At 65.3% G+C, this 47,282-nt stretch carries 51 protein-coding genes and 2 tRNA genes; 16 read left to right on the forward strand and 37 right to left on the reverse strand.

Annotated features, from left to right (window positions below):
• The 6 genes from B5D62_RS09270 to infA form a co-directional block, all read right to left on the reverse strand.
• A partial coding sequence (locus B5D62_RS09270; protein WP_139373814.1) for a tyrosine-type recombinase/integrase occupies positions 1–448 on the reverse strand: 448 nt, incomplete at its 3' end.
• A 200-nt stretch (positions 449–648) separates the two neighbouring features.
• Positions 649–724: transfer RNA gene (locus tag B5D62_RS09275), tRNA-Phe, on the reverse strand.
• A 37-nt stretch (positions 725–761) separates the two neighbouring features.
• Positions 762–992: a DNA gyrase inhibitor YacG gene (locus tag B5D62_RS09280; RefSeq protein ID WP_085933604.1), complete on the reverse strand. Its 231-nt coding sequence runs from the start codon at positions 990–992 to the stop codon at positions 762–764.
• A complete protein-coding gene (locus B5D62_RS09285; protein ID WP_085933605.1) occupies positions 992–2,275 on the reverse strand; it encodes a ribonuclease E/G in 1,284 nt (427 codons plus the stop codon). The genes B5D62_RS09280 and B5D62_RS09285 overlap by 1 nt, the downstream gene beginning before the upstream one ends.
• A complete protein-coding gene (locus B5D62_RS09290; RefSeq protein ID WP_085933606.1) occupies positions 2,272–2,841 on the reverse strand; it encodes a Maf family protein in 570 nt (189 codons plus the stop codon). The genes B5D62_RS09285 and B5D62_RS09290 overlap by 4 nt, the downstream gene beginning before the upstream one ends.
• A gap of 6 nt (positions 2,842–2,847) precedes the next feature.
• Positions 2,848–3,066: a translation initiation factor IF-1 gene (gene infA, locus B5D62_RS09295; RefSeq protein WP_085933607.1), complete on the reverse strand. Its 219-nt coding sequence runs from the start codon at positions 3,064–3,066 to the stop codon at positions 2,848–2,850.
• Between the two features lie 128 nt (positions 3,067–3,194).
• On the opposite strand from infA, the gene B5D62_RS09300 reads away from it, so the two are divergent.
• From B5D62_RS09300 to B5D62_RS09310, 3 genes are all read left to right on the forward strand, one after another.
• On the forward strand, positions 3,195–3,896 hold the full coding sequence (locus B5D62_RS09300; protein WP_085933608.1) for a hypothetical protein: 702 nt from the start codon (positions 3,195–3,197) through the stop codon (positions 3,894–3,896).
• Between the two features lie 88 nt (positions 3,897–3,984).
• The gene (locus B5D62_RS09305) at positions 3,985–4,341 is read left to right on the forward strand and encodes a DUF805 domain-containing protein (protein ID WP_085933609.1); all 357 of its coding nucleotides are present in this window, start codon (positions 3,985–3,987) and stop codon (positions 4,339–4,341) included.
• A gap of 276 nt (positions 4,342–4,617) precedes the next feature.
• Positions 4,618–5,199, forward strand: coding sequence for a hypothetical protein (locus tag B5D62_RS09310; RefSeq protein WP_085933610.1), 582 nt, complete (start codon positions 4,618–4,620; stop codon positions 5,197–5,199).
• A 98-nt stretch (positions 5,200–5,297) separates the two neighbouring features.
• On the opposite strand, the gene B5D62_RS09315 is transcribed toward B5D62_RS09310, so the two are convergent.
• The 6 genes from B5D62_RS09315 to B5D62_RS09340 form a co-directional block, all read right to left on the reverse strand.
• Entirely contained in the window at positions 5,298–5,747 is a 450-nt protein-coding gene (locus B5D62_RS09315) for an arsenate reductase ArsC (protein ID WP_085933611.1), read from the reverse strand.
• A 1-nt stretch (position 5,748) separates the two neighbouring features.
• On the reverse strand, positions 5,749–6,234 hold the full coding sequence (locus B5D62_RS09320; protein WP_085934697.1) for a UPF0262 family protein: 486 nt from the start codon (positions 6,232–6,234) through the stop codon (positions 5,749–5,751).
• Positions 6,235–6,238: 4 nt separating this feature from the next.
• Complete coding sequence (gene hisD, locus B5D62_RS09325) at positions 6,239–7,543, reverse strand: histidinol dehydrogenase (RefSeq protein ID WP_085933612.1); 1,305 nt, start codon at positions 7,541–7,543, stop codon at positions 6,239–6,241.
• Positions 7,533–8,201 (reverse strand): ATP phosphoribosyltransferase, encoded by a 669-nt coding sequence (hisG, locus tag B5D62_RS09330; RefSeq protein ID WP_231714780.1) that lies wholly within the window; start codon positions 8,199–8,201, stop codon positions 7,533–7,535. The genes hisD and hisG overlap by 11 nt, the downstream gene beginning before the upstream one ends.
• Before the next feature lie 50 nt (positions 8,202–8,251).
• The gene (locus tag B5D62_RS09335) at positions 8,252–8,674 is read right to left on the reverse strand and encodes a DUF2948 family protein (RefSeq protein WP_085933614.1); all 423 of its coding nucleotides are present in this window, start codon (positions 8,672–8,674) and stop codon (positions 8,252–8,254) included.
• Between the two features lie 87 nt (positions 8,675–8,761).
• Complete coding sequence (locus B5D62_RS09340; RefSeq protein ID WP_085933615.1) at positions 8,762–9,631, reverse strand: MBL fold metallo-hydrolase; 870 nt, start codon at positions 9,629–9,631, stop codon at positions 8,762–8,764.
• A 106-nt stretch (positions 9,632–9,737) separates the two neighbouring features.
• Between B5D62_RS09340 and B5D62_RS09345 the strand changes: the two genes are divergently transcribed.
• Positions 9,738–10,046 (forward strand): rhodanese-like domain-containing protein, encoded by a 309-nt coding sequence (locus tag B5D62_RS09345; RefSeq protein WP_218191016.1) that lies wholly within the window; start codon positions 9,738–9,740, stop codon positions 10,044–10,046.
• A 20-nt stretch (positions 10,047–10,066) separates the two neighbouring features.
• Positions 10,067–10,864, forward strand: a complete 798-nt coding sequence (locus B5D62_RS09350) for a sulfite exporter TauE/SafE family protein (RefSeq protein WP_085933617.1) — start codon at positions 10,067–10,069, stop codon at positions 10,862–10,864.
• Here the strand turns inward: B5D62_RS09350 and B5D62_RS09355 are convergent.
• From B5D62_RS09355 to B5D62_RS09400, 9 genes are all read right to left on the reverse strand, one after another.
• Positions 10,809–11,429 (reverse strand): TetR/AcrR family transcriptional regulator, encoded by a 621-nt coding sequence (locus tag B5D62_RS09355; RefSeq protein ID WP_085933618.1) that lies wholly within the window; start codon positions 11,427–11,429, stop codon positions 10,809–10,811. The two genes, B5D62_RS09350 and B5D62_RS09355, sit on opposite strands and share 56 nt — an antisense overlap.
• A 5-nt stretch (positions 11,430–11,434) precedes the next feature.
• A complete protein-coding gene (locus B5D62_RS09360) occupies positions 11,435–11,902 on the reverse strand; it encodes a nuclear transport factor 2 family protein (protein WP_085933619.1) in 468 nt (155 codons plus the stop codon).
• A 74-nt stretch (positions 11,903–11,976) separates the two neighbouring features.
• On the reverse strand, positions 11,977–12,819 hold the full coding sequence (locus B5D62_RS09365) for a dienelactone hydrolase family protein (RefSeq protein WP_085933620.1): 843 nt from the start codon (positions 12,817–12,819) through the stop codon (positions 11,977–11,979).
• 39 nt (positions 12,820–12,858) lie between these two features.
• The gene (gene murA / locus B5D62_RS09370) at positions 12,859–14,142 is read right to left on the reverse strand and encodes a UDP-N-acetylglucosamine 1-carboxyvinyltransferase (protein WP_085933621.1); all 1,284 of its coding nucleotides are present in this window, start codon (positions 14,140–14,142) and stop codon (positions 12,859–12,861) included.
• Between the two features lie 14 nt (positions 14,143–14,156).
• Positions 14,157–14,711: a dCTP deaminase gene (gene dcd, locus B5D62_RS09375; protein ID WP_085933622.1), complete on the reverse strand. Its 555-nt coding sequence runs from the start codon at positions 14,709–14,711 to the stop codon at positions 14,157–14,159.
• Between the two features lie 375 nt (positions 14,712–15,086).
• Complete coding sequence (locus B5D62_RS09385) at positions 15,087–15,545, reverse strand: diheme cytochrome c (RefSeq protein WP_085933624.1); 459 nt, start codon at positions 15,543–15,545, stop codon at positions 15,087–15,089.
• On the reverse strand, positions 15,546–15,965 hold the full coding sequence (locus tag B5D62_RS09390) for a DUF1924 domain-containing protein (RefSeq protein WP_085933625.1): 420 nt from the start codon (positions 15,963–15,965) through the stop codon (positions 15,546–15,548).
• Positions 15,962–16,462, reverse strand: a complete 501-nt coding sequence (locus B5D62_RS09395) for a cytochrome b/b6 domain-containing protein (protein ID WP_139373815.1) — start codon at positions 16,460–16,462, stop codon at positions 15,962–15,964. The genes B5D62_RS09390 and B5D62_RS09395 overlap by 4 nt, the downstream gene beginning before the upstream one ends.
• 13 nt (positions 16,463–16,475) lie before the next feature.
• Positions 16,476–16,721 carry a hypothetical protein gene (locus B5D62_RS09400; protein ID WP_085933627.1) on the reverse strand — a complete coding sequence of 82 codons (246 nt, stop codon included), beginning with the start codon at positions 16,719–16,721 and terminating at the stop codon, positions 16,476–16,478.
• A 120-nt stretch (positions 16,722–16,841) separates the two neighbouring features.
• Here B5D62_RS09400 and B5D62_RS09405 point away from each other — a divergent pair, with 120 nt between their 5' ends.
• From B5D62_RS09405 to B5D62_RS09415, 3 genes are read left to right on the forward strand one after another with little or no spacing between them, the layout of a single operon-like run.
• Positions 16,842–17,141, forward strand: coding sequence for a PepSY domain-containing protein (locus tag B5D62_RS09405; protein WP_218191017.1), 300 nt, complete (start codon positions 16,842–16,844; stop codon positions 17,139–17,141).
• Positions 17,138–17,806 carry a response regulator transcription factor gene (locus B5D62_RS09410; protein ID WP_085933629.1) on the forward strand — a complete coding sequence of 223 codons (669 nt, stop codon included), beginning with the start codon at positions 17,138–17,140 and terminating at the stop codon, positions 17,804–17,806. The genes B5D62_RS09405 and B5D62_RS09410 overlap by 4 nt, the downstream gene beginning before the upstream one ends.
• A complete protein-coding gene (locus tag B5D62_RS09415; protein ID WP_085933630.1) occupies positions 17,803–19,152 on the forward strand; it encodes an ATP-binding protein in 1,350 nt (449 codons plus the stop codon). Before B5D62_RS09410 ends, B5D62_RS09415 begins: the two co-directional genes overlap by 4 nt.
• An 8-nt stretch (positions 19,153–19,160) precedes the next feature.
• Here the strand turns inward: B5D62_RS09415 and B5D62_RS09420 are convergent, their stop codons facing one another.
• Positions 19,161–20,021, reverse strand: a complete 861-nt coding sequence (locus B5D62_RS09420) for a universal stress protein (protein WP_085933631.1) — start codon at positions 20,019–20,021, stop codon at positions 19,161–19,163.
• A 192-nt stretch (positions 20,022–20,213) separates the two neighbouring features.
• Between B5D62_RS09420 and B5D62_RS09425 the strand changes: the two genes are divergently transcribed.
• Entirely contained in the window at positions 20,214–22,721 is a 2,508-nt protein-coding gene (locus tag B5D62_RS09425; protein ID WP_139373816.1) for a cation-translocating P-type ATPase, read from the forward strand.
• Positions 22,722–22,733: 12 nt separating this feature from the next.
• On the opposite strand, the gene B5D62_RS09430 is transcribed toward B5D62_RS09425, so the two are convergent.
• From B5D62_RS09430 to B5D62_RS09450, 5 genes are all read right to left on the reverse strand, one after another.
• Positions 22,734–25,826, reverse strand: coding sequence for an efflux RND transporter permease subunit (locus tag B5D62_RS09430; RefSeq protein WP_085933633.1), 3,093 nt, complete (start codon positions 25,824–25,826; stop codon positions 22,734–22,736).
• A gap of 12 nt (positions 25,827–25,838) precedes the next feature.
• The gene (locus B5D62_RS09435) at positions 25,839–26,966 is read right to left on the reverse strand and encodes an efflux RND transporter periplasmic adaptor subunit (RefSeq protein WP_085933634.1); all 1,128 of its coding nucleotides are present in this window, start codon (positions 26,964–26,966) and stop codon (positions 25,839–25,841) included.
• Between the two features lie 12 nt (positions 26,967–26,978).
• Positions 26,979–28,553 carry an efflux transporter outer membrane subunit gene (locus tag B5D62_RS09440; protein ID WP_085933635.1) on the reverse strand — a complete coding sequence of 525 codons (1,575 nt, stop codon included), beginning with the start codon at positions 28,551–28,553 and terminating at the stop codon, positions 26,979–26,981.
• 3 nt (positions 28,554–28,556) lie between these two features.
• A complete protein-coding gene (locus B5D62_RS09445) occupies positions 28,557–29,276 on the reverse strand; it encodes a CerR family C-terminal domain-containing protein (RefSeq protein WP_085933636.1) in 720 nt (239 codons plus the stop codon).
• A 221-nt stretch (positions 29,277–29,497) separates the two neighbouring features.
• On the reverse strand, positions 29,498–30,295 hold the full coding sequence (locus tag B5D62_RS09450) for an enoyl-CoA hydratase (RefSeq protein WP_085933637.1): 798 nt from the start codon (positions 30,293–30,295) through the stop codon (positions 29,498–29,500).
• 83 nt (positions 30,296–30,378) lie between these two features.
• Here B5D62_RS09450 and B5D62_RS09455 point away from each other — a divergent pair, with 83 nt between their 5' ends.
• Entirely contained in the window at positions 30,379–31,287 is a 909-nt protein-coding gene (locus tag B5D62_RS09455; protein ID WP_085933638.1) for a PaaI family thioesterase, read from the forward strand.
• A 6-nt stretch (positions 31,288–31,293) separates the two neighbouring features.
• Here the strand turns inward: B5D62_RS09455 and B5D62_RS09460 are convergent, their stop codons facing one another.
• The 7 genes from B5D62_RS09460 to B5D62_RS09490 are packed head-to-tail and all read right to left on the reverse strand — an operon-like array spanning position 31,294 to position 37,675.
• The gene (locus B5D62_RS09460; RefSeq protein ID WP_085933639.1) at positions 31,294–31,626 is read right to left on the reverse strand and encodes an indolepyruvate ferredoxin oxidoreductase subunit alpha; all 333 of its coding nucleotides are present in this window, start codon (positions 31,624–31,626) and stop codon (positions 31,294–31,296) included.
• Positions 31,626–32,402: an enoyl-CoA hydratase-related protein gene (locus B5D62_RS09465; protein ID WP_085933640.1), complete on the reverse strand. Its 777-nt coding sequence runs from the start codon at positions 32,400–32,402 to the stop codon at positions 31,626–31,628. Before B5D62_RS09465 ends, B5D62_RS09460 begins: the two co-directional genes overlap by 1 nt.
• Positions 32,399–33,601 (reverse strand): CaiB/BaiF CoA transferase family protein, encoded by a 1,203-nt coding sequence (locus B5D62_RS09470; RefSeq protein ID WP_085933641.1) that lies wholly within the window; start codon positions 33,599–33,601, stop codon positions 32,399–32,401. Before B5D62_RS09470 ends, B5D62_RS09465 begins: the two co-directional genes overlap by 4 nt.
• Positions 33,598–34,953 carry an FAD-dependent oxidoreductase gene (locus B5D62_RS09475; protein WP_085934698.1) on the reverse strand — a complete coding sequence of 452 codons (1,356 nt, stop codon included), beginning with the start codon at positions 34,951–34,953 and terminating at the stop codon, positions 33,598–33,600. Before B5D62_RS09475 ends, B5D62_RS09470 begins: the two co-directional genes overlap by 4 nt.
• Before the next feature lie 26 nt (positions 34,954–34,979).
• Positions 34,980–35,825: an ABC transporter permease gene (locus B5D62_RS09480; RefSeq protein WP_085933642.1), complete on the reverse strand. Its 846-nt coding sequence runs from the start codon at positions 35,823–35,825 to the stop codon at positions 34,980–34,982.
• Positions 35,825–36,631 (reverse strand): ABC transporter ATP-binding protein, encoded by an 807-nt coding sequence (locus tag B5D62_RS09485; RefSeq protein ID WP_085933643.1) that lies wholly within the window; start codon positions 36,629–36,631, stop codon positions 35,825–35,827. The genes B5D62_RS09480 and B5D62_RS09485 overlap by 1 nt, the downstream gene beginning before the upstream one ends.
• A gap of 9 nt (positions 36,632–36,640) precedes the next feature.
• Positions 36,641–37,675, reverse strand: a complete 1,035-nt coding sequence (locus B5D62_RS09490; protein WP_085933644.1) for an ABC transporter substrate-binding protein — start codon at positions 37,673–37,675, stop codon at positions 36,641–36,643.
• Positions 37,676–37,812: 137 nt separating this feature from the next.
• Between B5D62_RS09490 and B5D62_RS09495 the strand changes: the two genes are divergently transcribed.
• Together B5D62_RS09495 and B5D62_RS09500 are read left to right on the forward strand one after the other, a co-directional pair.
• The gene (locus B5D62_RS09495; protein ID WP_085933645.1) at positions 37,813–38,769 is read left to right on the forward strand and encodes a LysR family transcriptional regulator; all 957 of its coding nucleotides are present in this window, start codon (positions 37,813–37,815) and stop codon (positions 38,767–38,769) included.
• A 1-nt stretch (position 38,770) separates the two neighbouring features.
• Positions 38,771–40,042, forward strand: a complete 1,272-nt coding sequence (locus B5D62_RS09500) for an amidohydrolase family protein (RefSeq protein WP_170920855.1) — start codon at positions 38,771–38,773, stop codon at positions 40,040–40,042.
• 11 nt (positions 40,043–40,053) lie between these two features.
• On the opposite strand, the gene B5D62_RS09505 is transcribed toward B5D62_RS09500, so the two are convergent.
• Together B5D62_RS09505 and B5D62_RS09510 are read right to left on the reverse strand one after the other, a co-directional pair.
• Positions 40,054–40,383, reverse strand: coding sequence for an Hpt domain-containing protein (locus B5D62_RS09505; RefSeq protein ID WP_085933647.1), 330 nt, complete (start codon positions 40,381–40,383; stop codon positions 40,054–40,056).
• Positions 40,380–42,539, reverse strand: coding sequence for a hybrid sensor histidine kinase/response regulator (locus tag B5D62_RS09510; protein ID WP_085933648.1), 2,160 nt, complete (start codon positions 42,537–42,539; stop codon positions 40,380–40,382). The genes B5D62_RS09505 and B5D62_RS09510 overlap by 4 nt, the downstream gene beginning before the upstream one ends.
• Before the next feature lie 178 nt (positions 42,540–42,717).
• Between B5D62_RS09510 and B5D62_RS09515 the strand changes: the two genes are divergently transcribed.
• The 4 genes from B5D62_RS09515 to B5D62_RS09535 all read left to right on the forward strand — a co-directional run bounded on the left by B5D62_RS09515 (position 42,718) and on the right by B5D62_RS09535 (position 46,546).
• Positions 42,718–43,404 (forward strand): response regulator, encoded by a 687-nt coding sequence (locus B5D62_RS09515; RefSeq protein WP_218191018.1) that lies wholly within the window; start codon positions 42,718–42,720, stop codon positions 43,402–43,404.
• Positions 43,405–43,437: 33 nt separating this feature from the next.
• A tRNA-Ile gene (locus B5D62_RS09520) sits at positions 43,438–43,513 on the forward strand.
• Positions 43,514–43,713: 200 nt separating this feature from the next.
• Positions 43,714–44,961, forward strand: coding sequence for a cation:proton antiporter domain-containing protein (locus B5D62_RS09530; RefSeq protein WP_085933651.1), 1,248 nt, complete (start codon positions 43,714–43,716; stop codon positions 44,959–44,961).
• Positions 44,962–44,980: 19 nt separating this feature from the next.
• A complete protein-coding gene (locus B5D62_RS09535) occupies positions 44,981–46,546 on the forward strand; it encodes a glycosyltransferase family 39 protein (protein WP_085933652.1) in 1,566 nt (521 codons plus the stop codon).
• An 8-nt stretch (positions 46,547–46,554) separates the two neighbouring features.
• Here B5D62_RS09535 and B5D62_RS09540 read toward each other — a convergent pair whose 3' ends face one another.
• The gene (locus B5D62_RS09540; protein WP_085933653.1) at positions 46,555–47,085 is read right to left on the reverse strand and encodes a flavin reductase family protein; all 531 of its coding nucleotides are present in this window, start codon (positions 47,083–47,085) and stop codon (positions 46,555–46,557) included.
• Positions 47,086–47,282 lie beyond the last annotated feature (197 nt).

Here is a 47,282-nt window from a genome sequence, read left to right on the forward strand (position 1 = left end):
GAATTTCCGCCGGGGTGATATCCGCGATTGGTCGGGTACCAAGATCGGGACCGGCAAGATCGACAAGCATCCATCGGTTCTTCTTAACGGTGGACTCGGCAGCCCCCTCGTCCTCGATGCGCTGTAGATACTCCTCGGCAATGCGCCCGAAGGTGTTGTTGACTGAGATGACGGCGGTCAGTTTCGCAGCCTTCTTGTTGGCCCCAGGGTCAACTCCTGAGGCCAACAGCTTCCTGGCCTCGTCGCGCAGCAGACGCGCCCTGGCAAGGGATACCGACGGATAGGCGCCGTGGGACAGCTTCTTCTGCTTCCCGCCGAACCGGTACGCCTGGTTCCAGAGTCGCGAGCCGCTTGGCTTCACCAGGAGATAAAGCCCGCCACCGTCGGAGAGCTTGTAGTCAGCTTGCCTGCTTTTGGCGGTGCGACACGCCGTGTCTGTCAAGGCCATTTTGATCTCCCCCTGTTGGCCTCGGGCCAGCAGATACCAGAGCGAGGCCAACATCAAGGCCAACAAATCGTGGAGGATGGGGCGATATTGGACGGCACGGATTGAGACAGCCGGAAGCTCCAAAATCCGATATTATGCATTAATATCAATGCGATATGGGATCGCGTGAAATGTCCTGGGATGTGGGGAGATTAGGGTAATGGTGCCCAGGGGCGGAATCGAACCACCGACACTGCGATTTTCAGTCGCATGCTCTACCAACTGAGCTACCTGGGCATACCGTTCTGTAAACGGCCCGGCTGTATAAGCTGGCTCAGCCGTCGTGTCTAGATCGTCCCTCGGAGCCCTGTTCCACACCCTCGTCCGGGGTCTCCTCGGTCGGTACCCGGTAGCCTTCCTTGAGCCACCGGCCCAGATCGATATCGGCACACCGCTTGGAACAGAAGGGACGATATCGCGTCTCGGCCGGCTTTCCGCAAACCGGGCATTTGGCCTGGATCCGCACGGCCCGCAGGGGCGGCGGGGAACGATCGGGCGACGTCATCACTCTTCCTCGGTCTGTTCGCCTGTTGTCCGTTCACCTGTCGTGTGTTCGCCGGTGGTCTGTTCGCCGGGCGTCTGCTCGCCCGTCTCCTGATGCAGCGCCTCGAGCTGGGCGCGAAGCGTCGCGCCGCGACGGGCGCGCGTCAACTCGAACAGGCCCAACCGGGTGAAGCCGTAGAGCTGTGTCGGGACGGCATCGTCCGCCAGGGCCTCGGCGAGCACGGCCTGCACTTTGTCGCGATCGTAGGCGCTGCGCATGGTGACAAAATCGACGACCACGGCCCCCGCAAGGTTGCGCAGCCGGAGCTGCTGGGCAATCGCTGGAGCCGCCTCCAGATTGATGTCGACCGGCCGCCGCGGCGCCCGCCCCTGGCGACCGCCGGCCCGGCTGCTGTCGACGTCGATCGCGGTCAGCGTCTCGCCCGGTTCGAACAGGACCTCGACTCCGCTTTCGAGCGCAATACGCGCCGCCAGCGCCGTGTCGATCTGGCCCGCCACGTCGTCGATGTCGAACACCGGCATGGGACCGTTGTGCCAGCGAACTCGTATCGTCTCCTGGCGCTTGTCCATCTCGTCCTGCAGCTTGCGCGCCAGGCCGCGATCGTCGATGACGATTTCCTCCAGCGTCACGCCGTGATCGCGCAGCACCTTGGTGATCGGGTCGCGCTCCCTCGGCAGGCGGGCCGTGAGATCGGCCGGAGGCTGCAGGTCCAGCGCATGACGGCGGATCACCTCCCAGCGTTCCAGCACATCGTGCGCATCGGCCCGCAGAACAGCGCTCGACGCGCCCGCCGCCGCCGTTCGCAACACCAGCCCGCCTTCCAGCAGGTCGCGGACATGGCCCGCCAGCCGTTCCCGCTCGGCCTCGCCTTCGATGCGACGGGAGAAGGCAACGCCCGATCCGAGCGGATGATAGACGAGATAGCGGCCGGATACGGCGATGTTCATCGACAGCCGGGGACCCTTGCCGGCTGACAGCTTGTCGCCGATCCCGTCGCCTTCGTTGCGGACCTGAACCAGAACAGGGGCTCCCGCCGGCGGCCATCCGTCGATCCCGGCACGATCCTCAGCCCTCAGGAAGCCCGAGCGGCCGATGCCGATATCGACGAACGCGGCGCCGAGCTCGGGCATCACCCGTTCCAGCCGACCGAGAAAGATGCCATCGGTCAGGGAAGGCTTGTCGCGGCGCGCGATGCGCAGTTCCACCAGCCGCCCCTCCGCCACCAGCGCCAGAATGAAGGCGTGCGGCAGCACCTGGCAGATCAAGCGATCGATGCGGGTCATGGCTGGTCCAGGGAGCGCAGAAGAGCGGAGGTCTCGAACAGGGCGAGGCCGACGACATTACTATAGGAGCCGGAGAGGAAGGACACGAACGTCGCAGCGCGGCCCTGGATCGCATAGCCGCCAGCCTTGCCCTGCCATTCGCCGCTCAGGACATAAGCGTCGATTTCGCGTTGCTCGAGTTTCTTGAAGCGTACCGCCGTCTCCACCAGCCGAGTGCGAACCCTGCCTCGAGCCGAAACGGCGATGCCTCCCAGTACTTTGTGTCGGCGCCCGGACAACAAGGCGAGACAGGACCGGGCATCGCTTTCCGACTCTGCCTTGGGAAGGATGCGGCGCCCGACCGCGACGACGCTGTCCGCAGCCAGCACCAGTGATCCTGGATGACGGGCGGCAACGATTTCGAGCTTCGCGCGGGCCATGCGCAACGCATAGGCGCGCGGCGGCTCCGCCGGAAGCGGCGTCTCATCTGTATCGGCAGGATCGATTTTCTCGGGCTCCAGTCCGATCTGCCGCAGGAGCTCCAGCCGACGCGGCGAAGCAGAAGCCAGGACCAGCGGCAGCGCCAGAGGAACCTACTTGAAGCGGAAGGTGATGCGGCCCTTGGTCAGGTCATAGGGCGTCATCTCGACGGTGACGCGGTCGCCTGCCAGCACGCGGATGCGATTCTTGCGCATTTTGCCCGAGGTATGGGCGAGAATCGTGTGGTCGTTGTCGAGCTTCACGCGGAACATAGCGTTGGGCAGCAACTCCTCCACCACGCCATTGAACTCGATTAGGTCTTCCTTGGCCATCCGGCCTCCGGTTAGGGTGGTACGAATTAGAGCGGGCCGGAAAATGGGCTCCGGCAGGGACTTAGTCAATCTCTACCCTTCCACCGCGGCCCGTCAGCGGCTATGCGTTTCCGAGAGAGGAAAATCCGATGTTGGCCCACAAAGCTCTGGCCCGCTTGGCCGCCGTCACCGCCGTCCCGCTGTTGCTCGGCGGAATCGCCTTTGCCCAGTCCCCCTCGGCCTCCGGACAGGGTACGGCGGCCCCGGCCGCCACGCAGCCTGCACAAAAGCACGTCCGATCGCTGGTCGTTCTGAACGCCCGTAAAGCGGACCTGGCGAACGGCAAGCTGTCGCTCGACGGCGTATCGGCCTCGGCCATCGTTTTCGCCGATCGCCCCATTCGCCGCGCCGGCTACATGCACACGAGCGATCTGGTGAAGCTGTGGGATGGCAAGGCGACCTTTGCGAAGGATCCCCCCAATGCCACCGTCTCGGCCTTCGCCAAGGACGGGGCCAGCCTTGCAGACGCCGTGATCACGCTCGAGGCCCCCAAGCTGGAGGGCGATCGCCTGACCTTCAACGTCAAGGTGCTCGAGGGGGATCTGAAGGGGGTGGACGGCCCGGCCTCGATCTTCATCGATACGATCTGGTTCGGCATCGGTGGCGGCGACGGCATTCAGTATCTCGGCGACAGCCAGACCACCGGCGGGACGACGCCCGCCTTCGGCAGCCGGAACGACACTAGCAATCCCTCGGGCTGGCCCAATCCCTCGCCGAACGGATCGGACGACACGACTCCGCCACCGCCGCCGAACAAACCACCCCTGAGCGCGCCCCCCGGCTATCGGTAAACGGGCGCCGACGCTCTCGACCCTCCTGTCCCGTTAGGGCAGGCTCCAACGGACAGGAAGCGGGGCAGAGACCACCGCACGGAGGCATGTGACGATCAGAGAGTTGCTGTTCGGCTTCGAAGGCCGGATCGGGCGTGGCCTGTTCTGGACGGGTCAGGCCGTCGTCGCAGCGCTTGTCTGGCTTTACGTCACCTACGCCGACCGACTTCTGGTGGCCTGGCTTCCCGGCAGCATCTTCATGGGGTCGGCGGTTGCCCTGATCCTCGCGTTGCCGATCATCTGGTTGCAAGCGGCGATCACGATCAAGCGTTGCCATGACCGCGGCAAGACCGGCTTCTGGTCGTTGCTGTTGCTTGTGCCGGTCGTCGGCCCGATCTGGTTGCTGGTCGATTGCGGATTGCTGCCGGGCCGGAGTGTCGTCAGCGACGCGCGCCGGTCGGTCTGAGGGACCAGGAGAAAAACACCAGACCGCCGGCTAACGCCGCGGCACCTGAGTGAGCACCGCAGAACTCTGATCGCAAAACAGCAGCGTCCATCGGCCAGTTGCTGTACGGAAACGCACGACTGTTTCGGTGCCAGCAACTTCGCTCGGATGCGGAGTGTTGACAGCATACGCGCGGCACTGCCGACGCGTGAGCCGAGCGGTCAACGACTTGCGGATGAGGGACCAGATCCGCGGATTGTGCCGCTCCCCTGCAAACACCGATACAGGAGAGCAGACATGAGCATGCGCGATGAACGCGGCCGTTTCACCGACGAAGACGACGACCGCGATTACCGTCGACGGGGCGGCTACCGGTCCAGCAGCCGGTACGACGAGGATGAGGATCGTCGCGGCCGTCGTCGCGGTGGCTGGTTCGGCGATTCGGAAGGCCACTCCGAAGCTTCGCGACGGGGTTGGGACAATCCACGCCACGGCGAGAGCGGCTGGTACGGCGGCTCCGAGGGTCACTCCGAGGCTTCGCGGCGCGGCTGGGACAATCCGCGCCACGGCCCGAGCGGCTGGTACGGCGATTCCGAGGGTCATTCGGAAGCCTCGCGGCGCGGCTGGGACAGTCCCCGCCACGGCCCGAGCGGCTGGTACGGTGATTCCGAAGGTCACTCCGAGGCCTCGCGCCGCGGTTGGGAGCATGGCCATCGCGGCTTCAGCCGGTACGACGACGAAGACGATGACCGCGCCTACCGGGCCCGCCGTCGCTACGAAGACGACGACTACGATCGTCGTGGACGCCATCGCGGCGGTTGGTTCGGCGATTCGCGCGGTCATTCCGAGGCCTCGCGTCGTGGCTGGGACCGTCGCTAATCCGTCGTCTGGATAGAAGATCGGGAGCGTAGAAGCGTGAGGCGACCCGCACTGGCAACCCGCAGTGGCATGCCGGTGCGGGTCGTTCACGTCTGCGATCAGAGCGATGGGCCTCTGGGCGTGCCGAAGCGGGTCTTCAGGTGATCTAGAAGGACGTCGCGCACGCGCCGGTAGGCGTCGAGCCTGGTCTCGCGTGAGCCTTCGACGGCGCTGGGATCGGGGACGGGCCAGTACTCCACATCGGTCGCCGAACTGCGGGTGAACTCCAGGGCGCTATGATGAGCCTCAGGCGACAGGCTGACGATCACCTCGAACGAACTCGGTTCGACATCGTCGAACGTCTTGGCATGGTGGTGACGATAATCGATGCCCACCTCGTCGAGCACTGCGGCGGCAAAGGAGTCGAGCTCCGTCGCATGGACGCCCACCGAGTCGATATAGGCCGCGTTGCCGTAGAGGCGGCGGGCCAGGGCTTCGGCCATGGGGGAGCGGATCGAGTTGTGGGTGCACGCGAACAGCAGGCTGCCGGGGAGTCCGCTTCGGACCATATCAGTCCTTGATGTGCAGCGCGCAGATGAGCGTGAACAACCGCCGTGCCGTATCGAGATCGAGTTCGATCTTGCCGGCGAGGCGCTCGCGGAGCAGCTCCGAGCCCTCGTTGTGCAGGCCGCGCCGGCCCATGTCGAGCGCCTCGATCTGCGCCGTGCCCAGCTTCTTGATGGCCGCGTAGTAGCTGCCGCAGATCAGGAAGTAGTCCTTCACGATCTTTCGGAACGGCGTGAGCGACAGGATGATATCGCGCAGCTTGCGGTCGTCGGCCCCGTGCACACTGAAGACGAGGCGCTGCTCGAAGATACCGATACTCAACTTGTACGGGCCGGGCTCGCCGCCAACGAGGGCGAAGTTATTTTCCTCGAGGAGATCGAACAACGCAACCGCGCGCTCGTGTTCCACCTCGGGTGAGCGTCGCGCCACGGATTGTTCGTCGAGGGTAACGTCGACGATGCGTCGTGCGTCTTTACCGGGCTCCGACATCACATCAGCTTCGTCGGTTGAGCCTGATGGCGATGGACCGTCCGTGCGCGCCAAGGCCTTCCGCCTCGGCCAGCGCCAGCGCCGCCGGACCGAGTTCCGCAAGCGCATCCGGCGTGCAAGACACGATCGAGGTACGCTTCAGAAAGTCGGCGACCCCAAGCCCGCCCGAAAAGCGCGCCGCGCGCGATGTCGGGAGAACGTGGTTCGTGCCGGCAACATAGTCGCCGATCGCCTCCGGCGTATGCCGTCCGAGGAAGATCGCGCCGGCGTGGCGGATCTCCCGGCAAAGCGCATCCGCGGCGGCCGGCTCCATCGCAAGCTCGACATGCTCAGCGGCAATTCGATCCACGATCGGTGCCGAGGCGCCGAGATCCGGCACGAGGATGATCGCGCCGTTGTCTCGCCAGCTCGCACCGGCGATCCCGGCGCGCGGCAGGACCTTCAGCTCCGACTCGACCGCCCGGCCGACCGCACGGGCAAACTCCTTGTCGTCTGCAATCAGCACGGATTGCGATGAAGCGTCGTGCTCCGCCTGGGACAGCAGATCGGCAGCGATCCAGGCCGGATCGTTGTGCCTGTCCGCAACCACCAGGATCTCCGACGGGCCGGCAATCAGGTCGATGCCGACCTGGCCGAACACCCGGCGCTTGGCAGCGGCGACGAAGGCGTTGCCGGGGCCCGTGATCTTGTCGACCGGCCCGATCGTTTCCGTGCCATAGGCCAGTGCGGCAACCGCTTGCGCGCCGCCGATGCGCCAGATCTCGTCGGCGCCAGCGATCTCGGCCGCCAGCATCACCAGCGGGTTCAGGACACCGTCCGGCGTCGGCACGACCATCGCAATACGCTTCACCCCGGCCACCTTGGCCGGAACGACGTTCATCAGCACCGAGGACGGATAGGCCGCCGTTCCGCCCGGGACATAGACGCCGACGGAATCGAGCGGGCGATAGCGCGCCCCCAGGCGCGTGCCCGTGGTGTCGGTGAATTCGACGTCCTTGGGCAGCAACGAGCGGTGGAAGGCCTCGATGCGACGAGCGGCCAGCTCCAGCGCCCGACGCTGCTCGGCCGGAACCCGGGCAGCCAGGGCGCGACGTTCGGCATCGGGGACCCGCAATCCCTTGGCGTCGGTGTCGAGCCTGTCGAACTTCTTCGTGTATTCGACCAGCGCCGCGTCGCCGCGCTTACGCACGTCGGCGACGATGTCGGCAACGATGCGATCGACATTCTCGTCGGTGTCCCGATTGCGTCCGAGGAAAGCCGAAAACTCCTTTTCGAATCCCGGCGCCGAGGCGTCGAGTTCAAGCGGCACGGCTGACCTCGCGGAAGCGATCGACCCAATGACCGACCCGCTCCGGCTGCGTCTTGAGCGCGGCGCGATTGACGATGAAGCGCGAGCTGATGTCGGCAATGTGCTCGATCTCGACGAGCCCGTTCTCGCGCAGCGTACGGCCGCTATCGACCAGGTCGACGATGCGGTGGCTGAGGCCGAGCGAAGGCGCAAGTTCCATCGCACCGGAAAGCTTCACGCACTCGGCCTGGACACCGCGCGCGGCGAAGTGGCGGCGCGTTACCTCCGGATACTTGGTGGCGATGCGGACATGGCTCCAGCGCCGCGGATCGTCGCTGCCCGCCATCTCCACCGGTTCGGCTACCGCGAGCCGGCACTTGCCGATGCCGAGGTTGATGGGTGCGTAAATCTCGGGATAGTCGAACTCCATCAGGACGTCATAGCCGGCGATGCCGAGATGGGCGGCGCCAAAGGCCACGAACGTCGCCACGTCGAAGGAACGGACGCGGATGATGTCGAGGTCGGGATGGTTGGTGCTGAAACGGAGCTGGCGCGATTCCGGATCGGCGAACGCCTTTTCCGGCTCGATGTTGGCGGCCACCAGAAGCGGCGCGGCCTCGTTGAGGATGCGCCCCTTCGGCACCGCCAGGATCAACTTTTCATTTGCTTCGCTCGACACGACCGATGCTCCAGTCACAAACGCCCGCCCCCGCACCCGGGGCCAGAGGGCTATCCGAGCGGATGGGCGGGCTTCCACGGGGTGGGCCAAGGCTCCCCGACATCCCCCAAATGGCATGCGAGACGTCCGATTTCCAGCCGTATGCCGCGATCGGCGGCAAAGCGCAGCGTCACGGAACCGTCCTTTTCCTGTCCCACCGCGAGCAGCTCGAGGATGCGGTCCGGCTCCTGGAGCGGGATCCTGTGGTGATGGACCGCCTTTACGTCGTTGAAAACAAGGGCGGAATGGGTTCGCCAATAGGCCGAATCGATGCCCGGGTCCGCTTCCCAGCAGAAGCGGTTCAACAGGAGAACAAAACGCTTCTCCCCGGCGAAGAAGGCGCAGTCGCGCACCGCGACCAGGGAATCCTGCACCGCTGCCGAAATCACGCCAAGATCGTCGGCATCCAGCGCCGAAAGCTTGAGCTTTTCCATTCGCCCGATGGATACAGGGAGAAAGTCGTCCGGATCAAGCGTCGCCCGGCATCCCTTGGCCCGCCCACCAGCGTCGGAAGCGGCCGCTCAGCTCTTCGCCTTCACGGGAATACGCAGATAGACCGTGCCGTTCGGGTCAGGCGGAGGCAGGCCGCCGGCCCGGATATTGACCTGGATAGAGGGCAGCAACAGGACCGGCGCCGCGAGCCCCACATCCCGCGCGCGGCGAAGAGTGACGAAGGCTTCTTCCGTGACGCCGTCGTGGACATGCACGTTCTTCGCCCGCTCGTCTGCGACTGTCGTTTCCCAGGCGTAGGTGTCCCGTCCCGGCGCCTTGTAGTCGTGGCACATGAAGAGCCGTGTTTCCGGCGGCAGCGCCAGCAGGCGATGAATCGATCGGTAGAGCGAGGCCGCATCGCCGCCCGGAAAGTCGGCGCGGGCGGTTCCATAATCGGGCATGAAGATCGTATCGCCCACGAACACGGCATCGCCGATGCGGTAGGCAACATCGGCTGGCGTATGGCCCGGCAGATGCATGACCTCGATCTCGAGGCCGCCGAGGGTCAGTCGCTCACCATCCTTGAGCAGGCGGTCGAACTCGCTTCCCATTCCGCTCACGTCTTTGGCATCGAATACTGGCTTGAAGATCTTCTGCACATCGACGATGTGCTCCCCGATCGCCACCTTTGCACCGGTCCTGCTCTTGATATGCGGCGCTGCCGTCAGATGGTCGGCATGGGCGTGCGTCTCCAGGACCCAATCGACCTGCACCCCCCGTTCGGCGGCCTTGGCCAGGACACGATCGGCGGACAGGGTCGAAATCGTGCCGGAACGGTGGTCGCAGTCGAGGACAGGGTCGATGATGACCGCCCGTCGCCGGGCGCGATCGCTCACCAGATAGGTGATGGTGAAAGTGGCATCGTCAAAGAAGGCATCGATCGCTGGGTCGGCGCCCATGACATTCTCCGCAGTTGCGCTTGACGATTATATTAGCAGTCATTAATTAAGCAATATCTAATATACATACTGTCAACGGCGCCCCAGTCGGCCCGAAAGGATGATCGTGAACCTGCAATCCATCGACCCCATCACCGCCAAGCACCTGATCGACGAGGGCGCCCTGCTGGTGGACATTCGCGAAGCAAACGAGCATGCGAGCGAGCGCGTGCCCGGCGCTCTGAACCTACCTCTCTCACGATTGAGCCAGGTTCCTTCAGGCGATGCCAAGGCCGTCATCTTCCATTGCCGCTCCGGCGCCCGGACTTCCATGAACGCCGCGCGTCTCGGTAAGGCTGCGGGCTGTCAGGCCTATCTGCTGGCCGGCGGCATCGATGCCTGGAAGCGGGCCGGCCTTCCCGTCTCCGCCGGTTGATTGCCGCCGGGAGAATTTAGATGCTGCCTGCCCTTCCCGTCGCCTTGGCGCTTGGCTCCGGCGGATTGATCGGACTGGTCCTGGGGGTGATCGGCGGCGGCGGGTCGATCCTGGCCGTGCCACTGCTGGTCTATGTCGTCGGCATGGCGTCGCCGCACGTCGCGATCGGCACGGCGGCCTTCGCCGTCGCCGTCAACGCCGCAACCGGGCTCGCCTTGCACGCCCGACGCTCGAAGATCCGCTGGCCCTGCGCCATGGCCTTCAGCGTGGCGGGCGTTGCCGGTGCCTTCGGCGGTGCGGCCCTCGGCAAGGCGATGGACGGGCAAAAACTCCTGGCCCTCTTCGGCCTGCTCATGATCGTGGTGGGCGCGTTGATGCTGCGACCTAAATCGACGGAGGAACGCTCCTCACCCTGGCTGTCGCGCCAGAGCGCGTCGCGCCTGCTGCCTCGGCTGTCTCTGGTGGGCGGTGGAGTCGGATTGCTGTCCGGCTTCTTTGGCATCGGCGGCGGCTTCCTGATCGTGCCGGGCCTGATGATGGCGGCCGACATGGAGCTCCGGGAAGCGGCCAGCGCGTCGCTGATCGCGGTCCTCGCCTTCGGCCTCGCCTCCGCCACGAGCTACGCCTGGTCCGGTCTTGTCGATTGGTCCGTGGCGTTGCTGCTGATCGCCGGTGGCGCCGCCGGCGCGATGGCCGGCATCCGGCTCAACGCGTTGCTGGCCCAGCGCCGGGGCATGTTGGCCAAGGTCTTCGCCTGGTTCGTTATCGCAGCAGGCCTTTACGTCGGCGGCCGGGGCCTGGCGCCGCTCCTAGGTTGATCGGCGACGGCGTTCGCACCAGGACGCGCAACCTGTCGATGGTCCGGCTGAAAGCGGCTGGATCGTCGAGAGCGCGGGCGAGCACGATCGCGCCCTGGATGCCGGCCACCACTTCCTCGGCCAGCGCCTTCGCCTCGGCGCGGCTCCGCCCGTACCGGATGAGCGCATCGGCCAGAGCCTCTATCCAGCGCGCGAAATAGCCTCTGATGGCATCGCCGAATCGTTCCCGGGCATCGCCCAGAGCCAGGACGCCGACCAGACACACGCGCCGTCCCGATTTGAAGTACGACACGACGGCATCGAACATCGCCTCGATGGCTTGCATCGATGCGCTGCCGTCTCGCAAAGGGGCATAGACGTTAGCCTCGAACCACGCATCGACTTCGGCCAGCACGGCAGCGGCCATTTCCTCTTTCCCGCCGGGAAAGAAGTGATACAGGCTTCCCTTGCCCAGCCCGGTCGCCTTGCCGATCAGAGACAGGCTGGCGCCTTCGTAACCGTATTCGCGGAACACCTCGGCAATGGCCGGCAGAGTGTCGGCGCGCTCGGCGACGGTCCTCGACATGCCTCTTACAGTCCGAGGGCGCTGAGGCCCGGATGGTCGTCCGGACGGCGACCGAGCGGCCAACGATACTTGCGATCGGCCTCCCGGATCGGCAGGTCGTTGATGCAGGCGAAGCGCAAACGCATCAATCCAGCCGCGTCGAATTCCCAGTTCTCGTTTCCGTAGGAGCGGAACCATTGAGCCGAGTCGTCGTGCCATTCGTAGGCAAAGCGCACGGCAATCCGGTTTCCAGCGTGAGCCCAGACCTCCTTGATCAGCCTGTAGTCGAGTTCGCGCACCCACTTGCGCTGCAGGAAGGCGACGATCTCCTTGCGGCCGGTGATGAACTCGGCGCGATTGCGCCAGCGACTGTCCTCCGTATAGGCCAATGCCACCCGGTCGGGATCGCGGCTGTTCCAGGCATCCTCGGCCATCCGCGCCTTCTGCGCGGCAGTCTCGGCGGTGAAGGGCGGCAGGGGCGGACGACCCGACATGAGAACTCCTCTGTACCTTTCAGAACACTATGTACTGATCGGTACAGACTAATGCACGCCGTGGCAAGCCTGCCTTATCGAGCGAGGCTGGTCTGGAGGAACGCCTGCGTCATGGCTTTTGCGTAAGGTAAGGTGATGAGGGTATGCGGCGCACCCGGGATCAGGACGATCACCGCCCGCTTCGACCCGGCCAGCGCCGCCGCGCAATTGCCCTTCGCCGCCGGATTGCCCAGCCAGGCGTTGGCGGGCGAGAAGAACGGATCGACCGAACTGATCATGTTCAGCACCGGCTGGTCGGCAACCAGTTGCGTGCCATGCGCCTCGACGAAGTAGTTGTCCTCACAGCTCCAGGAGAAGATCATCCGCGCCGCGAACTCGGCACCACCATAACGGGCCACGGCCGTGGCGCCCTCGCTCGTTCCGGCCAGGACAAGACGTTTCTCGTCGGCCCATTGAGCGGCCCGGACCGCCTTCAGCGCCAGCGTAATCTCCGAGGCTCGCAGCGCATGGATGCGCTCGTATACGTCCTTGCCGATCGGCGAGCTGTAGGTGAGCCGGTCGGGCAGCGCGAAGGAATCGGGCGCGACGCTGGCGATGCCCTCGGCCGCCAGCCATTTCTGCCACTCCGCGATGGCGGCGAGGCCCAGCCCGGAGGAGCCGTGCAGGAAGACGACCACCGGAACCTTGCCCGCGCTGGCCGCCGGCTGTGGCATGTCCTTCCATTTCCCGAAGTATGCGGCGCCGCCGGTCGCTTGCGCCGGCAGCGCGACTGAGGCCTGGGCGATGACATTGGCCGCGGACTCGGGCGTGTGCGACGTCGCGGTGCCCTTGATCTCTCCTCGGGGCGGTGTGGCCTGCGACCAGGCCGGCGTCGCGAGCGCCATCGTCACGGCGATTGCCGCCACCAGTCCTCTCATCCGGCTCTCCCTCGCGACCGGCAGCCGATGACGCCGCCTCTATCCTTTCAACCGCTCGATCTCCGCCCCGCAGGCGGCAAGCTTCTCTTCGAGCCGCTCATAGCCGCGATCGAGATGGTAGACGCGATGCAGCGTGGTCTCGCCTTCCGCCGCCAGGCCCGCGATCGCCAGCGAGACAGAAGCCCGTAGATCGGTGGCCATCACTTCGGCACCGCGCAGCTTCGGCACGCCGCGCACCAGGGCCGACTCGTGATGGATCGTGACGTTCGCGCCCATGCGCGCCAGCTCCGGCACGTGCATGAAGCGGCTTTCGAAAATCGTCTCCGTGATCATCGAGGCGCCTTCGGCCCGCGTCATCAACGCCATCATCTGGGCCTGCAGATCGGTCGGGAACCCGGGATACGGCTCGGTCATCACATCGACGCCCTGCAGCGCCCCATTGGTGCGATGGACGCGAAAGCCCTTCTCGGTCGGTTCGAGGGCGACACCCGCCGAGCGCAGCGTCTGGACCGCCGCTTCGAGAAGATCGAGGCGACCTCCCACCAGCTCGACATCGCCCGCCGTCATGGCGACCGCCATGGCATAGGTGCCGATCTCGATGCGATCCGGGATGACGGCGTGGGTCGCTTCCTTCAGCGTCTCCACTCCTTCGATGGTGAGCGTCTCGGTGCCGACGCCCTCGATCGAGACACCCATCGCCTGGAGACAATGGGCGAGATCGGTGATCTCCGGCTCTCTCGCGGCATTGGCGAGAACTGTCGTCCCCTTGGCCAGCGCCGCCGCCATCATCAGGTTCTCAGTCGCGCCGACGGACACTTTCGGAAAGGTATAGCGACCGCCCTTCAGGCCTTTCGGTGCCTTGGCGACGAGATAGCCGCCATCGATGTCGATCTCGGCTCCCAACGCCTTCAGACCCGCGACATGGAGATCGACCGGACGGGCGCCGATGGCGCAGCCGCCGGGCAGCGACACCCGCGCCTCGCGCTCCCGTGCCAGCAACGGGCCCAGGACCAGAACCGACGCCCGCATCTTGCGCACGATGTCGTAGGGCGCCGTCGTCGAGGCGATCTTGCCCGCCTTGAGCGTGAGCGTGGTGCCGCGGCTGTGGCCATTCTCTCCCGGCGCCGCGTCGATCTCGACACCATGCTGCTGCAGCAGCTGGATCATCGTCGTGATGTCGGCCAGTCGCGGGACGTTGTGCAGCGTCAGCTTCCGGTCGGTGAGCAACGCCGTCACCATCAGCGGCAGCGAGGCGTTCTTGGAGCCCGAGATGGGGATGGAGCCCTTGAGCTGTCGTCCACCCCTGATGCGGATACGATCCATGCGCGTCCCCTGCCTCAGATCTTGGGCAGCGTGACGCCGCGCTGGCCCTGGTACTTGCCGGCCTTGTCACGATAGGAAACCTCGCAGGGCTCGTTGCCCTGCAGGAACAGGAACTGGCAGGCGCCCTCGTTGGCGTAGATCTTGGCCGGCAACGGCGTGGTGTTCGAGAACTCCAGCGTGACGTGTCCTTCCCACTCGGGCTCGAGCGGCGTCACGTTGACGATGATGCCGCAGCGAGCATAGGTCGACTTGCCGACGCAGATCACCAGCACGTCGCGCGGGATGCGGAAATATTCCACCGTGCGCGCCAGGGCGAAGGAATTCGGCGGGATGATGCACACATCCGTGGAACGATCGACGAAGCTGTTCTCGGCGAAGTTCTTGGGGTCCACGACAGCCGAGTCGACGTTGGTGAAGATCTTGAACTCGGTCCCCACACGGGCGTCGTAGCCGTAGGAAGAGAGCCCATAGGAGATGATGCCGTCGCGCTTCTGCGCATCGACGAAGGGCTCGATCATGCCCTTCTCCTCAGCCATGCGGCGGATCCAGCGGTCGGAAAGGATGGCCATTCTTGTTGGTTCCCGAGGGGGTGCTTCTGCCCCGAGATGGCGCCATCCCGAGCACAGCCAAAGACCTTTCCAGCGGCCTGAAAGATCCCTCGCTGTGCTCGGGATGACACCGCGCTCGAGACGGCATCGTTGTAGACGAGCCCGTCGGCCGGCTCAATCTTTGCCGGATTTCTGTCCCACGTTTCCCTGCTTGGCGCGCGCCTGAGCCTTGCGGCGCTTGAGATTCTCACGCAAGGCGGCGGCCAGCCGTTCGGCCCGCTCGTCCTTCGACTCGGGCCGGGATTCGAGCCGGGATTCGGGCCGGGATCCGGGCGGTTTGGGGCAACTGGTCATCGGCGCACAGGATACACCAGCCCTCATCCGCCCGCCCAGCAGCTACTCGTACAGGCCCTGGTCGGCGCGTCCGTGACAGGCCGGACAGTTGGATCTGGTCACCACCTTCGGGTCCTTCCACACCGCGTCGGGAAAGCGATGCTTCCGCAGGAAGGCGGGATTCTCGGTAATGCGAAGGGGCATACCTTGCGGCGCGACCCAACGCATGAACTTGCGCGCCTCGCCCTGCCCGCCCTTGTCGCCGGCATTGGCCGTCAGATAGGCGCGGATGATCTCGGTCTTGTCGGCGGGCAGGCTGGCTTCCTCTCCGAAATGATCCGACAGCCCCGCCATGAGGCGGTCCCAGGAGCGGGCGGGCAGGAACGCCGGTTGGAAGGCCATGTGGCAGGCGCCGCATTCCTTGCGCACCACGGGATCAGTCACCGGCCTGACGCGCTCGTCGTCGGCCAGGGCCGGCGACGCCAGCAGCAGCAGCGCGGCGCACAGAAGACCGGGACGCATCTACTGGCCCGCCATGAAGGAGATGTAGTCGCCTTTTTCGGCCGGCGTGCAGTCGCGGCCGAGAACGCTCTTGCAGTCCCGACCGAATTGCTTCTCGACCTCGGCCTTATCGGTGAACCGCCGCGGATTGACCGAGACGGCGACGGGATCGATCGGCCGACCGGTCTTGGCGTTCTGCCCGGGCTGGCGCGGATCGGCGGTGTGGCACGCGGTGCAGGAAGGCGTGCGCGGATCGCCCCCGTTCCACTTGGTGCGAAAGAGCGTCTCGCCGCGTTGCGCCGACAGGCCGGTGAAGGCGGGATCGAGCCGGCGCGCCTGGGCGGCATAATCCGACAGGATGGCATCGCGCCCGGGATCGCCGGCCAGCGCGAGAACAGGCAGCAGCGCGATGGCGCCCGCGAGTAGGATCGAACGCCTCATCGTGTGGTTTCCTTTGGCGCCGCCGAAAGGCGCGTGCCGATCCGCGCCAGCCATTGCCGGCCGGCATACATGTAGGTGACGAAGGCGATGTGTGCCGCGATCAGCCACAGCGATGCCTCGGCGATCACTTCGTGCGGGTCTTCGAGCCATGTCGCGCCATCGGCAAGCGCCCCCGACAGGGAGACCAGCCCAACCACGGCCAGCAACGACGCGGCGAACCATGCGAACAGCGGATGACGCCCCTTCCGCGTCGCCAGCCAGTTCCGCGCCGCGCGCCAGCTCGGTCGGGGCAGGCGAAGCGGGCTCGCCGCGGGAGCGACCAGGCCGAACAGCAGGCGCAACGCGATGGCGGTCAGCACGGTGTACCCCGCGAACTGGTGCATCGCGTAGGTGTCCTCGTCTGCCGTCACATAGGCGATCAGGAAGGCTCCGGCCAGCAGGGCGTGCCAGGCCTTTACCAAGGCGAGATGCCCCTTCGTTGACTTTACAGCGGCCACAGCGCCCTCCACCTCAATCGTCGTCGCGATCGTGCTTCTGAGCCTTCGCATGGGCCTCGCCGCGGTCGGCATGCTTGCGGCCGTCGCGATCCTCGCCCGCGTGCTTGCCGCCGTCCGGCATCGCCTTGTCGGATGCCTTGGTCTGCGTCTGTGTCGGCGTGGAGAGATAGCCGTTGTCCTGAACCTGGGCGTAGACGGCAGCTGCCGCCCCGACCAGAACCGCCGCCGCCACACCCTGGATCAACATCTTCTTCAACATTTCGTCCTCCTTGGACATCGACGGCCGCTAAGCTAGCGAAGACACCCTGAACCAAGGCTGACCCAGCCGTTCATCCTGGGTTCAGGTTCGACCGAATAGGGTGTGGGCATGAGAGTCTGGATGGCGTGTCTGATGGCGGGGCTTGTCGCCTGCGGCTCGGCGCTCGCCAGCGACGAGAGCGATCACGACCGCGCTCGCCGGGCGGTGGAGGAAGGCCGTATGCTGCCGCTGCGCGATATCGTGGCGCGCGCCCAGGCCGCCTATCCCGGCCAGGTAGTCGAGGCCGAACTCGAGGATGAGGGCCAGGTGCCCATATACGAGATCAAGATCGTGACCGATGCCGGACGCGTGCTGAAGCTTCGCTACGACGCGCGCACCGGCGCCTTGCTCACGACGAGCGGACGGAACGGCCACCGATGAGAGTGCTGGTCGTCGAGGATGAGCCCGTTCTGGCGCTGCGCCTGCAGAAGGCGCTGGAAGCGGCCAGCTTCGCCGTCGATGTCGCCTATGACGGCGAGGATGGCTGGCATCTCGGGGACACGGAGCCCTACGACGCCATCGTTCTGGATCTCGGCCTGCCCAAGATCGACGGTGTGACGATCCTGCGGCGATGGCGCGAGGCCGGACGGACGATGCCGGTGCTGATCCTGACGGCACGCGGCCGATGGTCTGAGAAGATGGCCGGCTTCGACGCCGGTGCCGACGACTACATGATCAAGCCGTTCGAGCTCGACGAAGTCGTGTATCGCGTGCGTGCGCTGATCCGTCGGACGTCCGGTCACGCCCAGCCCGAGTTGACCTGTGGTCCGGTGCGGCTCGACACCAACACTGGCCGCGTCAGCGTACAGGGTAACCCGGTACAGCTGACCGCTCAGGAATACCGCATCCTCTCCTACCTTATGCACCACGCCGAGCGCGTCGTAAGCCGCACCGAGCTCATGGAGCATGTCTACGATCGCCATTTCGATGGCGACTCCAACGTGCTCGAAGTCCTGCTCGGACGCATCCGGAAGAAGATCGGCGCCGACCTTATCCGCACCGTGCGAGGACAGGGATATATGCTGACCGGCCACGGCGCCACGTGACCAAGCCTGCCACGACCCGTGCGCCGGCGTCGCTTTCGCGCCGCCTGATCCTGGCCGCGCTGGTCTGGCTGGTGCTGCTGCTGGCGGCCGGCGGCGGCGTTCTTGCTTACGCCTTCCGGGCCTCGGTCGAGCGCGAATTCAGCTATCGTCTGGACGCGATCCTCAAGACCATGATCGCCTCGGCGGAGGTGGCGCCCGACGGAACGGTTACGATGGTCCGGCCGATGGGCGACGCGCGTTTCGATCGGATCTTTTCCGGCTGGTACTGGCAGATCACCGGTCCGGACGGCCGCCAGTTGCGTTCCCGCTCGCTGTGGGACAGTGCGATCGCCACCACTGCCGGCGGAAGCGACATGGAAAGTCGGCGCGTCGACGGCCCCAATGGCGAGCCCCTGCTCGTGGTGGAGCGCGACCTGCGCTATCCGGGAATAGCGAATCCCGTCCATTTCCTCGTCGCCGCCGACCTGCGCGAGGTGAGCAGCGGCGTCCAGCGCTTCGACCTCCTGCTCGTCGCGGCGCTCGGACTGCTCGGTCTCGGCATGGCAGTCGCCATCGTCATCCAGGTGCGATACGGCCTGCGGCCGCTACGGGCGATGGCAGCCGATCTCGACTCTGTCCGAAGTGGCGATGCAACGCGGCTCGCCGGCAGATATCCGCCCGAAGTGGCCCCTCTCGTCGAGGCCATGAACGGCGTGCTCGACAAGGATGCCGAACTCATCGAACGGGCGCGCGCCCATGTCGGCAATCTCGCCCATGCGCTCAAGACGTCGCTTGCCGTGCTCAGTGCCGAGCTGCAAGGAGCGGCCAAGAAAGACGCCATGTCCGAGCAGGTGCAGATCATGCGCCGCCTGATCGAGCATCACCTCGGCCGCGCCTCGGCCATGGCCGGCAGCGGCCGGACCCTCGGCGTGAAGAGCCTCGTCCAGCCCATCGCCGCGAGCGCGGCTGCGGCGCTGCGCAAGATCTATATCGAACGCGGCCTCGTCATCGAGGTCGACGTTGCGCCGGAACTCTCCTTCCGCGGCCCGCGCGAGGATCTCGAGGAGATCATCGGCAACCTGATGGAAAATGCCTGCAAGTGGGCCAAGAGCCAGGTCAGGATATCCGGGCACCAGGATGATCGAAAAGGGCTGCACATCGCGGTGGAAGACGACGGCCCCGGCATGCCCGCCGATCGCTCGGCGGAGGCAATGCGACGCGGGCAACGACTCGACGAGATGGCTCCCGGCTGGGGGCTGGGTCTCGCCATCGTGTCGGATCTGGTCGACGTCAATGGCGGCCAGATCGTCTTCGGTCGATCGACTCTCGGCGGATTGGCCGTCACCCTTACGCTGCCGGCCCGATGATCCGGCGCTCAGTGCGACAGGAATACGGCCGTCGGCGGTTTCGACAGGATGCTGTTGGTGGCGCCGCCCAGCACGAACTCGCGTAGCCGCGAGTGGCCATAGGCCCCCATCACGAGCAGGTCGGCGGCATAGCCTTTGACCTGATCGTCGAGCACCTTGCCGATGCTCCGGCCGTCGGCCTCCACTTCCTCCGCGACCGCCTTGACGCCATGCAACGCCAGATGATCGACCAGCTCCGCCGGGGACTGGGACGAGGGCAGCCGTTTCTCGCCCACCACCGTCAGCAGGCGCACGCGGGTGGCCGTTTTCAGGATCGGCAGGGCGTCGGCGATGGCGCGCGAGGCCGCGCGGCTCTTGTCCCAGGCGACGAGGACCGCATCGAGTGCCTTCGGCATGGTGCCCTGCCCGTCGCGCGGCAGCACGATGACAGGATGCCCTGACTCGAAGATGATCGACTCCGCGTACCAGCGCGCATCGAACTGCGCGACATGGGCGATCTCGGGGGTTGGCAGGATCGACAGGTCGTAGAGCCTGGCCCGCTCGACCAGGAGATCCGGTACCACTGCCGGCGTGCAGGCCTCGAACATCTGCCGGCCCAGGACGTTTCTCAGGCGGGCCGCCTGTTCGAATGCCGCAAGCAGCTTGTGCGCGTCGTCGGCGCTCTTGCGACTCTCCTCGCCGACCATGGCCGAGACGTCGAGCAGCGCATTACCGAGGATGCTGCGCGGCACCTTCGGCTTGATCGCGCAGGCGACGGCCGATAGCCGCGACGCAAACGTCGCCGCAAGCGCTACGGCTTGCTCGACTGCCGCCGCCGGGGTCACCGCCGGATAGGGCCGAAGGACGACAAGGACATCTCGGAACGACATGGGGCCTCCGATCGGCAATGGGCGCAAGCGGGCGCGGCCGGGCAACCAAGCCTTGCCATTGGCTTGGCGACGTTGATGCAGATCAATCCCCGATGAACTTATAGCGGAGATTGTATCATGCCGTGACGCAGCACGATAAACAGGAAGCCATTGGCGGCGCCGACCGCTGTCTCTTTTCTTGCGGGGTGCCCCTTGCATCAAGGCCTCGATCCGGAAGAAGCCCGACAGCGTCTCAGGCGCGAAGGCCCGAACGAACTGCCGTCCGCCGGACGGCGCACGCCCTTGCACATTGCGGCCGAGGTCCTGCGCGAGCCGATGTTCGCCCTGCTGCTGGGCGCGGCGGTCATCTACCTGATTCTGGGTGATGTCCTCGAAGGCATCATCCTGCTCCTCTTCGCCTCGCTCTCGGTGACGATCTCCGTCGTGCAGGAGACTCGCAGCGAGCGCGTCCTCGAAACGTTGCGCGCGATGACGAGCCCGCGCGCGCTCGTGATCCGCGGCGGACAACGAGTCCGCATTCCGGGGCGGGACGTGGTCCGTGGCGATCTCGTGATCGTGGCCGAGGGCGATCGAGTGCCAGCCGATGCTCTCCTGCTCACCGCCAATGATCTCCTCGTCGACGAGTCCCTCCTGACCGGCGAGTCGGTCCCGGTCCGCAAACGGGCATTGCAATCCGGCGAACAGGCGCCGGCCATCCCGGGCGGAGACGATCAACCCACCGTCTTTTCCGGTTCGCTGGTGGTGCGCGGAGTCGCCACGGCCGAGGTCTTTGCGACCGGCGCCCATACTGAAATCGGCCGCATCGGAAAAGCGCTGGCAACCATCGATCCGGCGACGCCCGGCCTCAAGGCCCAGACCACGCAGCTCGTCCAGGCCTTTGCGCTGCTGGGCTTCACGGCAACGTTCGTGACCGTGATCGTCTACGGCCTGTTGCGCGGGTCCTGGCTGGAAGCCTGCCTGGCCGGCATTGCCCTCGGCATGTCCATGCTGCCCGAGGAATTTCCTCTGGTCCTGACGGTGTTCATGACCATGGGCGCCTGGCGCATCTCCCGGGCCCGCGTCCTGACGCGGCGATCCGCGGCGATCGAGACATTGGGTTCGGCGACGGTGCTGTGCACCGACAAGACAGGGACACTGACCGAGAACCGCATGTCGGTGGTGGCGCTAGCCACTCCTGATCTGGTCATGGACTGGAAAGGGACAGGCCTGCCGCCGACCGCGGAATTGCAACGCCTTCTGCGGTATGGCGCACTGGCCAGCTCGCCGGAAGGCTTCGATCCCATGGATCGCGCGATTCGCTCGGCAGACGCGACGTCACCCGACAATGCGGAGCTGGTCCGCAGTTACGGCCTCACGACGGGCCTGCTGGCCGTGACGCAGGTCTGGCGTCATTCCGGGCGGGAGTTTGTAACCGTGGCCGCCAAGGGCGCACCGGAAGCCATCGCCGGCCTGTGCCGGCTCGACCAATCGGCGGCCGCCGAAATACGGAGCACGGTCGAGTCCCTTGCCGCCAAGGGCATCCGCGTCCTCGCCGTCGCCGGGGCGGAGTGGGACAATGCGGCAGCGTTACCGGAGCGTCCGCAGGATTTCCCCTTCTCATGGATCGGGCTGATCGGCCTCGCCGACCCGCTTCGCGAATCGGTGCCCGAAGCGATGGCGCAATGCCGGACCGCCGGCATTCGCGTGATCATGATCACCGGCGACTATCCGGTCACCGCCCAGGCGATCGGCAGGATGGCCGGCCTCAACGACGCTGTGGTTGCCACGGGATCGGAGATCGCAGGCCTGACCGACGAGGAGCTGGCACAGCGGGTGAAGCACGTCGATATCTTCGCCCGCATCCTGCCGGAGCAGAAGCTGCGCATCGTCAAGGCCCTGCAATCCCGCGGCGAGGTGGTGGCAATGACCGGCGACGGCGTCAACGACGCTCCCAGCCTCAAGGCGGCGGATATCGGCATCGCCATGGGCGGGCGCGGCACCGACGTGGCGCGCGAAGCCTCCTCGATCGTGCTGCTGGATGACGATTTCGGCTCGATCGTGCGCACCATCCGGCTGGGCCGCCGCATCTACGACAATCTGCGCAAGGCGATGGCGTACATCGTGGCCGTGCATCTGCCGATCGCAGGCTTGGCCATGCTGCCGCTGTTCACCGGCCTGCCACTGGTCCTGCATCCGTTGCACATCGCCTTCATCGAGATGATCATCGATCCGGCCTGCTCGATCGTCTTCGAGGCGGAAGCCGCCGAACCCGATCTGATGCGACGGCCGCCCCGGTCTCCCACGGCCCGCCTGTTTTCGACCGCAATGATCAGTTGGAGCGTGATCCAGGGGTTGCTGGCGTTCGCAACGGTGGCCGGCGTCTACCTGCTGGCGGCGCGACGCGGATTGCCGGCCGAGGACATTCGCGCCCTGTCCTTCTTCGCGCTGATCCTTGCCAATATCGGGCTGATCCTGATCAACCGCTCGCGCCGCGGCCTGTCGGTCGATTTCTTGACCGGCCGCAGTCCCGTCCTGGCCGGCATCGTGACCTTCACCTTGGCCTTGCTGGCCCTGTCGGTGAGTTGGCAACCGGCCCGCGCGTTGTTCGGCTTCGGGCCCCTGCACGGCGACGATATCGGAATGATCGTCGCCGCGATCCTGGCCTTTCTACTGGTTCTCTTGCCTCTCAAGCTCCTGGCCCGTCGGCTGGGAGCTGTCTGAGGCGAGCCCAGCCTAGTGAGCCGCTGCCCCCGGCAACGGCTCTGCGTCCTCCACGTGCTTGGAGTGATCCGCTGCGAACAACACGTACACTGCCGGCACCACGAACAGGGTGAACAGCGTGCCGAGCGACAGGCCGGTCGCGATCACGAGGCCCATGCTGAAGCGCGATAGAGCGCCGGCGCCGCTGGCGGCGATGAGCGGGGCGACGCCCAGCACCATCGCGGCTGTCGTCATCAGGATCGGGCGCAACCGGATGCCCGCCGCGGCGATGATCGCCTCGCGCTTGGTCTTGCCCGAAGCCTGCTGCTCGTTGGCGACTTCCACGATCAGGATGCCGTGCTTGCTGATCAAGCCCATCAGCGTCACCAGGCCGACCTGGGTGTAGATGTTGATGCTGGCCCCCAGGATGCCGAAGGTGCTCAGCGTCGACAGGAACAGCAGCGCACCGGCGATCGACATCGGCACCGAGAACAGGATGATCAGCGGATCACGGAAGCTCTCGAACAATGCCGCCAGCGACAGGAAGATGATGATCAGCGCGAAGCCGAAGGTGGTTACGAACCCGCCGGACTCCTGGATGTACTGCCGCGACACGCCGCCGTAGTCGACATTGTAGCCTGGCGGCAGGGTGCGCTTGGCCAGATCCTGCAGGTAAGCCAACGCATCGGCCTGCGACACGCCGGGGAAGGCAACGCCCTGGATGGTGGCGCTGTTGAGCTGCTGGAAGTGGTTCAGCGACTCAGGGATCGTCTTGGTCACGATCTTCGCCACGGTCGATACCGGAACCGGCGTGCCGTTGGACGCGGTGATGTAGTAGTTCAGCACCTGGTCCGCGTTGAGGCGGTCGCGCTGCTGGACCTGCGGCATGACCTTGTAGGACCTGCCGTCGAGGCTGAAATAGTTGACGTAGCCGCCGCCCAGCATCCAGGAGAGTGCGGCGCCGACATCGCTCAGCTTCAGCCCGAGCTGGGCCGTCTTGTCGCGATCGATCTCGACCGTCAACAGCGGCTGGTCGATCTTGAGGTCGGTATTCAGGAAGATGAACATGCCGCTCGACAGCGCTTCCTGCAGGAACTTCTGGGCGACCTCGTTCAGCGGCCCGAAATCGCCGGTGGTGCTGATCACGAACTGCACCGGCAGACCCGTGCTGCCCGGCAAGGGCGATTGCTGGAAGGCGACGATCTGCGCCCCGGCAACCTTGCTCAGCTCGCCCTGGACGACGGGCTGGAGCTGGTTCGAGGTGAGGGTGCGCTCATCCCACGGTTTCAGCACCATGCCGGCGATCGACTGGCCGGGCACGTCGAGCTGGAACACGTGGTCCGTCTCGGGATGCTTCTTGAAGATCTCGTAGACCTGGCGCGCGTACACCAGGCGCTGATCGATCGTCGCCGTCGGCGAAGCGGTCGAGAGCGCCAGAATGATGCCCTGATCCTCCTGCGGCGCAAGCTCGCTCTTGGTCGTCGAGTAGAGAAAGTAGATGCTGCCCAGCACGATCAGCGAGAACACCATGGTCACGGGCAGATAGTTGAGGCTGCCACTGAGCCAGCGGGAATATCCCCTGTGCAACCGCTCGAAATTCCGGTCGATGAAGGAAATGAACCAGGCCTCCCAACGCGCCGTTCCCTCGCCGTGCGGCTTGAGGAGCCGCGAGCACATCATGGGCGACAGGGTCAGCGCGACGATCGCCGAGATCGTCACCGCGCCGACCAGCGTGAAGGCGAACTCGGTGAACAGCGCGCCCGTCAGTCCCTTCTGGAAGCCGATCGGCACATAGACCGCGATCAGCACCACCGTCATGGCGATGATCGGCCCGCCAAGTTCGCGCGCGGCAAGAATCGCCGCCTGCATCGGCTTTGTGCCTTCCTCGAGATGGCGATTGACGTTCTCGACGACGATGATCGCGTCGTCGACGACCAGTCCGATCGCGAGCACCAGCGCCAGCAACGTGAGCAGATTGATGGAGAAGCCAAAGGCCAGCATCATCGTGAAGGTGCCGACCAGCGACAGCGGGATCGCCACCGTCGGGATCAGGACGGATCGCAGCGAGCCGAGGAACAGGAACACCACGACCGTCACGATCAGCAGCGCCTCGATAAGGGTGCGGATGACCTCGTCGATGGCGCTGTTCACGAACGCGGTGGAGTCATAGACGATCTTGCCTTCGAGGCCCTGCGGCAGCTGGGCGACGATATCCGGGAAGACTGCCCGCACACCCTTCACGACATCGAGCAGGTTGGCCGCCGGCGCGACCTGGATGCCGATATAGACGGCCTGCTGGTTATCGAAGGCGACCTGGCTCTCGTAATCGTCCGAACCCAGCGTCACCTTGGCGACATCGCTGAGCCGCACGACCGCGCCGCCGATTTGCTTGAGAACGAGGTTCTTGAACTCGTCCAGCGTATGCAGGGCTGTCGAGGCTGTGAGCGTCACCTGCACCATCTGGCCCTTGGTATTGCCGAGGCCGGAGATGTAGTCGTTGTTGGCGAGCGCCGTCTGCACGTCGTTGGCGGTAAGTCCGTAGGCCGCCAGCTTTTCGGGATCGAGCCAGGCGCGCAGCGCAAAGTTCTTCGAGCCGAGCAGCTCCGCCGTCTGCACGCCTTCGACCGCCTGCAGCTTGGGCTGGACCACGCGCACGAGATAGTCGGTGATCTGGTTGGGGGCGAGCACGGTACTCGAGAAGCCGAGATACATCGCGTCGATGGTCTGGCCGACCTTGACCGTGAGCACCGGCTGCTGCGTCCCCGCCGGCAGCTTGTTCAGCACCGACTGGACCTTGGTGTTGATCTCCACCAGCGCCTTGTTCGAGTCGTAGTTGAGGCGGAGATAGACCGTGATCGTGCTGGTGCTGCTGATGCTGGTCGACGTCATGTAGTCGATGCCGTTGGCCTGCGCGATCGCCTGCTCGAGCGGCGTCGTGATGAAGCCCGCAATCACCTCCGGATCGGCGCCGTAGTAGGTCGTGGTGATGGTGACGATGGCATTCTCGGTCCGCGGATACTGCAGGACCTGCAACGTCGTGACCGCGCGCAGACCCAGCACCAGGATGAGAAGGCTCACCACCATCGCCAGCACCGGGCGACGGATGAAGATATCCGTGAATTTCATGGGTCTTACCCCTTACTCGTCGACCGGCTTGGGATTGGGATCGTTTCTCGGCTCGACCGTATTGTTGACGGCGATCGGAATGCCGTTGCGCAGCTTCATCTGGCCGGAGGTGACGATCGTCTGTCCCTCCTCCACGCCCTTCAGGACCGACACCTGGTCGCCGCGGGTCGCGCCCAGCGTCACGAACGTCTGGTGCACGGAGAGCTGGGGCGCGCCGTCGCCGCTCTTCTTCTCATCCACCACGTAAACGATGTTGCCGTACGGGTTGTACATGATGGCCGTCTGCGGCAGCGTGATCAGCTTCTGCGGCTGACCGATCTTCGTATCCACGGTTACATACATGCCCGGCACCAGCAGTCGGTCCGCATTCTCGATCTCGGCGCGCACCTGCACGTTCCGGGTGGCCGTCTCGACCCTCGGATTGATGGCGGTGACCTTGCCGATGAAGGTCTTGCCGGGGTAGGTGTCGGTCCTGGCCGACACTTCCTGGCCAACCTTGATCTGCGCCAGCGCCTGCTGCGGCACCATGAAGTCGGCATAGATCGGCGTCAGCGCCTGCAAGGTCACGATCGCCGTGCCCGCCGCAAGGTACTGGCCCAGATCGACCTGACGCAGGCCGAGATGGCCGGCGAACGGCGCCTTCAGGGTCTTCTTATCGACGATGGCCTTCTGCTGCTCGGCCAGGGCCTTGTTGTTCTTGAGGTTGGCGGCGTCGGTATCGACCGTGGCCTGGCTCACCGCCTGCGCCTTGAACTGCTTGAGATCACGATCGTAGGTGATCTGCGAGAGTTCGGCGACGGCCTCCAGCGACTTCAGCTTGGCGACATCGTCCTCGTCGCGCAGACGCAGCAGAAGCTGCCCGGCCTCGACGTCCTGGCCGGAGTCGAACTTGATCTCCTCCACCACGCCGGCGACTTCGAGCGACAGGTCGGCGCCGCGCACGGCACGAAGACTGCCGACGGCCTGGAGCTGCGACTGCCAGTCCGAGAATTCGGCCTTGATGGTGGATACCGTCTGCGGCTGGCTGCCCATGGCAGCCATGGCTTCCTTGATCTTGCCGTTGACGAAGGACTTGAAGCCGAAGATTCCGAACAGCACGGCGCCGACCAGAACCAACATGATGAGCATTCGCTTGATCATAGCGTCTGTCCTTTAATGACCTGCGCGAGGCAGTTTGATTTCCTGGACCGGCGGGATGTTGAGGATGCCTCCCGGCTGGCCCTTCGACTTCGGATCGACGTCCTGGCGATTCCACCAGCCGCCACCCAGCGCCTGGAACAGGGCCGAGGTGTCGCTGTAGCGCGTCGCCTGCGCCTGAACGCGGTTGAGCAGCGCCGTCTGGTAGCTCTGCTGCGCATTGAGCAACTGCAGATAGGTGGTGGCGCCGAGCTGGTATTGCTGGCGTGACAGTTCCAGGCTCTGCGCCGCGACCTGTTCCGCCGCAACCGTGGCGGCAAGCGTATCGGCATCGGACTGCAGCGCGCGGAGGGCGTTCGCCACATCCTGGAAGGCCGACAGCACGGTGCTGCGATACTGGGCCGCCGCCTTATCGAACCCGGCGATCGCCGCCAGCTTGGTATGCTCGAGCTTGCCGCCGTCGAGCAGCGTCTGCGCGATGCTGAAGCCGAGCGTCCAGATACCGGTGGTCGGCGTGAACATGTTGGCAAAGCCGCCCGACGTCTGGCCGAGCTGACCAGTCAGGGTGATCTGCGGAAGCTGGTTGGCGATGGCCACACCGATATTGGCGCTGGCCTGATGGAGCTGTGCCTCGAACGACCGCACGTCGGGGCGCTGCTCAACCAGTTGCGACGGCAGGCTGAGAGGGAGCTGCTCGGGCAGCTTCAGCGAGGCGAGTTCCAGACCTTGACCGGCATTATCGGTCGGCGGCAGGCCGAGCAGCCTCATCAAGGCGTTGCGCTGCTGGGCAAGCTGCTTCTGCAGCGGCGGTAGCGTCGCCTGCGTCTGCGTCAGCGTGGCCTGCTGCTGCAGGACGTCCGTCCGCGCCGCGCCACCCAGGTTGAATTGAGTCTGCACCAGGTTGAGGGCGTCGGTCTCGAGCTTGATGATGGCTTCGGTGGCAGCGATCTGCGCCCGAAGCGAGGCCATGTTGATCGCTGTCACCACGACGTTCGACGTCAGCGTGAGATAAGTCGCTTCAAGCTGCCAACGCTGATACTCAGCTGCCGCGGCGGAAGCTTCGACCTGCCGGCGCGTCCCACCCCAGAGATCGGGCACGTAGGATACATTGAGCGACGCCGAGGTGACGCCGAAAACCGCCGTCGTCCCTTGCGACCCCTGCGCAGCGCCGCTGTATCGCTGATTGTTGGCGGAGCCATTCCCGGTGAAGGTCGGAAACAGGCTTCCCTGCGTGGCGTAGAGCGTCTCGTTGGCCTGACGCAGCGAGGCCTGCGCGGCATCGACGTCCGGATTGGCCTTGAGCGCCTGGGTGATCAGCGCATTGAGCTCGTTGGAACGGAAAAGTCCCCACCACTGCCCCGGAATGTCTTCTGAGGGCTGGAAAGTCTGCGCCGCACCGCCATCGGGCACGGGCGCGGATGCCGTCTGCGGCACGAGGTTTTCCGGGGTGTAGCCCGCAACCGTCGGCTTGTCCGGACGCTTGAAGTCAGGACCGACCGTGCAGCCTGCGGTGGCCGCCAGGCTTGTCAGGGCAATCGCACCGATGCCCGCACGCCGCGCGGCGCGCGAAAGAAGACGAGAACCTTTCATTTTTCAGTGTCCGGTCGTCGGTTGAGGGGTCGATTGACCAGGTTGAGACGCTTCCATTGCGGCGCGCATGACCACTCCCGTGTGGAGGCGCAACGCCGCGCGAATCTCGTCGAGCCGTTCCTTGACGTTCAGCCCGATCACCTGGCGTATCTTCTGATGACAGAAGATGGTCGCCTGACCGAGCAGCATGAGGGCGCGGACGACGCATTCCGTTTCGTCGGTCGGCTTGCCGAGCAGTCGTGAGACCAGGGCAAGGCAGGGATCGAATACCTGACGCGTGCTCTGCTTCTGCAGGAACTCCAGCCCGCTGGTGCACTCGACCTCTGCGCGGGCATAGAAAAGGCGGCGGCTGTCATCGTGGCCGCCGCTGGTAACCAGCACCACGAAGCTTTCGAGCATTTCGCATAGCAGGTCGAGCAGCCGATCCGTCGTCGTAGTCGGATCGTCCAGTGCCGCCTTAACCTTGAGGTCCAGGGAGGCAAAGTGCGCCTCGTTGTACTGGACGATGTGTTCGATGACGGCCCGGTACAGGCCTTCCTTGCTGCCGAAGTAGTATTGGATTGCCGGCAGGTTCACGCCGGCGCGCTCGGCCAGGAGGCGCGTGCTCGCACCCTCGTACCCTTCGGTCGCGAAGACCTCGAGTGCGGTATCGAGAATGCGCCGCCGGGTATCCTCCCCGCGCGCATAAATTCCCGGCCGCTGCCGCAGCGTATTCTGGCTCATGCCACCCGCCCAAACACTTCCAAGCGGAATGTAGTGCGGCGCACAAATTTGTCAATCGAACGATATTATTTCGATCGTTTTCTGGAATTTGGCTGAAAAAAGGCAACCGACCACAGAATTCAGGGCAATCTGGGATCGCGCTGCGGAGAGATGGGTTCGAGAATTGGACACGACAAGGGCCCGATTGCCCAAATCGGCGACCCAGATCGGAGGAACGGGGCCTAGCTGTTCTGCGCTTTCTTGCGGCGCACAAAATTGCCCATGGGCTCGATGTGTTCGCCCTCGGCAATGGACTGGGCAAAGGCGTCGATCCCGGCCTGGACCGCCTCGTCGAGGGGCAGCCGCTCCCACCGTCTCATCAATCGCTTCTGGCTGCGGACCGCCTTGGGCGTGGCCTCGACGATGGCACCGACGCAACGCTCGATAGCGGCGTCGAGTTCGGCGGCGGGAACGACTTCCTCGACCAACCCCCAGGCTTCGGCCTTCGCGGCGCCAATGGTCTCGGCTGTCAGGAGCAGGCGCGAGGTGCGGCCCCAGCCGATGAGACGGGGCAGCAGCGCCGCCTCGACGACGGACGGCACCCCGACCTTCACCTCGGGCATGCCGAAGAAGGCGGTTTCGGCGGCGATGCGCATGTCGCAGGCGACAGCCACTTCCAGGCCGGCCCCGAGCGTGTAGCCTTCCAGACGGCAGATCACGGGAACGGGGCAGTCGCGGATCGCCTGGCAGAGCTTATGGATCAACGTGATGAAGGCGCGCCCTTCCTCGCCCTCGCGTAGCGCGGCCATATGGTTGATGTCGGCGCCGCCGATGAAAGCCTTGCCGCCGACGCCCGAGAAGACCACCACACGCAGATCTTCGTCCTTGGCAAGCGAATGAAACGTGTCGGCCAGATCACGCAGCGCCGATGGGTTGAGCACGTTCAGTCGCCGGGAATAGTCGTACACGACATGGACAACGGCTCCATGCTCGCGCTGCTCGCGCCGGACTTCGATCTTGTGCGCGACAGGCGCCGTCATGGTTTCGCTCCGTGGCTCTTTGTCGATTGCGTCGAATTCTTCTAATAGGGTCTGGTCCCGACGTTCGACAAGAGTCCAACGGAATGCCCGACAGTTCGACCCAGGCGGCGATCGATCTCAGCCGCTACTCTGTATTCGTGCCCTCCGATCCCTTCGAGGATCACACCGGCCCCTTCTACTTTCTCATCGATGGCGATACGCGTCGAAAGGACAGCATCCGCTGCCTGCTACCGACGACGCCGCGACAGGCCAACTATGCCGGCGGCGTGCATGGCGGAGCGATCCTGACCTTCGCCGACTATGCCTTGTGCGTCATCGCCGGCCGCGCTGCCGATGGCGGCACGAACGGTTCGTTCGCCCTCACCGTGAGCATCGCGGTCGAATTCGTGAGTGCCGGCCGCATCGGGCCACCGCTGGAGGCGAGCGGCGAGCCCTTGCAGGTGACGGGACGCCTTGCCTTCGCTCGCGGACGCATCACCCAGGAGGGCCGGATCGTCGCCCTGTGGTCCGGCGTATGCCGGCACATCGCGCGGGACAAGGCGATGGCGCGCAAAGCCGACTCCGAGGCCTCACCCCCTCCGCCGGTCGCGCAGACCGTGCCGGCCGACTTCGAGCTCCTCGCCAATGCCAGCGTCTACTCGCGTCATATCGGCCCTTCCTATGCACGCCCGGAAATGGATGGAGCCTCGTTGATCCAGCCAACGCTGCCGCATATGTGCAACTCCGGAGGCGCGCTCCATGGCGGCTACATGATGAGCTTTGCCGATTCGGCGGTGACACGCGCGGCCGGCCTCGCAACCGGAATGGCGCCGACCACCGTCTCCTTTGCCGCCGAGTTCCTCTCTGCTGGCAACGCCCAATCGCCCATCAGCACGCGTGTGGAGATTCCACGACACGGCAAGTCGCTCGCCTTCCTGCGCGGTCTTCTCGAGCAAAACGGGCAGCCGCTCCTTTCCTATTCCGCCACGATCCTGCTGAGGCCACGGCAGTAAGGACGATCACGCCTTCGGCACGGAGAAGTCACGCACCAGCGGCGCATCGACCCGGCTGACATGGGCGCGATCGGCGCCGCCGGGAGCGCCCCATCCGGTCACCGTTGGACTGAAGAACTCGGCGTTGGCCGCGATGAAGGCGTGCTCGGCGGCGGGTACGTCGGCATCTTCAAAGATCGCCTGCACCGGACAGACCGAGACGCAGATAGCGCAATTGATGCACTCGTCCGGCTGAATGTACATCATACGCCCGCCCTCGTAGATGCATTCGACCGGGCAGACTTTTTGACAAATGCCATCCTTCACGTCGATGCAGGTCGAAGTGATGACGTAGGCCATTACCGTCCCTGCCATTGCGGCGCGCGCTTCTCCACGAAAGCTCTCACGCCCTCGTCCTGGTCGGTCGATTGCAGGGCGGCGATCAGCGCCGGCAGCCGCAGCATCTGCGCTTCCTGCGGCGACAGGCCGGCTCCGCGGCGCACCATCTGCTTCACCGCTTTCACCGACAGAGGCGCACAGGCCAGCACATCGGCGACCCATTTCTCGACCGCCGCATCCAGACCGGCCTGCGGCACCACCTCGTTCACCAGGCCGAAACGGAACGCTTCGGCAGCAGGCACGCGTCGCCCGGTCAGCAGCATGCCCATCGCCAGAACATGCGGAATCCGGCGCGGCAGCTGGGCGATGCCACCATCCAGCGCCATACGGCCGACGCGCGGTTCGGGCAGGCCGAAGGTCGCATTCTCGGCTGCGACAACGATATCGCAGCCCAGCACCATCTCCATGCCGCCCCCCAGCGCATGACCGTTCACACGCGCGATCACCGGCACGTCCAGCGTCTCGCGCAGCGACAGGCCACCGAAACCGCCCGGCCGCGCCGAGGCCCAATATTCCAGTCCGGTCTTGTTGCCGCTCTGCTTCATGTCGGCGCCGGTGCAGAAGGCGCGTTCGCCGGCTCCCGTCAGCACGACGCAACGCACCTCGGAGTCCTTCTCGATCGCCACCCAGATGCGCATCAGCTCTGCTTCCGAGGCTTCGTCGATCGCATTCATGCGATCCGGCCGGTCGATCGTCACATGCGCGACGTGGTTCTCGATCGTGAAGCGGATGCTCATGAGAACACCTTGGCGGCGCGCAACTCGGCAATGCGGTCCGGGGCGTAGCCGAGCTCGCTCAGAATCTCGGTGCCGTGCTCGCCGAGCGACGGCGGCACGTGGCGCAGACGGAAGGCCGACGATTCCATGGTGATCGGCGACCCAACCAGCTTCAGCGGCTCGTTGCGACCGTCGCCATCGGCGTCCAGCGTCACCACCATCTTGTTGACGGCGGTCTGCTCCGAGGCCAGCGCCTCGCCCAGCGTCTGAACCGGCGCACAAAGCAGATCCTGCTCCTCGAGGCGGGCCAGCCAGTGAGCGGTCGTGTTGGTCGAAAGCTTGCCGCGGAACAGCCGATGCAGCTCGGCCTTGTTTTCCATCTGCTTGGCAAAGGTCGCATAATTCGGATCGGCCGACAGATCGGCCAGGCCGAGCGCGCGGCAGATGTCCTGCAGCGGGTTCATCTTGAAGGCGCCCACGATCACCAGTGCCCCATCCGTCGTAGCGAACACGCCGGTCAGCGGGAACGATCCCCAGTTAAGGTCGCGCCGGCGCTGCAGCCACATAGCCGCCTCCTGCATCTGCATGGCGAGCATGGAGTCGTAGAGCGAGACCGACAGCGCCTGCCCCCGGCCGGTCTTCTCGCGCTGCATCAGGGCCAGCAGAATTCCCTGCACCAGATGCATGCCGGCAGAATAGTCGGCGAGCGCGGTCGAATAGAGGGTGGTCGGCAGGGCCTTGTCGGGCTTGCGCGCCATCACGCCGCTCAAAGCCTGGGCGAGAATGTCCTGGCCGCCCTTGTGCGACAGCGGTCCGCTCTGGCCGAAGCCCGAACCGAAGGCGCAGATGATGCGCGGGTTGATCCTGCTGAGCGTCTCATAGCCGAAGCCCATGCGATCCATGACCCCGGCGCGGAAATTGTTCACCACCACGTCGGCGGTCTTCACAAGGTCGTAGACGACAGCCTTGCCGGCGTCGCCGCGCAGATCGAGCGCGATCGATCGTTTGTTGCGGTTGAGGCTGCGGAACACCGGATTGTTCAAGCCGTCCGGATCGTCCGCGAGCGATGTGCGCGACAGATCGCCGGCGCCGGGCCGCTCGATCTTGATCACGTCGGCCCCGTAGTCGGCCAGCATCTGGGTGGCGCAGGGCCCCATCATGACCTGGGTGAAGTCGAGCACCTTCACGCCCGAGAGAGGTTGCTTGCCGTCGGCACTCATTCCGCGGCCCTCAGCACCGTGGCGTTGGGAGCGGGCCGGTCGCCGGGATCGGCACCCCGAACGCGCAATCGTGACTGCAGCTTGCCGACATCGACGCGATCGAGTGCGACTCCGCCTTCGAGAGCGAGCGCTGCTGCCTCGCCCGCCGCCTCGCCCATCGCCATGCAGGGCGGGATCTCGCGCGACATGCGCTGTGCCGAGGATGTCGCCGAATAATGACGTCCGGCGACGATCAGGCCCTGGATGTTGCGTGGCAGGAGCGCGCGGTAGGGCGTGTAATAGTCTCGGCCGCGCGCAACGGAATCGGCGAAATGCCGGCGCTCGCTCACATCCTCCTTGGTCACGACGTAGAGCCCCTCCAACAGCCGCGTCTGACGAATGCCGAGCTGGGGGGCGACGTCGACCACGTAGCAGTCGCAAAAGCCCGGCATCGCCGCGTGCAGATACTCGACCAGGGCTGCAATACGCTTGCGCCCCTCGATATCGGCCCGCGTCAGGTCGCTGACCTTGAGCCCATCGTAGTTCGCCATGTGCGGGCAGTTGCACCACACCACGCCGGGCAAGGGCGTCTTCAGCCACCACTTGTCCCACGATCCGCCGATGATGCGCTTGGCCTCGCGGTCGATCGCCTTGAACGCCTCGGGCTCCTCGTATTCGAACTGCTCGGCCTCTTCGACGTGCACGCCGCCGAGACGGAATACCGTCGTGACGATGTAGGCGCCCTCGATGAACGGAGCGCCAGCCGACGCCGCGACGTCGAGATCGCCTGTGGCATCCACCACGATCTTGCCGAGGATAGCCTGGCGCCCTTCCTTGCTCTCGCAAATCACCCCCCTGATCGCGCCCTCCTCGACGATGGCGCGGCTGAACCAGCTATGCAGGCGCAGGTTGATGCCGGCCTCGCCGACCATGTCATTGGCGGCGCGCTTGAAGCCGTCGGGATCGAAAGCCGCCGCATAGACGATCGGTTGCGGCTTGAGATGCGAGGTGAAGTCGAACACGCCCCAGCGCGACCATTTGCGCCACATCTCGGGGTCCGAGCGGCGATCGCCCTCCGGCGGAGTCACGGCGAGGCCCATCCGCTCCATGCGCCCGATCAGGTCGGCGCAGAGGCCGCGCACGGCGATCTCCGACCCGTTGCACATGTCGTCGAGCACCAGGACCATGCCGCCCGAGGCCAGGCCGCCGAGATACGGATAGCGCTCCAGCAGGGTGACCGAGAGACCGTTGCGCGCGCCGGCGAGCGCCGCGGCAATGCCGGCCGGTCCGCCGCCGACCACGACAAGATCGGCGGAGGCCGCGACCGGCACACGGCCGCCCGGGTCGGCCACGAATTGAGGCGTTTCAGTCATGGACATCACTCCTTGGACTCGAACGATCAGGCGTTGTGCGTCACGTTCCAGCGCAGCATGTATCGCTCAGCGATCGAGATGACGCCGAAGAACAGCGCCGAGAAAGTCGAGCCGACGACGATCGTCGCGTAGAGCAGCGGTGAATCGAAATTGTAGGTCGACTGGATGATCAAGGCGCCGATACCCTGTGTCGAGCCGATCCATTCGCCGACGATGGCCCCGATCACGGCCGTGGAGGCAGCGATCTTGAGCGCCGAGAAAAGATAGGGCAGCGCGTTGGGCACGCGGATGCGCCAGAACACTTCCCATGACGTCGCCGACAGGACCCGCATCAATTCGAGCTGCTCGGGCCGGACATCGCGCAGGCCGCGGGTCATGTTCACCAGCGTCGGAAAGAAGCAGATGATGGCAGCGATGGCGATCTTGGGTTCCATGCCGTTGCCCAGCAGCAGCACCAGGATCGGCGCCTTGGCGACGACCGGAATGGTGTTCACCATCACGGCAATGGGAAACAGCGCCTCCTCCATCGTCTTGCGCCAGACGAAGGCGGTGGCGAGGCTCATGGCGGCGAAGTTGCCGAGCACGAAACCCAGCACGGCCTCGATCGCGGTCGGGACCAGATTGGCCATCAGGATGTCGAAACGCTCGGCCAGCACATGGGCGACGGCCACCGGTGACGGCGCAATGAACGGCTTTATGTCGAAGCGTTCGACGGCCTGCCACCAGAGCAGCAGGAACAGAAGCACGGCGGCGACCGGCAGCAGGCGACGGCGCCAGGCGAGATAGCGCTTGCGGGCCAGGAAGCGCGCCTGCGCCTCGGCATCCTCCACGAATGCGCCAGCCATGGCCAAGGGTTCAGCCTGGTTCACCATCAGCAGGTCTCCAGCACCCGGCGCAGGCGGCCGGCGAGAGCCACGAACTCTGGCGTCTCGCGCAGCGGCAGTCGGCGCGGCGTCGGCAGAGGCACCGGTACGAGTTCGCGTACCCGGCCAGGTCGCGCGGCCAGCAAAAGCACCTTCTGGCCGAGAAAGGCGGCCTCGTAGATCGAATGGGTCACGAACACGATCGTCGTTCCGGTCGATTCCCAGACCTGCAGCAGCTCCTCGTTCAGCCGATCGCGCGTGATCTCGTCGAGCGCTCCGAATGGTTCGTCCATCAGCAGAAGCCGCGGCCCCGACACCAGCGCGCGAGCGATCGCCACGCGCTGGCGCATGCCGCCGGACAGTTCGTGCGGATAGGCCGTCTCCCAGCCCGAAAGCCCGACCAGACTCAGCAGGTCGCTTGGCGATCGGGCACCGGGCAGGGCCTTCCCGCCGCCGACCTGGAGCGGCAGCGTCACGTTGTCGAGCACATTGCGCCAGGGCAGCAAGGCCGCATCCTGAAAGACGAAGCCGATCTCCCGATTGCGCCGCGCCCGGGCCGGCACGTCACCAAGCACGGAGATCTTGCCGGCGGTCGGTTCGATCAGGTCGGCCATGACGCGCAGCAAGGTCGACTTGCCGCAGCCGGACGGACCCAGCAGCGTGAGGAAACTACCGCCCGGGATCGTGAGATCGATGTTCTCGAGTGCCGTGACCGTGCCGCGCTCGGTGGTGAAACGCACGGTGATCCGTTCGCAGCGGACGGCGTCGATGCTGTCGGTCGGCCGGGAAGGCTGACGGGCGAGAGAGGCCGTCATCGCGACCGCTCAGCCGATCTTGGCGCGCTGGGCCTTGGTAGCATCGAGGATCTTGGTGGTGATCACATCCTCGAGCTTGGGCGCACCGGCCGAGAACTGCTTAAGCTCGTTGTAGAGATTGATCTGCTCCTGCCAGATTTCGGGATCGAATGCGCCCCAGCCATTGGCCCGAGTATTGGCGTTGAAGGCAAAGGTCAGCAGCACCTTGGTGCCTTCGATCTCGTCGTCGCGCTTGAGATTGGGATAATCCTTGACCAGGAAGTCCACCGCCTTCTCCGGGTTCTTGAGAGTGTATTCCCAGCCTCGCGAAGTGGCCCTGACATAGGCGGCCAGCATGTCGGCCTTCTTCTCGATCGTGTCCTTCGTGGCGTAATAGGGCAGCGCGTACAGCCGCACACCCGCGTCCCACAGGCTGAGATCGATCCGGTCGGGGCCAAGCGGCTTCAACGTCGTGGTGTTGGTGATCCAGCCGCTCACCACATCGGTCTGGCCGGTCAGGATCGGCGTCATCTCCGACCCGATGATGACGACCTCGACATCCTTCTCGGCGATGCCATGCTTCTTCATCAGGGCATTCAGCAGGATCCTGGCGGTTGCCTGGACGCCGACCTTCTTGCCGATCAGGTCACGCGGCACGCGGACCGGCTTCTTGGGCAGCGAGAAATAGGCATAGGGATGCCGTTGCAGCCCGGTCGCGAAGCATGTCACGGGGATCTTCTGGGATGCCGCCAGCATCAGGGAGGGGCTCGAAGAGACCTGGCCGATCTCGTGACGGCCGGACGCGACGATCGCCACGCCATCGATGCTGGGACCACCAGGCTGGATGACGAGATTGAGCTTCTCCTCCTCATAATAGCCCAGGTACTTCGCCGCGACCTCGCCGACCTGATTGTTGCCGGCGAGCCAGCCGAGTTGCAGGTTGACCGTCTGGGTCTTGCCTTGGGCGAAGCCTCCGGACGGCAGAAGCCCCGCGGCCGCGAAACCGGTTGCGGCAGCGGCCGAGCCCAGAAGTCTGCGGCGGCCGATCCTGCTGATTTGGCGCATGACGACTTCCCCTCCGTCGACGGCGATGCTCGAGCGCTGTACAGCCAACGCTATTGACTGGGGGTGCTCTAGAAAAGAACATAAATTCGCGCGGCGCGCTGCCATTTCGGCATCGCCTCCGCAGGGAGACAAACCTCATGCACGCGGCGGTGCTGCGCTATTTCGACCATGTCGCCCGTCACGGCTCGATCCGCAAGGCGGCAGATGCGCTGAGCATCGCCTCCTCGGCTGTCAATCGCCAGATCCTGCGGCTGGAGGACGAGATGGGCGTGGCTTTGTTCGAGCGCGGCCGAAGCGGCGTGCGCCCGACACCGGCCGGCGAACTGCTGCTGCGCCATGTTCGCGAAACGCAGAACGAATATCAGCGAACGCGCGCCGAAATCGCCAGCCTGGGTGGCATCGTCAGCGGCGACGTCCGCATCATCTCGCTCGAATCGCTGCTGGTACGCTTCCTGCCCCAGCTCGTCGAGGAGATGGCCGCCAAGCATCCCAAGGTCACCTTCACGGTACTCTCCGTCCATCCCAGCGAGATCAGCGAGGCGTTGCGCTCCGGCGACAACGATTTCGGCGTGCTGTTCGTCGACAATCGCCATCGCGGCGTCGATGTCGTGGCCGAATTCCCGACTGCGGTCGGCGCGCTGATGCGTCCCGATCACCCGCTCGCCAGGCACAAGAGCCTGACCCTCACCGAATGCGTCGGCTATCCTGTCGTGATGCTGCAGGACCGCTGGCTGCTCGATGCCATCATGGCGACGGAGTTCGCCGATTCCGGCGCGCGGCTCACGCCCCGCATCGTCTCCAATTCGATCGAGTTCATGCGACAGGTGATCAAATCGGGGTTGGGCATCGGCTTCTTCACGCCCATCGGCTTTCTCGAGGAGATCCGCCGCGGCGAGCTGATTCATGTCCCGCTGGCCGAACCCGGCCTGGCGCAAAGTCGCATCGGCATCCTCGTGCCGCGCTATCGGCGGCTGTCGATGCCAGCCCGCCTGATGATCGACCATATCAGCGAACAATTGCGCGCCTTTGGAAGCGTGCTCGCCGCTCCCCGTCCGGCCGCGAAGCGCCGCGCGGCGCGCGGCCGGAGGCGGTAACGTGGCGATCGTGCTCGCGGGCGGTGCGGTCCTGACCGTCAACGCCGCCGATGAATTCCTGCCGGCCGCCGACATTCGCATCGAGGGCGCCCGGATCGCCGCCATCGGCGCCGCCGGCACGCTGGCCCAGCCGGCCGATCAGGTCATCGACGCCAGCGAGGCACTGGTGACGCCTGGTCTCGTCAATGTTCACACCCATGCGGCGACCGCCTTCTTTCGCGGCCTGGCAGACGATCGTCCACGCAGCTTCTGGGAAGGCTACGCGGTACCGGGACAGGAGACCTTCACGCTCGACCACTACAAGACATCGGTGCGGGCCGCGTGCTCGGAATTCCTGCTGAACGGCATCACCTGCATTGCCGACCGGCTGGGCGACATGCAGCATATCGCGCCGGTCGTCGAGCAGACCGGCATCCGCGCCGTCGTCGGCCATACGATCACCGACAACCGCGTGCCCGCCGACTGGCGTACGGTCGAGGGCCTGCTGGAACGTTACGGCACCGATCCTCGAGCCCGCGTTTCTGCCGGCATCGCCCCGCACGCCCTAGACACCTGTTCGGATGCGTTGCTGAAGGAGTGCGCGCGCCGCGCCGAGCGCACCGGCGCCCGCGTCTTCATCCATGTCGCGCAAAGCGAACCCGAGGTGGCTGCCGTTCAGGCCCGCGGCCATGCCGGGGCTTTGGCCTGCCTTGCAGCCTCCGGCCTGGCCACGGCCAACACCGTCGCAGCGCATGCGCTCTACCTGTCCGAAGCGGAAATCGATGCCTGGCCGACTTACGGCATTCCGATCGCCCACTGTCCGGCCAGCAACCTCAAGATCGAGGCGCGCACGCTGCCGCTCGCCCGCCTCGCCGGCCGCGTGCCGATCGGGCTCGGTACCGACTGGACCGTGACCAACAACAGCATGGACCTCCTCGCCGAGGCGCGATTGGCGGCCCTGGTGGGCAAGATGCGCGCCGACGATCCGACGGTGCTCGGCGTGCGCCAGATGATGCGCATGCTGACGATCGACGGCGCCCGCGTCCTGGGGATCGAGCGGCAGACCGGCAGCATCGAACCCGGCAAGCACGCCGATCTCGCCATCTTCGACCTCGCCAGGCTGGAGGCGAACCCGGCCCACGATCTCGCCTCCAATCTGATCTATTCGATCAGCCCCCGATCGGTGCGCGACGTCATGGTGGACGGCGAACTGCTGGTCAGGAACGGCAAGCTGGTGCGCGACGACGAGGCGATCCTCGCCCGAGCCAGCAGACACCTTGGCGCGGCCGGCTGACGGACCCGCGCCTACTCCGCCGCCACTCCGGCCTGGAGAGCGACGCGCCCGACTTCGTCGCGGAAAAGATCGTGCATGCGGCGCACCGTCGTCAGGTCATGCGCCTTGGCGGCGCGCTCGACGGCCTCGGCGATCTGACGCAGAGCCGCGGCACCGATCATGCCCGAGGCGCCCTTCAGCCGGTGAGCCGCGCGCGCGATGGCCGTGCAGTCGTCGGTCGCGGCGATCTCGCTCGCCGCGCCGCGCGCCGTGTCGAAGAATTCACGCTCGACCTCGGCCAATGTTCCTGGATCGTCGCCGAACAGCTCGATCAGCTTCGCGCGATCGTACGCTTCAGTCATGATGTGGGCTCCGCCCGGGCATCCTTGAGCCAGACATCGAGCGTCGCCCGCAACTGCTCGATGCCGATGGGTTTGGTCAGCAGCCCGTCCATGCCGACGGTCCGCAACTTCTGTTCCTGGTCCTCGAGCGCACTCGCCGTCACCGCCAGGATCGGCGTGCGTGCCCGACGATCCGCCATTTCGCCCTGGCGAATGCGACGCGCCAGTTCGAAGCCGTCCATGGTGGGCATCTGCAGATCGGCCAGGACCAGGTCGTAACGGCGCTGGCGCCAGAGATCGAGCGCCTCCTCGCCACCGGCTGCGGCGTCGGTCGAGACGCCGGCCAGTTCGAGCTGTCGCGCCAGTATCTTGCGGTTGACCGAATTGTCGTCGACGACCAGGACATGACCGCCGATCCGCTCGCCCGCCGACGTCGCGCCGCCACTGGTCGCCAGCGTGGGGGCGCGACCGGCCGCACGCGCAACGGCGCGGATCAAGGTGTCGCGACGCCAGGGCCGGGACAGGCCCAGCAGCGGCGAGGCCCCCGCGACGGATCCATCATGCAGCGTCACACGCCTCTCCGGCGCCCCCGGCTCGATCAGCCGAATGCCCAGGAACGGGGTCCCAACCGGCGCAACGGCGACGCGAGCGCCGGCGGTCGACAGATAGCGCGCGACGGCCCGTGATTCCTCGGCGTCGGGCAGGGAGAGCGCGAGGATCAAGCCGTCCAGCAGCAGCGGCACGGGCGGAGGCGGCAGTTCCTGAAGCCGTACGGCGACGGTAAAGACCGAGCCGACGCCGGGCGTGCTGTCCACGGAGACCGAGCCGTCCATCGCCTCGGCCAGGCGCTGCACGATCGACAGTCCCAGACCGGTGCCGCCGAAGCGCCGCGTCGTCGAGTTGTCCGCCTGCACGAAGGGCTGGAACAGCTTCTCGCGCTGCTCGGCGGTCAGGCCGATGCCGGTATCGACGACGCGGATGCAAAGCAGGCCATCATCCGCGCGCTCGAGGGTCAGGCGAACCGATCCCTTCTCGGTGAATTTGAGCGCATTGCCGAGAAGATTGAACAGGATCTGCTGCAGGCGAAGCGGATCGCCCAGAACCCGCTCGGGCGCGCCGGCCGCCACATAGGCGATGAGCTTGACGCCCTTGGCGGCTGCCTGCGGGGCCAGCGTCTCGGCCGCCCCCTCGATCAGTTCGACCGTGGAGACCTCGATCCGCTCGAGTTCGAGCCGGCCGGCCTCGATCTTCGAGAAATCCAGGATATCGTCGATGATCCGCAGCAGCGCCGATGCCGAATAGCGCACGGTGCCCAGCGCGTCGCGCTGCTCGTGCAGCAGCGGCGTGCGATCCAGCACATCGATCATGCCCAGCACCCCGTTCATGGGGGTGCGGATTTCGTGGCTCATGGTGGCGAGAAAGATCGACTTGGCCTGATTGGCCTTCTCCGCTTCCGCCTTGGCGGCCAGCGCGGCATCCCGGGCGGCCCGCTCCTCGTCGTAGGCAAGCTGCAGGCGCTGGGCCAGCTCCTCCTTCTGGTAGGCCAGCGCGATATTGTCGTACTGCCACCGATGGACGTCCCGGACATAGGCCATGAGATGGCCGACATAGGCGCCGCCGGCGATGCCGACGAGTTGATAGAACGGATCGGCCGATATGAGCAGCACCAGCAACAGCGGCGCCGTGGTGGCAAAGGCGAAGGTATAGAAGGTGGGCGGATGGGCCGAGCGGATCGGCACGGCGGTGGTGATGGTGGCCAGCAGCACCAGGCCCAGCAGCATGCGCTGCAGCTCGTAGTCCTTGGAGGCGAGCATGTAGCCGGCTACGCCCCAGCAGGCACCGGCCAGGAAGGACAGCCCGGCGAACCACCAGCCCCAGCGGATCACCTCGTCATCCGGCGGGTCGGCCTGGGCAAAGCTGCGGCGCAGCACGTCGAACGCGACCGTCACGGCCAGATGGGCCACGAAGGGCGGCACCAGCTCCATCAGATCGACCTGCCGCCAATAGATGGCGGCGATCACCGGCCACAGCACGAAAGAAAAGTACCGGGATTGCTTGGAGCCGTCGAAGAGGCGCCGGATCAGTTCCGCCCGGACAAAAGCCTCCTGCCGCGCCGGGTTCGCCACCTCGAGCGGAGATACCGCCGCCGGCACCGTCGGTTCAACGGCCAGCGTCATGGAAGTTGCGACACGGAAACAGAAGAAACCAACATCTCGCTGTACGGACACCCAAAACGCCCATTACTGTATCAAAAGTATTAAGAATGGACTATAAATTGTTGCAAAACCTTGGTATTTTCTGGGCATAAGAACCATCTATTTGCCGGGTCAAGCCATGCAGCAGCCATCCGTTTTGTTGGTCGAGGACGATGCATTCCAGCGCAGGGCGGCCGAAACCTACCTTATGAATCACGATCTGCGGGTCATCGCGGTCGAAAACGGTGCCCAGATGCGGCGTCAAGTTTCACGCGCCATGCCGGATCTCGTTCTTCTGGATGTCCAACTGCCGGGACAGGATGACGGCTTCGCGCTCGCCCGCTGGCTGCGGGAAAGCAGCACCCGCGTCGGCATCATCATGCTCACCGCCTCCGGCGATGCGGTCGACAAGGTGCTCGGCCTGGAGAGCGGCGCCGACGATTACGTCGCCAAACCCTACGAGCCGCGTGAGCTTCTCGCCCGGTGCAAGAGCGTGCTGCGCCGATCCTCCCACAAGGCGACCCCGTCCCGTCTCGAACGGGTCCGCATGGGCCACCACACGCTCGACCTCTCCCGGCGCACCTTGGAAGACGATGGCGGTAAGGAAGTGGCCGTCACTGCCGGGGAATTCGATATCCTCAAGATCTTCGCCGAGAACCCGAACCGTCCCCTGTCTCGCGACTGGCTGCTGGAGACGACCAGCCATCGCTCCCGCGACCCGTTCGACCGCGCCATCGACCTGCGCATCACCCGCATACGCCGCAAGATCGAGCCGGCCCCCGAAAAGCCCACGGTCATTCGCACCGTGCGCGGCATCGGATATATGTTCGTTCCACCCGCCGAATGAGTGTAGAAGCGGGCGCGCCGACTGGTCGGCCGGGGGCCCGTAGTTCAGTGGTTAGAACGAGCCGCTCATAACGGTTATGTCGCAGGTTCGAATCCTGCCGGGCCTACCAGCCGATCCCGACTGTCTCCGGCGCGGTCAGGAGCGGACCATTCGAACGCCTCCCGCATGACCTTCATTCCGGGTCGCGGAAACGGGCGCCAGCCGATCACTTTGGCGCTCACGCACCCTGCCAAAATCTGGCACATCAGGATCGCCGTCTGATCGGGCATGCCAGTCGCGACGGTCGTCGCAACGGGGATATCGCTGGCAATGAACAACCATCAACTGATCCTGGTTCTGCTGGAGATCTCGATCATCATCGGCCTGGCCCGGGTGATGGGCGCTCTCTTCAAGCGATTGAACCAGCCGCCGGTGATCGGTGAGATCATTGCCGGCATCATGCTGGGGCCTTCCCTGTTCGGCCTGGTCGCTCCGGCAGAGTTCGCTCTTCTGTTTCCGGCCGATCTGCAGAAGTTCCTTTATCTGCTGGCCCAGATCGGGCTCATCTTCTTCATGTTCCTGGTCGGGCTTGGCGTCGATCCCGACCATCTGAAGTCGAAATTCAAGCTGTCGCTCCTGATCTCCCAGATCAGCATCCTGCTGCCCATGCTGCTGGGCGCCGTCCTCGCGCTGCATCTCCTGTACGATCTCAACGACCTGCCCGGCGTCGCACGAGGGTCCTTTGCCGTGTTCATCGGCGCGGCCATGTCGATCACCGCCTTCCCGGTGCTGGCCCGCATCCTGACCGACCTGGAACTCGGTGGAACCGCGCTGGGCACGCTGGCCCTCGCCTGCGCCTCGATCGACGATCTCGGGGCCTGGTGCCTGCTGGCGATCGCGATCGCCATGACGAAAACCCACAGTATCGACGCAGCGCTTCCCACCATCGTCGGCATCGGGCTCTATGCCGTCGTGATGGCCACCGCAGGCCGCGCTGCGCTGAAGTACTTCCTGAGCCGATACGGCATCGACCGGCACGAGTACAAAACCCTGTTCACTTTCCTCTATGTGCTCGTGACCTTCTCGGCCCTGTTCACCGAATGGATCGGCATCGACGTGATATTCGGCGGCTTCATCATCGGTGCCGTGATGCCGAAGGGATCGAAGGCAATCGCCACGTTGAAGGCGGAAACCGAGAACTTCGTCTCGACCTTCCTGCTGCCGATCTTCTTCGCCTATAGCGGGCTGAACACTCGGATCGGCCTGCTGGACAGCCCGTCCCTGTGGCTGGTCTGCCTGATCGTCGTGGGCGTCGCGATCGCCGGCAAGTTCGTCGGCGTCTACGCCACGGCCCGTCTGGGTGGCGTTCCCAGGCAGGAGGCCCAGGCTCTGGGGTGGCTGATGAACACCAGGGGATTGACCGAGCTGATCATTCTGAACGTCGCCTTGAAGCTCGGTGTGATCTCACCGACGATCTTCACCATCTTCGTCATCATGGCGCTGATCACGACCATGATGACGTCGCCGCTGGTCACCCGGGTGGCCTTGCCCTACGCGCCCTCCCGGCCTCTCTCGTGATCGCAATCGGGGCCTGCTGATGCACAGGCTTGCCCTGCGCGACAAAGCCGACCTTGGTGTCGCCGTTGCTGCCTTTGCTGCTGCAACGATGATCGGTCTCGGCGCGGCATTCGTCGGCATGACGAAGGGCGGCCTGTGGCAGGACGAACTTTACACGTCGTGGATCGTCGACCCGGCCGGCGGCCTGGCGGGTATGGTCTCGCGCGCCCTGCACGATATCGGCCCGCCGCTCTATTATCTTCTGCTGTGGCCGGTCGTGCAGTTGCTTGGCAACGACGAGGTGGGCCTGCGTCTGTTCAGCGCCCTGTGCGCGTCGGCGGCAGTATTGCTGATGATGGTGGCCGGCCGATCGTTCTTCAGCCTGCCGGCCCGGCTCTTCGCCGCCACGCTGGCGACGGCCTCGTCCTTCTGGTTCGGGCAGGCGCAGAACGCCCGTTTCTATGCCCTCGGCCTCCTTGTCAGTACCGGCATGCTTCTGCTGGCACTGGCAACGATGCGGCGCGAACGGATGTCGGCCATGACCGTTGCTCTGTTCGCCGTGATGGCATTCGGCGCCTTCGTTCATTTCTACCTCTTCTACGAAGCGCTGGCCGTGCTTGTCGTGATCGTCCTGTACAAGCCCGGACAACGGATGGCGTCGATCGCCTTCGCGAGCGCCCTGACGCTCGCCGTCGGCCTGTATGTCAGCCTCGTCATCTTCCGGATGAGCTATGCCTCGACCGGCTCGAACTGGATTGGCAATGACTGGGACTGGTATACGCAACAGTTCGCGGCCATCCTTCAACTATCCCTCACCCACAAGGCTATGCTGGCGCTCGCCCTCTGCCTTCTTCCCGCTGTCCTTGCCATGATACGGCGGTCGCGGATGCCCCGCCGCGTGCCGCTGGGGACCTGGATGTCGGACCGGAGCGATCTTGTCCTGTGCGCAGCAGTACCGGCTCTTGTCCTGACGGCCGGAATTCTGACCTCCTTTGTCGCAACGCCGAATTTCGTTGCGCGCTACCTGCTGATCTGTTCGCCGTTCCTGTGGGGCCTCTACGCCGCCGGCTACGATCGCAGCGTGCAGGGCGCGCCTGTGGTCGTCCGATGGCCGGTCAACCTCGCGCTGTCGGCGACGGCTCTCTGGATGGCTCTGACCATGGCCGCCAACCGCATGACGCCCGTCAGCGAGCCGTTCCGCGAATCGGCCGCAGTGATCAAGACCATCCCGTCCTGCCGCGGGGAAGTCATTCCCGTGGTGCTCACCGAGCAGCGCCGCTGGTTCAGGTCGCCCGACGCGGAAATCCCCATGCGCGCCGCCTACGCAAAATACCTGCAGGGTTTCGCCGATCCGCAGCCCCTCTACCTCGAGGACATTCTCTCCGACAACGTGCCCGAGGATTGGAAGCTCCTGTTTCGACAGCGCATCGACGGCCAGGGATGTCCCGTTCTCGCCTGGCTGGTGCACCGCGTAACCCGCGACATGGCCGAGGAGATCGGTCAAAGGATCCTGGCCGTGACGGGGCGCTCGTCGAAGGCCCAGGACCTGGCGATCATCGTCGCCCAGTCGGGCATGGACGGCTACATCGTCACCCTCAAGCGTTAGCCTGCCGCCTATCGCATCTTCGACGGAATCCGGATGGTCGTTCCGTCGACCGCGAAGCGACCATAGCCCTGATGATGGAACATCCTGGGCTGCTTGCCCTTGAAGTCGGTCCAAGCCTTGACGACCTCAAGGATGAACAGGTTGTACCGCGCGACCGATCGCGTATCCGCCACCCGGCATTCGAGATTGGCGAAGCATTCGCCGATCAACGGGGGAGCGACCTGCTCCGCGGCCATCGGCGTCAACGCAAACCGGGCGAACTTGTCGGTGTCGCGCCCGGAGCAATTGCCGACCTTCACCACCTTGGACGCCAGCCGCGCGGAGGGAATGGCGATCACGCATTCCCGGGTTTTCTTCAGGGCCGCGAAGGAATGGTTGGCGCTGCTGACGACACAGGCGATCAGCGGCGGCTCGAATTCCACCATCATGTGCCACGACATGGTCATGACATTGGCGCGGCCGGCCGATGCGGCCGTCAGCAGGACGACCGGCCCCGGTTCGATCAGCTTGTAGACTGCCGAGACAGGGAGCGTCTTCATTCCCCCGCCGTCCCTTGCTCGAGAAGCCGCAGGCTCCTCGAGATGCCGATCCGTCACTTTACACAAGCGACCGCCGGTTTGAAGTCCTACCAGGTCATGCGCAGTCCGGCGGTGAAGGCGTGGGTCGAGTCCTGGCCCGACAGGTTGCCCTCGTAGCGCAAGTAGACCGAGGTCGCCTCGGCCACCGCCGTGCTGCC

This window comes from Enhydrobacter aerosaccus (assembly GCF_900167455.1).
Taxonomy (GTDB): domain Bacteria; phylum Pseudomonadota; class Alphaproteobacteria; order Reyranellales; family Reyranellaceae; genus Reyranella; species Reyranella aerosaccus.

What these genes read in the sequence shown, in the direction of transcription:
- B5D62_RS09280 (WP_085933604.1), bottom strand. Translation starts at nt 992, where the DNA reads ATGACGTCGCCCGATCGTTCCCCGCCGCCCCTGCGGGCCGTGCGGATC.
- B5D62_RS09285 (WP_085933605.1), bottom strand. Translation starts at nt 2,275, where the DNA reads ATGACCCGCATCGATCGCTTGATCTGCCAGGTGCTGCCGCACGCCTTC.
- infA (WP_085933607.1), bottom strand. Translation starts at nt 3,066, where the DNA reads ATGGCCAAGGAAGACCTAATCGAGTTCAATGGCGTGGTGGAGGAGTTG.
- B5D62_RS09300 (WP_085933608.1), top strand. Translation starts at nt 3,195, where the DNA reads ATGTTGGCCCACAAAGCTCTGGCCCGCTTGGCCGCCGTCACCGCCGTC.
- B5D62_RS09310 (WP_085933610.1), top strand. Translation starts at nt 4,618, where the DNA reads ATGAGCATGCGCGATGAACGCGGCCGTTTCACCGACGAAGACGACGAC.
- B5D62_RS09315 (WP_085933611.1), bottom strand. Translation starts at nt 5,747, where the DNA reads ATGGTCCGAAGCGGACTCCCCGGCAGCCTGCTGTTCGCGTGCACCCAC.
- B5D62_RS09320 (WP_085934697.1), bottom strand. Translation starts at nt 6,234, where the DNA reads ATGTCGGAGCCCGGTAAAGACGCACGACGCATCGTCGACGTTACCCTC.
- B5D62_RS09335 (WP_085933614.1), bottom strand. Translation starts at nt 8,674, where the DNA reads ATGGAAAAGCTCAAGCTTTCGGCGCTGGATGCCGACGATCTTGGCGTG.
- B5D62_RS09340 (WP_085933615.1), bottom strand. Translation starts at nt 9,631, where the DNA reads ATGGGCGCCGACCCAGCGATCGATGCCTTCTTTGACGATGCCACTTTC.
- B5D62_RS09350 (WP_085933617.1), top strand. Translation starts at nt 10,067, where the DNA reads ATGCTGCCTGCCCTTCCCGTCGCCTTGGCGCTTGGCTCCGGCGGATTG.
- B5D62_RS09355 (WP_085933618.1), bottom strand. Translation starts at nt 11,429, where the DNA reads ATGTCGAGGACCGTCGCCGAGCGCGCCGACACTCTGCCGGCCATTGCC.
- B5D62_RS09360 (WP_085933619.1), bottom strand. Translation starts at nt 11,902, where the DNA reads ATGTCGGGTCGTCCGCCCCTGCCGCCCTTCACCGCCGAGACTGCCGCG.
- B5D62_RS09365 (WP_085933620.1), bottom strand. Translation starts at nt 12,819, where the DNA reads ATGAGAGGACTGGTGGCGGCAATCGCCGTGACGATGGCGCTCGCGACG.
- murA (WP_085933621.1), bottom strand. Translation starts at nt 14,142, where the DNA reads ATGGATCGTATCCGCATCAGGGGTGGACGACAGCTCAAGGGCTCCATC.
- dcd (WP_085933622.1), bottom strand. Translation starts at nt 14,711, where the DNA reads ATGGCCATCCTTTCCGACCGCTGGATCCGCCGCATGGCTGAGGAGAAG.
- B5D62_RS09385 (WP_085933624.1), bottom strand. Translation starts at nt 15,545, where the DNA reads ATGCGTCCCGGTCTTCTGTGCGCCGCGCTGCTGCTGCTGGCGTCGCCG.
- B5D62_RS09390 (WP_085933625.1), bottom strand. Translation starts at nt 15,965, where the DNA reads ATGAGGCGTTCGATCCTACTCGCGGGCGCCATCGCGCTGCTGCCTGTT.
- B5D62_RS09400 (WP_085933627.1), bottom strand. Translation starts at nt 16,721, where the DNA reads ATGTTGAAGAAGATGTTGATCCAGGGTGTGGCGGCGGCGGTTCTGGTC.
- B5D62_RS09405 (WP_218191017.1), top strand. Translation starts at nt 16,842, where the DNA reads ATGGCGTGTCTGATGGCGGGGCTTGTCGCCTGCGGCTCGGCGCTCGCC.
- B5D62_RS09410 (WP_085933629.1), top strand. Translation starts at nt 17,138, where the DNA reads ATGAGAGTGCTGGTCGTCGAGGATGAGCCCGTTCTGGCGCTGCGCCTG.
- B5D62_RS09420 (WP_085933631.1), bottom strand. Translation starts at nt 20,021, where the DNA reads ATGTCGTTCCGAGATGTCCTTGTCGTCCTTCGGCCCTATCCGGCGGTG.
- B5D62_RS09430 (WP_085933633.1), bottom strand. Translation starts at nt 25,826, where the DNA reads ATGAAATTCACGGATATCTTCATCCGTCGCCCGGTGCTGGCGATGGTG.
- B5D62_RS09435 (WP_085933634.1), bottom strand. Translation starts at nt 26,966, where the DNA reads ATGATCAAGCGAATGCTCATCATGTTGGTTCTGGTCGGCGCCGTGCTG.
- B5D62_RS09440 (WP_085933635.1), bottom strand. Translation starts at nt 28,553, where the DNA reads ATGAAAGGTTCTCGTCTTCTTTCGCGCGCCGCGCGGCGTGCGGGCATC.
- B5D62_RS09445 (WP_085933636.1), bottom strand. Translation starts at nt 29,276, where the DNA reads ATGAGCCAGAATACGCTGCGGCAGCGGCCGGGAATTTATGCGCGCGGG.
- B5D62_RS09450 (WP_085933637.1), bottom strand. Translation starts at nt 30,295, where the DNA reads ATGACGGCGCCTGTCGCGCACAAGATCGAAGTCCGGCGCGAGCAGCGC.
- B5D62_RS09455 (WP_085933638.1), top strand. Translation starts at nt 30,379, where the DNA reads ATGCCCGACAGTTCGACCCAGGCGGCGATCGATCTCAGCCGCTACTCT.
- B5D62_RS09460 (WP_085933639.1), bottom strand. Translation starts at nt 31,626, where the DNA reads ATGGCCTACGTCATCACTTCGACCTGCATCGACGTGAAGGATGGCATT.
- B5D62_RS09465 (WP_085933640.1), bottom strand. Translation starts at nt 32,402, where the DNA reads ATGAGCATCCGCTTCACGATCGAGAACCACGTCGCGCATGTGACGATC.
- B5D62_RS09470 (WP_085933641.1), bottom strand. Translation starts at nt 33,601, where the DNA reads ATGAGTGCCGACGGCAAGCAACCTCTCTCGGGCGTGAAGGTGCTCGAC.
- B5D62_RS09475 (WP_085934698.1), bottom strand. Translation starts at nt 34,953, where the DNA reads ATGACTGAAACGCCTCAATTCGTGGCCGACCCGGGCGGCCGTGTGCCG.
- B5D62_RS09480 (WP_085933642.1), bottom strand. Translation starts at nt 35,825, where the DNA reads ATGGTGAACCAGGCTGAACCCTTGGCCATGGCTGGCGCATTCGTGGAG.
- B5D62_RS09485 (WP_085933643.1), bottom strand. Translation starts at nt 36,631, where the DNA reads ATGACGGCCTCTCTCGCCCGTCAGCCTTCCCGGCCGACCGACAGCATC.
- B5D62_RS09490 (WP_085933644.1), bottom strand. Translation starts at nt 37,675, where the DNA reads ATGCGCCAAATCAGCAGGATCGGCCGCCGCAGACTTCTGGGCTCGGCC.
- B5D62_RS09495 (WP_085933645.1), top strand. Translation starts at nt 37,813, where the DNA reads ATGCACGCGGCGGTGCTGCGCTATTTCGACCATGTCGCCCGTCACGGC.
- B5D62_RS09505 (WP_085933647.1), bottom strand. Translation starts at nt 40,383, where the DNA reads ATGACTGAAGCGTACGATCGCGCGAAGCTGATCGAGCTGTTCGGCGAC.
- B5D62_RS09510 (WP_085933648.1), bottom strand. Translation starts at nt 42,539, where the DNA reads ATGACGCTGGCCGTTGAACCGACGGTGCCGGCGGCGGTATCTCCGCTC.
- B5D62_RS09530 (WP_085933651.1), top strand. Translation starts at nt 43,714, where the DNA reads ATGAACAACCATCAACTGATCCTGGTTCTGCTGGAGATCTCGATCATC.
- B5D62_RS09535 (WP_085933652.1), top strand. Translation starts at nt 44,981, where the DNA reads ATGCACAGGCTTGCCCTGCGCGACAAAGCCGACCTTGGTGTCGCCGTT.
- B5D62_RS09540 (WP_085933653.1), bottom strand. Translation starts at nt 47,085, where the DNA reads ATGAAGACGCTCCCTGTCTCGGCAGTCTACAAGCTGATCGAACCGGGG.